Consider the following 55,124-nt stretch of genomic DNA (forward strand, 5'->3'; position numbering starts at 1 on the left):
AGGTCCCAAAATCCTGGTTAAGTGGGAAACGATGTGGGAAGGCTTAGACAGCTAGGAGGTTGGCTTAGAAGCAGCCACCCTTTAAAGAAAGCGTAATAGCTCACTAGTCGAGTCGGCCTGCGCGGAAGATGTAACGGGGCTCAAACCAGGTACCGAAGCTACGGGTATCATCTTTTGATGATGCGGTAGAGGAGCGTTCTGTAAGCCTGTGAAGGTGAGTTGAGAAGCTTGCTGGAGGTATCAGAAGTGCGAATGCTGACATGAGTAACGACAATGGGTGTGAAAAACACCCACGCCGAAAGACCAAGGTTTCCTGCGCAACGTTAATCGACGCAGGGTTAGTCGGTCCCTAAGGCGAGGCTGAAAAGCGTAGTCGATGGAAAACAGGTTAATATTCCTGTACTTCTGGTTATTGCGATGGAGGGACGGAGAAGGCTAGGCCAGCTTGGCGTTGGTTGTCCAAGTTTAAGGTGGTAGGCTGGGATCTTAGGTAAATCCGGGATTTCAAGGCCGAGAGCTGATGACGAGTTGTCTTTTAGACGACGAAGTGGTTGATGCCATGCTTCCAAGAAAAGCTTCTAAGCTTCAGGTAACCAGGAACCGTACCCCAAACCGACACAGGTGGTTGGGTAGAGAATACCAAGGCGCTTGAGAGAACTCGGGTGAAGGAACTAGGCAAAATGGCACCGTAACTTCGGGAGAAGGTGCGCCGGTGAGGGTGAAGGACTTGCTCCGTAAGCTCATGCCGGTCGAAGATACCAGGCCGCTGCGACTGTTTATTAAAAACACAGCACTCTGCAAACACGAAAGTGGACGTATAGGGTGTGACGCCTGCCCGGTGCCGGAAGGTTAATTGATGGGGTTAGCGCAAGCGAAGCTCTTGATCGAAGCCCCGGTAAACGGCGGCCGTAACTATAACGGTCCTAAGGTAGCGAAATTCCTTGTCGGGTAAGTTCCGACCTGCACGAATGGCGTAACGATGGCGGCGCTGTCTCCACCCGAGACTCAGTGAAATTGAAATCGCTGTGAAGATGCAGTGTATCCGCGGCTAGACGGAAAGACCCCGTGAACCTTTACTATAGCTTTGCACTGGACTTTGAATTTGCTTGTGTAGGATAGGTGGGAGGCTTTGAAGCGTGGACGCCAGTCTGCGTGGAGCCATCCTTGAAATACCACCCTGGCAACTTTGAGGTTCTAACTCAGGTCCGTCATCCGGATCGAGGACAGTGTATGGTGGGTAGTTTGACTGGGGCGGTCTCCTCCTAAAGAGTAACGGAGGAGTACGAAGGTGCGCTCAGACCGGTCGGAAATCGGTCGTAGAGTATAAAGGCAAAAGCGCGCTTGACTGCGAGACAGACACGTCGAGCAGGTACGAAAGTAGGTCTTAGTGATCCGGTGGTTCTGTATGGAAGGGCCATCGCTCAACGGATAAAAGGTACTCCGGGGATAACAGGCTGATACCGCCCAAGAGTTCATATCGACGGCGGTGTTTGGCACCTCGATGTCGGCTCATCACATCCTGGGGCTGAAGCCGGTCCCAAGGGTATGGCTGTTCGCCATTTAAAGTGGTACGCGAGCTGGGTTTAGAACGTCGTGAGACAGTTCGGTCCCTATCTGCCGTGGACGTTTGAGATTTGAGAGGGGCTGCTCCTAGTACGAGAGGACCGGAGTGGACGAACCTCTGGTGTTCCGGTTGTCACGCCAGTGGCATTGCCGGGTAGCTATGTTCGGAAAAGATAACCGCTGAAAGCATCTAAGCGGGAAACTTGCCTCAAGATGAGATCTCACTGGAACCTTGAGTTCCCTGAAGGGCCGTCGAAGACTACGACGTTGATAGGTGGGGTGTGTAAGCGCTGTGAGGCGTTGAGCTAACCCATACTAATTGCCCGTGAGGCTTGACCATATAACACCCAAGCAATTTGCGTCGAAGACCAGATTGCGGTGACTGTGGAGATGACACGAACCGAAAGTTCGCAGCAAGACAACCCACAAATATCACATACCCGATTCGCTGGAGTGCCTCCCAAAGGGCACCCCGGCTACAGAATTTCTTGACGACCATAGAGCATTGGAACCACCTGATCCCATCCCGAACTCAGCAGTGAAACGATGCATCGCCGATGGTAGTGTGGGGTTTCCCCATGTGAGAGTAGGTCATCGTCAAGATTCAATTCCGAAACCCCTATCTGCGTGAGCAGGTAGGGGTTTTGTCTTTTCCGCATCTCGCGTTTCCAATCGTTATCCTTCATTTTTGCCAGTGTTCGAAGCTTTCGGGCATGGCTATCATTGCGGCCTTACCACGGGCGCAGAGTTGGCTATGTCACCATTACTGGATTTGCTTAAAGACGGTCAGTTTCACTCGGGCGAAGCGCTTGGGGAAGTCCTGGGGGTCAGCCGTAGCGCTGTGTGGAAACAGCTTCAGCAGTTGCAGGCAGAGCTTGGCATTGAGGTGCACAAGGTTCGTGGCAAAGGTTATCGTCTGGCTGACCCGATCTGTTCGCTGTGCCTGGAGGCGGTGAGGGCAGGAGCGCCTGCTGGCTGGGACGTACGTATCATGCAAAGCGCTGATTCCACCAATGCCCAGGCACTTCACGCCATAGCCCAGGGATGCCCACTGCCGCTGCTGGTGCTGGCAGAGCGTCAGACCGCGGGCAGAGGGCGACGAGGCAGGCCGTGGGTGAGCCCGTATGCACAAAACCTCTATTACAGCCTGGCGCTACGCATAGAGGGCGGTATGAGTCGTTTGGAAGGATTGAGTCTGGTCGTCGGTCTTGCCGTGGTGCGAGCCCTGCATGCGCAAGGCGTGAGCGAGGCAAGACTCAAGTGGCCCAACGATATCCTGGTGGGAGACAAGAAGCTGGCAGGGATACTGCTGGAGCTGGTCGGTGACCCCAGTGACGTGTGTCACGTGGTGATCGGTATCGGTATCAACGTGAACATGAAGCTGAGTACCGACGTGGATCGGCCTTGGACGTCCATGCGTTTGCAGCGCATGAGTCTGGTGGACCGCAATGTGCTGGTTACCGAGCTCAATGACCAATTACAGTGCTACCTGGAGCGTCATGCAGTGTCCGGCTTCGAGCAGTTGCGCGAGGAATGGGAAGACCTTCATGCTTGGCAGGGCAGGTCGGTGGTGCTCAGCGCTGGTGTGAAAGCCATTGAGGGCCTGGTACTGGGAATAGACGGACAAGGTGGCCTGCGGCTCGCGGTGGACGGAGTGGAGCAGGTATTCAATGGTGGAGAGCTGAGTCTGCGGCTTGCAGCAAGCGACCAGCCCTTAGCTGCTTCTGACCAAGGCGAGGAAAGATGATGCGCTGGCTTGTACTGCTTCTATTGGTGCTAAATGTGTTTTACGCCGGGTGGCACAACCAGGAGTTGCCGGTACGTCCAAAGGAACTCGAGCCCCTCTCTACCTACAAAGGTGAGCGGCACAACATTCAGCTGCTGAACGAAAAGCCTGCGACCCAGCACTGACTGGCTTGCACGGCGTGTGCTTTGCAGGTCTGGGTACACAAGGCGCGCCTCGCACCGATGCGCGTGCTGGGGGTCCGGCAGGGACTCAATGAATTCAATAACTTAAAACGTAAAATAATCGCATCCAGGGTATTGCCAGGGTGTAATGGTTTGCATAGAATGGCGCCCGCTTCACAGCGATGGTGCGAATGCCCAGCGATGTGAAACGGCTGTCGATGTAGCTAACCTCAAGATTTTAATGAGAAAAAGCTTGACAGTAAGGTGGCATAGCGTAAAATGCCGCCACGTTAAGGAGGGGTTCCCGAGCGGCCAAAGGGATCAGACTGTAAATCTGACGTCTACGACTTCGAAGGTTCGAATCCTTCTCCCTCCACCATTTTTAGCGTGAGCCGCAAGCTCCGCGGGTATAGTTTAGTGGTAGAACCTCAGCCTTCCAAGCTGATGATGCGGGTTCGATTCCCGCTACCCGCTCCAAGTTTGCTGTTTGTGCATGGTTTTAAGCTCTTGTAGCTCAGTTGGTAGAGCACACCCTTGGTAAGGGTGAGGTCAGCGGTTCAAATCCGCTCAAGAGCTCCATTTTTGCAAGGCAGATATGAAAATATCTGCCTTTGTTTTAATGGTAGGCGTGTCTTGCTCCTGTGGGCATTGCAGGTCTCTGCTGTTGGCATCTTGGGTTGTGAGGTCCATGCCAGGTGAAGGGTTATCTTCTCTTGTGCAATTCGGAAGTCCAATCAGGTGTTGAAATAGCTTTCCCGGGTCGGCATAATGTTCGGCCTGATTTGTTTTAGGTCAGTAGCTCAATTGGCAGAGCGACGGTCTCCAAAACCGTAGGTTGGGGGTTCGATTCCCTCCTGACCTGCCAGATTCACTCGGTGTGTCTGGCTTTCTTTTCACAGGATCCTCCTAGATGACTCCCAAGGCTGAAGCCCCAGAATCTCGTTTCGATCTGCTGAAGTGGCTCGTTGTTGTCGCTTTGGTCGTGGTTGGCGTGGTTGGTAATCAGTACTACTCCGCGTCGCCGATCCTGTACCGGGTGCTTGCACTTCTTGCCATTGCCGCTGTGGCCGCCTACGTGGCTCTGCAGACAGCCAAAGGCAAGTCGTTCTTCGTCCTGGCAAAGGAAGCACGCACCGAAATCCGTAAAGTCGTTTGGCCGACTCGCCAAGAGACCACACAGACCACGCTGATCGTAGTTGCGGTCGTTCTGGTCATGGCGTTGCTGTTGTGGGGGCTAGATTCCCTGCTCGGCTGGCTTGTTTCCTTGATTGTTGGCTAAGGGTGTCCCGTGGCTAAGCGTTGGTACGTTGTGCATGCTTACTCGGGTTACGAGAAGCATGTTATGCGCTCTTTGATCGAGCGTGTAAAGCTGGCTGGTATGGAAGACGGTTTTGGCGAAATTCTCGTCCCCACTGAAGAAGTGGTCGAGATGCGAAATGGCCAAAAGCGTAAAAGTGAACGCAAGTTCTTTCCAGGCTATGTGCTGGTGCAGATGGACATGAACGAAGGCACTTGGCACTTGGTCAAGGACACGCCTCGGGTCATGGGTTTCATCGGCGGCACGGCGGACAAGCCGGCTCCGATCACCGACAAGGAAGCTGAAGCTATCCTGCGTCGTGTTGCTGATGGTAGCGACAAGCCCAAGCCCAAGACGTTGTTCGAGCCAGGCGAAGTGGTTCGCGTCACCGATGGTCCGTTCGCGGATTTCAACGGTACCGTCGAAGAAGTCAACTACGAAAAGAGCCGGATCCAGGTCGCGGTGCTCATTTTCGGTCGCTCTACTCCGGTAGAGCTCGAGTTCAGTCAGGTCGAAAAAGTCTGATTGGAAACGGATCCCATACCCCGCAGGCGTAAGCTGCGGGGTTTTGTCGTCACTGGGATAAAACGCAAGCAACTGGGGAGCCGCAAGGCGCTCGTACCCAATAGTGGAGTAGCTCATGGCTAAGAAAATCACGGCTTACATCAAGCTGCAAGTAAAGGCCGGCCAGGCCAACCCTAGCCCGCCCGTCGGCCCGGCCCTGGGCCAGCATGGCGTGAACATCATGGAATTCTGCAAGGCCTTCAATGCCCGTACTCAGGGTCAAGAAGCCGGCTTGCCGACTCCTGTAATCATCACTGTCTACAGTGACCGTAGCTTCACCTTCGAGACCAAAAGCACCCCTGCTTCGGTACTGCTGAAGAAAGCTGCTGGCCTGACCAGCGGTTCCGCCCGTCCGAACACCGTCAAAGTCGGTACCGTGACTCGCGCTCAGCTCGAAGAAATCGCTAAAGCCAAGAATGCGGACCTGACTGCCGCTGACATGGAAGCAGCCGTGCGTACCATCGCCGGTTCTGCTCGCTCCATGGGCCTCAACGTGGAGGGTGTGTAATGGCTAAGCTGACTAAGCGCCAAAAAGCTATTGCTTCCAAGATCGAAGCAGGCAAGCTGTACAACTTCGAAGATGCAGCTGCGCTGCTGACCGAACTGTCCACCGTCAAGTTCAGCGAATCCGTTGACGTGGCTGTGAACCTGGGCGTTGACCCACGTAAATCCGACCAGGTCGTACGTAGCGCTACCGTGCTGCCACACGGCACTGGCAAGACCGTACGTGTTGCCGTGTTCACCCAGGGTCCTGCTGCCGAAGCCGCTCTGGCTGCCGGTGCAGACCGCGTTGGCATGGACGACCTGGCTGCCGAAATGAAAGGCGGCGACCTGAACTATGACGTCGTCATTGCATCCCCGGATGCCATGCGCGTAGTAGGTCAGTTGGGTCAGATCCTCGGTCCACGTGGCCTGATGCCTAACCCGAAAGTCGGCACCGTGACGCCAGACGTCGCCAACGCCGTCAAGAATGCCAAGGCTGGTCAGGTTCGCTACCGCACCGACAAGAACGGCATCATCCACACTTCCGTTGGCAAGGTCGGCTTCGACGCCGTCAAGCTGAAGGAAAACGTTGAAGCCCTGATCGCTGATCTGAAGCGTATCAAGCCAGCTTCCTCGAAAGGTATCTACGTCAAGCGCGTTACCCTGAGCACCACCATGGGCCCAGGTCTGGTCATCGACCAAGGCTCGCTGGACGCGTAAGACTTTGCCGATGGCTCGGGCGACCGGGCCATCAGCTGAAAAATTGGGGTCCCTGCCTGGCGGGGGCTATCCAAGACCGTAGGCGACGCAAGTCTTAAACCACAAGCCTACGCAGATGGTGCTCCCGGTTCCTTACCGAATCAGACACCAAAACGACATCCGGCCTCGGTTGGATGAAACGGTAACAAGCAGGAGTTGAACCCGTGGCAATTAAACTTGAAGACAAGAAGGCCATCGTCGCTGAAGTCAACAAGGCTGCCCAAGTTGCTCTGTCCGCTGTCGTGGCTGATGCCCGTGGCGTAACAGTAGGCGCTATGACCGGACTCCGTAAAGAGGCTCGTGAAGCTGGCGTATACGTACGTGTCGTACGTAACACCCTGCTCAAGCGCGCCGTTGCAGACACTCCTTACAGTGTTCTGAACGACGTGTTCACTGGCCCGACCTTGATCGCCTTCTCCAACGAACATCCAGGTGCTGCTGCCCGTTTGTTCAAGGAGTTCGCCAAAGGTCAGGACAAGTTCGAGATCAAGGCAGCTGCGTTCGAGGGTAACTACCTCGCAGCTAACCAAATCGACGTGCTGGCAAGCTTGCCGACCCGTGACGAAGCCATTTCCCAGCTGATGAGCGTGATTCAAGGCGCTACCAGCAAACTGGCTCGTACTCTGGCGGCCCTTCGCGACCAGAAAGAAGCTGCAGCAGCCTGAGGCTGAGCGACTTCTCTCTACGTTTATTGTTTATTTCGATGGCCGCCTAGGCCGTCACCCCAATACAGGAATTTATAGTCATGTCTCTGACTAACGACCAAATCATCGAAGCAATCGGCGAGAAATCCGTTCTGGAAATCGTTGAGCTGATCAAAGCGATGGAAGAAAAGTTCGGCGTTTCGGCTGCTGCCGCTTCCGCCGGTCCAGCTGCTGGTCCAGCTGCCGTTGTTGAAGAGCAAACTGAATTCAACGTCATGCTGCTGGAAGCTGGCGAGAAGAAAGTAAACGTCATCAAGGCAGTTCGTGAACTGACCGGTCTGGGCCTGAAAGAAGCCAAGGCTGTTGTTGACGGCGCTCCTGCCATGGTTCTGGAAGCTGTTGCCAAAGACGCAGCCGACAAAGCCAAAGCAACGCTGGAAGAAGCAGGCGCCAAAGTCGAGCTCAAGTAAGCATCGACCTTGCGTCTCCAGCCCGAGCGTCAAGCGAAAGGCTGATGGCTGGTGGCTCATGCCACCGGCCTTTTTCCGTTACTGGCAGTCGATCAGGTCGACGCCGGCAACGCGCTGTAACCACCCGAGGGTGGCGCAAACCACGGGGTTTGCACGATTTTCTGGCTGCTCCCGTCGGGAGAAGCCACAAGCAGGTGACCAAGCTGGGGAACGCTGATGGCTTACTCATATACTGAGAAAAAACGTATCCGCAAGGACTTTAGCAAGTTGCCGGACGTCATGGACGTACCGTACCTCTTGGCTATCCAGCTGGATTCGTATCGCGAATTCTTGCAGGCGGGCGCGACCAAGGACCAGTTCCGTGATGTCGGTCTGCATGCGGCCTTCAAATCCGTTTTCCCGATCATCAGCTACTCCGGCAACGCTGCTCTGGAGTACGTTGGTTATCGTCTGGGCGAACCGGCCTTTGACGTCAAAGAGTGCGTACTGCGTGGCGTGACCTACGCCGTGCCGCTGCGTGTAAAAGTGCGCCTGATCATTTTCGACAAAGAATCGTCGAACAAAGCGATCAAGGACATCAAAGAGCAGGAAGTCTACATGGGGGAAATCCCCCTGATGACCGAGAACGGTACCTTCGTAATCAACGGTACCGAGCGCGTCATCGTTTCCCAGCTGCACCGTTCGCCAGGTGTGTTCTTCGACCACGACCGTGGCAAGACGCACAGCTCGGGCAAGCTGCTCTACTCGGCCCGTATCATTCCTTACCGTGGCTCCTGGCTGGACTTCGAGTTCGATCCGAAAGACTGTGTATTCGTCCGTATCGACCGTCGTCGCAAGCTGCCTGCCTCGGTGCTGCTGCGCGCCTTGGGTTACAGCACCGAGGAAGTCCTCGATGCGTTCTACACCACCAACGTATTCCACGTGCAGGGCGAGCAGCTCAGCCTGGAACTGGTGCCCCAGCGCCTGCGCGGTGAAATCGCCGTTCTCGACATCGTCGACGACAAGGGCAAGGTCATTGTCGAGCAGGGCCGCCGTATCACTGCCCGGCACATCAACCAGATCGAAAAGGCCGGCATCAAGCAGCTGGAAGTGCCACTGGACTACGTCCTGGGCCGCACCACGGCCAAGGCCATCGTGCACCCGGCCACCGGCGAGATCCTGTGCGAGTGCAACACCGAGCTGACCACCGAACTGCTGCTCAAGATCGCCAAGGCGCAGGTCGTTCGCATCGAAACGTTGTACACCAACGACATCGATTGCGGTCCGTTCATCTCCGACACTCTGAAGATCGATTCCACCGGCAATCAGCTTGAAGCCCTGGTGGAAATCTATCGCATGATGCGTCCAGGCGAGCCGCCAACCAAGGATGCTGCCGAGACCCTGTTCAACAACCTGTTCTTCAGCCCTGAGCGCTATGACCTGTCTGCGGTCGGCCGGATGAAGTTCAACCGTCGTATCGGTCGTACCGAGATCGAAGGTTCGGGCGTATTGAGCAAGGAAGACATCGTTGCCGTATTGAAGACTCTGGTCGACATCCGCAACGGCAAAGGCATCGTCGATGACATCGACCACTTGGGTAACCGTCGTGTTCGCTGCGTAGGCGAAATGGCCGAGAACCAGTTCCGTGTTGGCCTGGTGCGTGTAGAGCGCGCGGTCAAGGAACGTCTGTCGATGGCCGAAAGCGAAGGCCTGATGCCGCAGGACCTGATCAACGCCAAGCCAGTGGCTGCCGCGGTCAAGGAGTTCTTCGGTTCCAGCCAGCTGTCGCAGTTCATGGACCAGAACAACCCGCTGTCCGAGATCACCCACAAACGTCGCGTCTCCGCGCTCGGCCCTGGTGGTCTGACCCGCGAACGTGCAGGCTTCGAAGTGCGTGACGTTCACCCGACGCACTATGGTCGCGTGTGCCCGATCGAAACGCCGGAAGGTCCGAACATCGGTCTGATCAACTCCCTGGCGGCCTATGCGCGCACCAACCAGTACGGCTTCCTGGAAAGTCCGTACCGCGTGGTGAAAGACGCTCTGGTCACCGACGAGATCGTGTTCCTGTCCGCCATCGAAGAAGCCGATCACGTGATCGCTCAGGCTTCGGCCACGATGAACGACAAGAAGGTGCTGATCGACGAGCTGGTAGCCGTACGTCACTTGAACGAATTCACCGTCAAGGCGCCGGAAGACGTCACCCTGATGGACGTTTCGCCCAAGCAGGTCGTCTCGGTAGCCGCATCGCTGATTCCGTTCCTCGAGCACGACGACGCCAACCGTGCGTTGATGGGTTCGAACATGCAGCGTCAGGCTGTACCTACCCTGCGTGCCGACAAGCCGCTGGTCGGTACCGGCATGGAGCGTAACGTTGCCCGTGACTCCGGCGTTTGCGTCGTGGCGCGTCGTGGCGGCGTGATCGACTCCGTCGATGCCAGCCGTATCGTGGTCCGGGTTGCCGATGACGAAGTCGAGACTGGCGAAGCCGGTGTCGACATCTACAACCTGACCAAGTACACCCGCTCGAACCAGAACACCTGCATCAACCAGCGTCCGCTTGTCAACAAGGGTGACGTGGTTCAGCGCAGCGACATCATGGCCGATGGCCCGTCCACCGACATGGGTGAACTGGCGCTGGGTCAGAACATGCGCATCGCGTTCATGGCGTGGAACGGCTTCAACTTCGAAGACTCCATCTGCCTGTCCGAGCGTGTGGTTCAGGAAGATCGCTTCACCACGATCCACATCCAGGAACTGACCTGTGTGGCCCGTGACACCAAGCTTGGCCCAGAGGAAATCACTGCCGACATCCCGAACGTGGGTGAAGCGGCGCTGAACAAGCTGGACGAAGCCGGTATCGTCTACGTAGGTGCCGAAGTCGGCGCCGGCGACATTCTGGTCGGCAAGGTGACGCCTAAAGGCGAAACTCAGCTCACGCCGGAAGAAAAACTGCTGCGCGCGATCTTTGGCGAGAAGGCCAGCGACGTTAAGGACACCTCCCTGCGCGTGCCTACCGGCACCAAGGGTACCGTCATCGACGTACAGGTCTTCACCCGAGACGGTGTCGAGCGTGATGCTCGTGCTCTGTCGATCGAGAAGAGCCAGCTGGACGAGATCCGCAAGGACCTGAACGAAGAGTTCCGTATCGTTGAAGGCGCGACCTTCGAACGTCTGCGCTCGGCCCTGATGGGTCAGATCATTGAAGGCGGCGCTGGCCTGAAGAAAGGCACCGAGGTGACCCACGAGGTCCTCGACGGTCTGGAGCATGGTCAGTGGTTCAAGCTGCGCATGGCCGAAGACGCGCTGAACGAACAGCTCGAGAAGGCTCAGGCCTACATCGTCGATCGTCGCCGTCTGCTGGATGACAAGTTCGAAGACAAGAAGCGCAAGCTGCAGCAAGGCGATGACCTGGCTCCGGGCGTGCTGAAGATCGTCAAGGTCTACCTGGCCATCCGCCGTCGCATCCAGCCGGGTGACAAGATGGCCGGTCGTCACGGTAACAAGGGTGTGGTTTCGGTGATCATGCCTGTCGAGGACATGCCGCACGACGCCAACGGTACGCCGGTGGACGTGGTACTCAACCCGTTGGGTGTACCTTCGCGTATGAACGTCGGTCAGATTCTCGAAACCCACCTGGGCCTCGCGGCCAAGGGTCTGGGCGAGAAGATCAACACCATGCTCGAAGAGCAGCGTAAGGTAGCTGATCTGCGCAAGTTCCTGACCGAGATCTACAACGAGATCGGTGGCCGTCAAGAACAGCTGGAAACCTTCTCCGACCAGGAAATCCTGGATCTGGCGAAGAACCTCAAGGGCGGCGTTCCAATGGCTACCCCGGTGTTCGACGGTGCCAAGGAAAGCGAAATCAAGGCCATGCTGAAATTGGCCGACATGCCGGAAAGCGGCCAGATGCAGCTTTTCGACGGTCGCACCGGCAACAAGTTCGAGCGTCCGGTCACCGTTGGCTACATGTACATGCTGAAGCTGAACCACTTGGTGGACGACAAGATGCACGCGCGTTCCACTGGTTCTTACAGCCTGGTTACCCAGCAGCCGCTGGGTGGTAAGGCGCAGTTCGGTGGTCAGCGTTTCGGGGAGATGGAGGTGTGGGCGCTGGAAGCATACGGCGCGGCATACACCCTGCAAGAAATGCTCACAGTGAAGTCGGACGATGTGAACGGTCGTACCAAGATGTACAAGAACATCGTGGACGGCGATCACCGTATGGAGCCGGGCATGCCCGAGTCCTTCAACGTGTTGATCAAAGAGATCCGTTCTCTGGGTATCGATATCGATCTGGAAACCGAATAACACGTGACGCGAATCGGGAGTGGACGGCTACCGTCCACTCCCTGCTCCGCCAGGAGGAAAGGCCTTGAAAGACCTACTGAATTTGCTGAAAAACCAGGGTCAAGTCGAAGAGTTCGATGCGATCCGCATCGGCCTCGCGTCGCCTGAGATGATCCGTTCGTGGTCGTTCGGTGAAGTTAAAAAGCCGGAAACCATCAACTACCGTACGTTCAAGCCTGAGCGTGACGGCCTGTTCTGCGCCAAGATCTTTGGCCCGGTCAAGGACTACGAGTGCCTGTGCGGTAAGTACAAGCGCTTGAAGCACCGTGGCGTGATCTGCGAGAAGTGCGGCGTTGAAGTCGCGCTGGCCAAGGTTCGTCGCGAGCGCATGGCTCACATCGAACTGGCTTCGCCGGTCGCTCACATCTGGTTCCTGAAATCGCTGCCGTCCCGTATCGGTCTGCTGATGGACATGACCCTGCGTGATATCGAACGCGTTCTCTACTTCGAGAGCTACGTCGTTATCGATCCGGGAATGACTACCCTTGAAAAGGGCCAGCTGCTGAACGACGAGCAGTACTTCGAAGCACTCGAAGAGTTCGGTGACGACTTCGACGCCCGCATGGGTGCCGAGGCCGTTCGCGAGCTGCTGCACGCCATTGACCTGGAACACGAGATCGGTCGCCTGCGCGAAGAGATTCCGCAGACCAACTCGGAAACCAAGATCAAGAAGCTGTCCAAGCGCCTGAAGCTGATGGAAGCCTTCCAGGGCTCCGGCAACCTGCCTGAGTGGATGGTGTTGACCGTTCTGCCGGTTCTGCCGCCAGATCTGCGTCCACTGGTTCCACTGGATGGCGGTCGTTTCGCGACTTCCGACCTCAACGATCTGTATCGTCGAGTGATCAACCGTAACAACCGTCTGAAGCGCCTGCTGGATCTGTCGGCTCCCGACATCATCGTGCGCAACGAAAAGCGCATGCTGCAGGAAGCTGTGGATGCGCTGCTCGACAACGGTCGTCGCGGTCGTGCCATCACTGGTTCGAACAAGCGTCCTCTGAAATCCCTGGCTGACATGATCAAGGGTAAGCAGGGTCGCTTCCGTCAGAACCTGCTCGGCAAGCGCGTTGACTACTCGGGTCGTTCGGTAATTACCGTAGGCCCGACCCTGCGCCTGCACCAGTGCGGTCTTCCGAAGAAGATGGCTCTGGAACTGTTCAAGCCGTTCATCTTCGGCAAGCTGGAAATGCGTGGTCTGGCGACCACCATCAAGGCCGCCAAGAAGATGGTCGAGCGCGAGCTGCCAGAAGTGTGGGACGTGCTCGCCGAAGTGATTCGCGAACACCCCGTGCTGCTCAACCGTGCACCGACCCTTCACCGTCTGGGTATCCAGGCGTTCGAGCCGGTATTGATCGAAGGCAAGGCCATCCAGCTGCACCCACTGGTCTGCGCCGCGTACAACGCCGACTTCGACGGTGACCAGATGGCGGTTCACGTACCGCTGACCCTGGAAGCCCAGCTCGAAGCTCGTGCGCTGATGATGTCGACCAACAACATCCTGTCGCCAGCCAACGGTGAGCCAATCATCGTTCCTTCGCAGGACGTTGTACTGGGTCTGTATTACATGACCCGTGAAGCGATCAACGCCAAGGGCGAAGGCCGTATCTTTGCCGACCTGCAGGAAGTCGACCGCGTTTTCCGCGCCGGCGAAGCTGCCCTGCACGCCAAGATCAAGGTTCGTATCAACGAAACCGTCAACGATCGTGATGGCGGCAGCGTGAGCGGCACCCGTATCGTCGACACCACTGTCGGCCGTGCGCTGCTGTTCCAGGTCGTGCCTAAAGGTCTGTCCTTCGACGTCGTCAACCTGCCGATGAAGAAAAAGGCGATTTCCAAGCTGATCAACCAGTGCTACCGCGTGGTAGGTCTGAAAGAGACCGTGATCTTCGCTGACCAGTTGATGTACACCGGTTTTGCCTACTCGACGATTTCGGGTGTTTCCATCGGCGTTAACGACTTCGTTATCCCGGATGAGAAAGCTCGCATCATCGGTACTGCGACCGACGAAGTGAAAGAGATCGAAAGCCAGTATGCGTCCGGCCTGGTAACCCAGGGCGAGAAGTACAACAAGGTGATCGACCTCTGGTCCAAGGCCAACGACGAAGTGTCCAAGGCGATGATGTCGAACCTCTCGAAAGAGAAGGTCATCGATCGTCATGGCAACGAAGTCGACCAGGAGTCGTTCAACTCGATGTACATGATGGCTGACTCCGGTGCCCGGGGTTCGGCTGCTCAGATTCGTCAGTTGGCCGGTATGCGTGGCCTGATGGCCAAGCCGGACGGCTCGATCATCGAGACGCCGATCACCGCGAACTTCCGTGAAGGTCTGAGCGTACTTCAGTACTTCATCTCCACTCACGGTGCTCGTAAGGGTCTGGCGGATACCGCCTTGAAGACTGCGAACTCCGGTTACCTGACTCGTCGTCTGGTAGACGTGGCGCAGGATCTGGTGGTGACCGAGGTCGATTGCGGTACCGAACACGGCCTGCTGATGACCCCGCACATCGAAGGCGGCGACGTCGTGGAGCCTCTGGGCGAGCGCGTACTGGGTCGAGTGATCGCCCGTGACGTGTTCAAGCCAGGCACCGACGAAGTCATCGTTCCAGGCGGTACGCTGGTAGACGAGAAGTGGGTTGAATTCATCGAGCTGAACAGCATCGACGAAGTCATCGTGCGCTCGCCGATCAGCTGCGAAACCCGCTACGGTATCTGCGCCAAGTGCTACGGTCGTGACCTGGCTCGCGGGCATCAGGTGAACATCGGTGAAGCGGTCGGCGTTATCGCTGCCCAGTCCATCGGTGAGCCGGGTACCCAGCTGACCATGCGTACGTTCCACATCGGTGGTGCGGCAAGCCGGACCTCGGCTGCAGACAGCGTCCAGGTTAAGAATGGCGGCACCGTCCGTCTGCACAACCTGAAGCACGTAGAGCGTGCCGACGGCAACCTGGTCGCCGTGTCGCGTTCCGGTGAGTTGGCGATTGCCGACGAATTCGGTCGTGAGCGTGAGCGTTACAAACTGCCGTACGGTGCAGTGATTTCGGTGAAGGAAGGCGACAAGGTCGACGCTGGTGCCATCGTGGCCAAGTGGGATCCGCACACTCACCCAATCGTCACCGAGATGAAAGGTACCGTGACCTACGTGGGCATGGAAGAAGGCATCACGATCAAACGTCAGACAGACGAATTGACCGGCCTGACCAACATCGAAGTACTCGATGCCAAGGATCGTCCAGCGGCGGGCAAGGAAATTCGTCCAGCCGTGAAGATGGTCGGCGTCGATGGCAAGGATCTGCTGCTGCCCGGTACCGACGTACCGGCCCAGTACTTCCTGCCAGCCAACGCCCTGGTCGGCGTGGCGGATGGTGCGCAAGTGGGTGTGGGTGACGTTATCGCCCGTATCCCGCAGGAAACTTCGAAGACGCGTGACATCACCGGTGGTCTGCCGCGTGTTGCCGACCTGTTCGAAGCGCGTCGTCCGAAGGAAGCTTCGATTCTGGCGGAAGTCAGCGGCACCATCGCGTTCGGTAAGGAGACCAAGGGCAAGCGCCGTCTGGTCATCACTCCGAACGACGGTACCGATCCGTACGAAGAGCTGATTCCGAAGTGGCGTCACCTGAACGTCTTCGAAGGCGAACAAGTGAACCGCGGTGAAGTGATCTCCGACGGCCCAAGCGATCCACACGACATCCTGCGTCTGCTGGGTGTGAGTGCGCTGGCCAAGTACATCGTCAACGAGATTCAGGACGTGTACCGTCTGCAAGGCGTGAAGATCAACGACAAGCACATCGAGACGATCCTGCGTCAGATGCTGCGCAAGGTCGAGATCTCCGAGTCGGGTGACAGCAGCTTCATCAAGGGCGACCAGATGGAACTGACCCAGGTACTGGGCGAGAACGAGCGTTTGAGCGGCGACGACAAGTTCGTTTCCAAGTTCACCCGTGTTCTGCTGGGTATCACCAAGGCGTCGTTGTCCACCGAATCGTTCATCTCGGCGGCTTCCTTCCAGGAAACCACTCGAGTGCTGACCGAAGCGGCTGTTACCGGCAAGCGCGACTACCTGCGCGGCCTGAAGGAAAACGTGGTCGTGGGTCGTCTGATCCCGGCCGGTACCGGTCTGGCGTATCACAGCGAGCGCAAGCGTCGTCGTGAACTCGACAAACCAACCCGCGTCAGCGCCAGTGAAGTTGAAGCTGCGTTGACCGAAGCGCTGAACTCAAGCGGTAATTGAGACCAGCGGTAGTGATGACAGGGCCCTGGTAGCCCTTGCAGGCTCCGCAACGACACGAAAGTCGCGGCGGAGTGGGCAGGGGAGGCCGGGGCCTTGTCTTGACTGGGGACGAGATCCTCTTTAGACTCTTGTACCCCTAAATTTGGCGGGATTGATTCCTGCCATTTTTGCTTTTCTTGCAAGACAATAGCGTCGCAAGACAACAGTGGAGCTAGTAGATGGCAACTATCAACCAGCTGGTACGTCAGCCGCGTAAGCGTATCGTCGAGAAATCCGACGTACCTGCGCTGCAGAACTGCCCGCAACGTCGTGGCGTGTGCACCCGTGTGTACACCACCACGCCGAAAAAACCTAACTCGGCACTGCGTAAAGTATGCCGTGTGCGTCTGACCAACGGTTTCGAGGTTTCCTCGTACATCGGCGGTGAAGGCCACAACCTGCAAGAGCACAGCGTGGTACTGATCCGCGGCGGTCGTGTAAAAGACTTGCCAGGTGTTCGTTACCACACCGTTCGCGGCTCCCTGGATACCTCCGGCGTCAAAGGTCGTAACCAAGGTCGTTCGAAGTACGGTACCAAGCGTCCGAAGTAATCGGCGTTTGCGGAATACTGCAGTTATCTATTTTTCTGAGTCGATAAGAGTAAGGTCGGGCGTGTCCCGAGCTAACCTGAAGACCGTTTGAGGGCTTATCCATGCCAAGAAGACGCGTAGCAGCCAAGCGCGAAGTGCTTGACGATCCAAAATACGGCAGCCAGATCCTGGCCAAGTTCATGAACCACGTGATGGAAAGCGGCAAGAAAGCCGTTGCCGAGCGTATCGTTTATGGCGCGCTGGACAAGGTTAAAGAACGCAAGAACAGCGACCCCCTGGAAATCTTCGAGAAAGCTCTCGACGCCATCGCTCCGCTGGTCGAAGTGAAGTCGCGCCGTGTAGGCGGTGCTACTTACCAGGTTCCGGTCGAAGTTCGTCCGTCCCGTCGTAACGCTCTGGCAATGCGCTGGCTGGTAGACTTCGCGCGCAAGCGCGGTGAAAAGTCCATGGCTCTGCGCTTGGCCGGCGAACTGCTGGACGCTGCCGAAGGCAAAGGTGCTGCAGTTAAGAAGCGTGAAGACGTTCACCGTATGGCTGAAGCCAACAAAGCGTTCTCGCACTACCGCTTCTAAATTCGGCGTCACTTATTTTGCGAGGGCTTTATGGCTCGTACAACTGATATCAATCGCTACCGTAACATCGGTATCGTCGCTCACGTGGATGCGGGTAAAACCACCACCACCGAGCGCGTCCTGTTCTATACGGGCGTGAACCACAAGATGGGCGAGGTGCATGATGGCGCCGCGACCATGGACTGGATGGTGCAGGAGCAGGAGCGGGGTATTACCATTACTTCCGCTGCTACTACCGCGTTCTGGGAAGGCTCCAACAAGCAGTTCCCACGCCACCGCTTCAACATCATCGATACCCCCGGCCACGTTGACTTCACCATTGAAGTAGAGCGTTCGCTGCGTGTACTCGACGGTGCGGTCGTGGTGTTCTGCGGTACCTCCGGTGTCGAGCCTCAGTCCGAAACCGTATGGCGTCAAGCCAACAAGTACGGTGTTCCACGTCTCGTCTACGTGAACAAGATGGACCGTGCCGGTGCCAACTTCCTGCGCGTGATCGGTCAGATCAAGCAGCGCCTGGGTCACACCCCGGTGCCGATTCAGCTGGCCATCGGTGCAGAAGACAACTTCCAGGGCCAGATCGATCTGATGTCCATGGAAGCGGTCTACTGGAACGACGCTGACAAAGGCATGGCTGCACGCCGTGAGCCGATCCCTGCCGAGCTGCAGGAACTGGCTGACGAGTGGCGCAGCAACATGGTCGAGGCTGCGGCCGAAGCCAGCGAAGAGCTGATGAACAAGTACCTCGAAGGTGAAGAACTCACCAACGACGAAATCAAGGCCGCTCTGCGTCAGCGTACCATCGCTGGTGAAATCGTCCTGGCTGTTTGCGGTTCCTCGTTCAAGAACAAGGGCGTTCCCCTGGTTCTGGATGCCGTCATCGACTACCTGCCGGCCCCTGTCGACATTCCTGCCATCAAGGGTTCCGACCCGGATGACGAGACTGTGGCCATGGAGCGTCATGCAGACGACAGCGAGCCGTTCTCGGCTCTGGCGTTCAAGATCGCTACCGACCCATTCGTGGGTACCCTGACCTTCGCCCGTGTCTACTCGGGTGTGTTGAGCTCCGGCGACGGCGTGATCAACTCGGTCAAGGGCAAGAAAGAGCGCGTGGGTCGTATGGTGCAGATGCACGCAAACACCCGCGAAGAGATCAAGGAGGTACGCGCTGGTGACATCGCGGCCTTGATCGGCATGAAGGACGTCACCACTGGTGACACTCTGTGCTCGGCCGACAAGCCGATCATCCTGGTTCGCATGGACTTCCCGGAGCCGGTAATCTCGGTTGCCGTTGAGCCCAAGACCAAGGATGACCAGGAAAAAATGGGTATCGCACTGGGCAAACTTGCTCAGGAAGACCCGTCTTTCCGCGTCAAGACCGATGAAGAGACTGGTCAAACGATCATCTCGGGTATGGGTGAGTTGCACCTGGACATTCTGGTTGACCGCATGCGCCGCGAGTTCAACGTAGAAGCCAACATCGGTAAACCGCAGGTTTCCTATCGTGAGAAGATCACGAAGGCCTGTGAGATCGAAGGCAAGTTCGTTCGTCAGTCCGGCGGTCGTGGTCAGTTTGGCCATTGCTGGATCCGTTTTGCTCCTGCTGACGAAGGTCAGGAAGGTCTGCAGTTCGTGAACGAAGTCGTAGGTGGTGTTGTTCCGAAGGAATACATCCCGGCGATCCAGAAGGGTATCGAAGAGCAGATGAAGAACGGCGTCGTTGCCGGCTATCCGCTGATCGGCCTGAAGGCGACCGTTTTCGATGGCTCTTACCACGACGTCGACTCCAACGAGATGGCGTTCAAGGTGGCTGCCTCCATGGCGACCAAGCAGCTGGCCTCCAAAGGCGGCGGTGTTGTGCTTGAGCCGATCATGAAGGTGGAAGTTGTAACACCTGAGGACTACATGGGTGACGTGATGGGAGACCTGAACCGTCGTCGTGGTCTGATCCAGGGTATGGAAGATACGGTGTCCGGCAAGGTTATCCGTGCCGAGGTTCCGTTGGGCGAAATGTTCGGTTATGCGACCGATGTTCGTTCAATGTCCCAGGGTCGCGCGAGCTACTCTATGGAATTCTCCAAATACTCCGAGGCTCCGTCGAACGTCGTCGAAGCTATCGTTAAAAAACAAGGCTGATTCAGCCCCTTAGGCTAGGAGTTTATTGTCGTGGCTAAAGAAAAATTTGATCGTTCCCTACCTCACGTCAACGTCGGCACCATCGGCCACGTTGACCACGGTAAAACCACTCTGACCGCTGCTCTGACTCGCGTCTGCTCCGAAGTTTTCGGTTCGGCTCGTGTTGACTTCGACAAGATCGACAGCGCACCAGAAGAAAAAGCTCGTGGTATCACCATCAACACCGCGCACGTCGAATACAACTCGACCATTCGTCACTACGCTCACGTTGACTGCCCAGGTCACGCTGACTACGTGAAGAACATGATCACCGGTGCTGCCCAGATGGACGGCGCTATCCTGGTCTGCTCGGCCGCTGATGGTCCGATGCCACAAACCCGTGAGCACATCCTGCTGTCCCGTCAGGTAGGCGTTCCGTACATCGTGGTCTTCCTGAACAAGGCTGACCTGGTAGACGACGCTGAGCTGCTGGAACTGGTCGAGATGGAAGTTCGTGACCTGCTGTCCACCTACGACTTCCCAGGCGACGACACTCCGATCATCATCGGTTCGGCTCGTATGGCTCTGGAAGGCAACGACGAAAACGAAATGGGCACCACTGCCGTTCGTAAACTGGTTGAAACTCTGGACAGCTACATCCCAGAACCAGTTCGTCTGACCGACAAGCCGTTCCTGATGCCAATCGAAGACGTGTTCTCGATCTCCGGTCGCGGTACTGTTGTTACCGGTCGTATCGAGCGCGGTATCGTTCGCGTTCAGGATTCGCTGGAAATCGTTGGTCTGCGTGACACCACCGTCACCACCTGCACCGGTGTTGAAATGTTCCGCAAGCTGCTCGACGAAGGTCGTGCTGGCGAGAACTGCGGCGTGCTGCTGCGCGGCACCAAGCGTGACGACGTTGAGCGTGGCCAGGTTCTGGTCAAGCCAGGTTCGGTCAAGCCGCACACCAAGTTCACTGCAGAAGTCTACGTTCTGAGCAAGGAAGAAGGCGGTCGTCACACTCCGTTCTTCAAAGGCTACCGTCCACAGTTCTACTTCCGTACAACTGACGTGACCGGTAACTGCGAACTGCCAGAAGGCGTTGAAATGGTAATGCCAGGTGACAACATCCAGATGACTGTCACTCTGATCAAGACCATCGCAATGGAAGACGGCCTGCGCTTCGCTATCCGTGAAGGCGGTCGTACCGTCGGCGCTGGCGTCGTAGCCAAAATCATCGAGTAATCGTTGATCGCTTGAAAGAGCCCCCGCTTAGCGGGGGCTTTTTTATTGGGTTGACACTCGATAGGCGCGTCTATAGAATTGCGCCTCCTTTTAACGGGTGCATTGCGCCCGGTGGGAACAGCAGCCGGAGTCTGAAATCCAATGCAAAATCAGCAAATCCGTATCAGGTTGAAGGCTTTCGACCATCGCCTGATCGACCAATCCACCCAGGAAATCGTGGAAACCGCGAAACGTACTGGTGCTCAGGTGCGTGGTCCAATTCCACTTCCTACCCGTAAAGAGCGGTTCACTGTTCTGGTTTCTCCGCACGTCAACAAAGACGCGCGCGACCAGTACGAGATCCGTACTCATAAGCGTGTTCTGGACATCGTCCAGCCAACGGACAAAACCGTTGATGCGCTGATGAAGCTTGATCTTGCGGCAGGTGTGGAAGTGCAGATCAGCCTCGGCTAAGACTTGGGTCTTAGTCGTGTAACGCTCTGAAATGGGCGGCCATAGCGGGTGAAAGCCCCGTACACTCATGAGGTTTACAACATGACTATTGGTGTAGTCGGTCGTAAATGCGGTATGACCCGTATTTTCACCGAAGAAGGTGTCTCCATTCCGGTCACGGTCATTGAGATCGAGCCGAATCGCGTCACCCAGTTCAAAACTGAAGAAACTGATGGCTATCGTGCAGTGCAAGTCACTGTCGGCGAGCGTCGTGCTTCGCGCGTGACTGCTGCTCAGGCAGGTCACTTCGCCAAGGCGAACGTTGCTGCCGGTCGTGGCGTCTGGGAATTCCGCCTTGCAGAAGGCGAGTACCAGGCTGGCGACTTGATCAATGCTGAACTCTTCGCAGCGGGCCAACTGGTAGACGTTACCGGTCAGTCCAAAGGTAAAGGCTTTGCCGGTACCATCAAGCGTTGGAACTTCCGCGGTCAAGACAACACCCACGGTAACTCCGTTTCCCACCGCGTCCCTGGCTCCATCGGCCAGTGCCAGACTCCTGGCCGTGTATTCAAGGGCAAAAAAATGTCCGGTCATATGGGCGCTGAGCGCGTGACCGTGCAGTCCCTGGAAGTTGTGCGCGTCGACGCTGAACGCAATCTGCTGCTCGTCAAGGGTGCTGTTCCTGGCGCAACCGGCGGCAACTTGGTTGTGCGTCCGGCAGCCAAGGCTCGCGGTTAAGGGGAAGCGAAAATGCAATTAAATGTAAATGACGCTCAGGCGATCGAAGTTTCCGAACTGACTTTCGGCGGCGAGTTCAACGAGACACTGGTGCACCAGGCAGTCGTGGCCTACATGGCTGGCGGTCGTCAGGGCAGCAAGCAGCAGAAGACCCGTTCCGACGTTCGTGGTGGCGGTAAGCGCCCTTGGCGTCAAAAGGGTACTGGCCGCGCGCGTGCCGGTACTATCCGTAGCCCAATCTGGCGTGGCGGTGGTACCACTTTCGCAGCTCGTCCTCAGGATCACACCCAGAAGCTGAACAAGAAGATGTACCGCGCAGCACTGCGCTCCATCCTTGCTGAGCTGGTGCGTACCGATCGTCTGGTCGTGGTTCAGGACTTCGCTGTCGAAGCACCGAAAACCAAAGACCTGCTGGGCAAGCTGAATGGCATGGGCCTCACCGACGTTCTGATCGTATCGGACTCCGTCGACGAGAACCTGTACCTGGCTGCTCGCAACCTTCCGCACGTCGATGTACGTGACGTTCAAGGTTCCGACCCAGTTAGTCTGATCGCATACGACAAGGTGTTGATCACCGTGTCGGCCGTGAAGAAATTCGAGGAGCTGCTGGGATGAACCAGGAACGCGTATTTAAAGTTCTGCTTGGCCCGCACGTTTCCGAGAAGGCTACGGTTCTGGCAGACAAGAAAGGTCAGTTCGTTTTCAAGGTTGCTACCGACGCAACCAAGCTGGAAATCAAGAAGGCCGTCGAAAGCCTGTTCAGCGTGAAAGTAGAGCGTGTTACTACCCTGAACGTACTGGGTAAAAGCAAGCGCACTGCTCGCGGTCTGGGCAAGCGTAATGACTGGAAGAAGGCAGTTATCTCCCTTCAGCCAGGCCAAGATCTCGATTTCAGCAGCAGTGCTGAGTAAGGAAGGGGTGCATCATGGCAATCGTTAAATGCAAACCGACTTCCCCTGGCCGCCGTTTCGTGGTCAAGGTGGTCAACCAGGAGCTGCATAAAGGCGCTCCTCACGCACCGCTGCTCGAGAAAAAATCGAAGTCTGGTGGTCGTAACAACAATGGCCGTATTACCACTCGTCACATCGGTGGTGGTCACAAGCAGCATTACCGCATGATCGACTTCCGTCGCAACGACAAAGATGGCATCACCGCCACTGTCGAGCGTATCGAATACGATCCTAACCGTACTGCTCACATCGCTCTGGTTCTGTACGCAGACGGCGAGCGTCGCTACATCCTCGCACCGAAAGGCGTGAGTGCTGGCGACCAGCTGATTGCAGGTGCTCTGGCACCAATCAAGCCAGGCAACTCGCTGCAACTGCGCAACATCCCGGTTGGTAGCACCATCCACGGCATCGAACTGAAGCCGGGCAAAGGTGCTCAGATCGCTCGCTCCGCTGGCGCTTCGGCTCAGCTGATCGCTCGTGAAGGTGTCTACGTGACCCTGCGCCTGCGTTCGGGCGAAATGCGCAAAGTGCTGTCCGAGTGCCGTGCAACGCTGGGTGAGGTTTCGAACTCCGAGCACAGCCTGCGCTCGCTGGGTAAAGCCGGTGCCAAACGCTGGCGTGGCGTTCGCCCAACCGTTCGTGGTGTTGCCATGAACCCGGTTGACCACCCACATGGTGGTGGTGAAGGTCGTACCTCCGGTGGTCGTCATCCGGTATCGCCATGGGGCTTCCCGACTAAGGGCGCGAAGACTCGTGGTAATAAGCGTACCGACAAAATGATCGTCCGTCGTCGCAAGTAAATAGAGGGATACGACAGTGCCACGTTCTCTGAAAAAAGGTCCTTTTATTGATCTTCACCTACTGAAGAAGATCGAAGTGGCGGCGGAAAAGAACGATCGCAAACCAGTTAAGACCTGGTCGCGTCGTTCGATGATCCTGCCACAAATGGTCGGTCTGACCATCGCAGTACACAACGGTCGTCAGCACGTCCCCGTTCTCGTGAACGAAGACATGGTCGGCCACAAACTGGGCGAGTTCGCCGGTACCCGTACATATCGCGGGCACGTGGCTGACAAGAAAGCCAAGCGTTAAGGGGTAAGGAAATGGAAGTAGCCGCTAAGTTGTCGGGCGCTCGAATCTCCGCCCAGAAAGCCCGCTTGGTCGCCGACCAGATCCGCGGGAAGAAGGTGGGCGAAGCGCTCAACCTGCTGGCTTTTAGCAGTAAAAAAGCCGCAGAAATCATGAAGAAAGTGCTGGAGTCGGCCGTAGCCAACGCCGAGCACAACGAAGGCGCAGACGTTGATGACCTGAAGGTCAGCACCGTTTTCGTCAACGAAGGGCGTTCGCTGAAGCGCATCATGCCTCGTGCCAAAGGCCGGGCTGATCGCATCGTCAAGCGGTCTTGCCATATCACTGTCAAGGTTGCTGACAAGTAACGGAGTCGATCAGATGGGTCAGAAAGTACATCCCATTGGCATTCGCCTGGGAATCGTCAAGGAGCACACCTCCGTCTGGTACGCAGACGGTCGGACTTATGCGGACTACTTGTTCGCAGATCTGAAGGTGCGTGAGTATCTCCAAGACAAACTAAAAAGCGCGTCCGTAAGCCGTATCGATATCCATCGTCCGGCCCAAACTGCACGCATCACCATTCACACCGCTCGTCCTGGTATCGTTATCGGGAAGAAAGGTGAGGACGTTGAGAAGCTGCGTCAGGACCTGACCAAGCAAATGGGTGTGCCTGTGCACATCAATATCGAAGAGATCCGCAAGCCGGAGCTCGACGGTATGCTGGTTGCGCAGAGCGTAGCTCAGCAGCTGGAGCGTCGTGTGATGTTCCGTCGCGCCATGAAGCGCGCCGTACAGAACGCCATGCGCATTGGTGCCAAAGGCATCAAGATCCAAGTGAGCGGTCGTCTCGGCGGTGCTGAAATCGCACGTACTGAATGGTATCGCGAAGGTCGTGTGCCATTGCACACCCTGCGTGCCGACATCGACTATGCCAACTACGAAGCTCACACCACCTACGGTGTGATCGGTGTGAAGGTTTGGATTTTCAAAGGCGAAGTAATTGGTGGTCGCCAAGAAGAACTGAAACCACAAGCACCTGCGCCTCGTAAAAAAGCTGCTAAGTAAGGGGTACGCCAAATGTTGCAACCTAAGCGTACGAAGTTCCGCAAGCAGATGACTGGCCACAACCGTGGTCTGGCTCAGCGCGGTAGCAAAGTCAGCTTCGGCGAGTTCGCGCTGAAGTCTGTAGCTCGTGGTCGTCTCACCGCTCGTCAGATCGAGTCAGCGCGTCGGGCACTGACCCGTCACGTAAAACGTGGCGGCAAGATCTGGATCCGTGTATTCCCGGACAAGCCTATCTCCAAAAAGCCCCTCGAAGTTCGTATGGGTAAAGGTAAGGGTAACGTGGAATATTGGGTTGCCCAGATTCAGCCAGGCAAAGTCCTGTATGAAATCGAGGGTGTTTCCGAAGAGCTGGCGCGTGAGGCTTTCGCCTTGGCGGCTGCAAAGCTGCCTCTCGCCACCTCCTTTGTTAAGCGGACGGTGATGTGATGAAAGCGAATGAACTTCGTGAAAAATCAGCACAGCAACTGAACGAGCAACTGCTCGGCTTGCTGCGCGACCAGTTCAATCTGCGCATGCAGAAAGCAACTGGCCAGTTGGGGCAGTCTCACCTGCTCTCGCAAGTGAAGCGCGACATCGCTCGCGTGAAAACTGTGCTCAACCAGCAGGCAGGTAAGTGATCATGGCTGAAGCCGAAAAAACCGTCCGTACGCTGACTGGCCGTGTGGTCAGCGACAAGATGGACAAAACCATCACCGTATTGATCGAGCGTCGCGTAAAGCACCCGATCTACGGTAAATACGTTAAGCGTTCGACTAAGCTGCACGCTCACGACGAAACCAATCAGTGCAAGATCGGCGACAAGGTCACTATTCGTGAAACCCGTCCGCTGGCCAAGACCAAGTCCTGGGCACTGGTTGACGTTCTCGAACGCGCTGTTGAAGTCTAAGGGCTAGGGGTCGGAGAAATTCTATGATTCAGACTCAATCCATGCTCGATGTGGCCGATAACAGCGGCGCTCGTCGCGTCATGTGCATCAAGGTACTGGGCGGTTCGCACCGCCGGTACGCTGGCATCGGCGACATCATCAAGGTGACCGTGAAGGAAGCAATTCCTCGTGGCAAGGTGAAGAAAGGTCAAGTGATGACTGCTGTTGTAGTCCGCACTCGCCACGGCGTTCGTCGTGCTGACGGCTCCATCATCCGCTTCGATGGCAACGCTGCTGTTCTGTTGAACAACAAGCAAGAGCCAATCGGCACCCGTATCTTTGGGCCAGTGACCCGTGAGCTTCGTTCTGAGAAGTTCATGAAGATCGTCTCGCTCGCCCCAGAAGTGCTGTAAGGAGATCCGACATGCAAAAGATTCGTCGTGACGACGAGATCATCGTGATCGCCGGCAAAGACAAAGGCAAGCGCGGTAAGGTGCTCAAGGTTCTCGCTGACGACCGTCTGGTCGTTGGTGGGGTCAACCTGGTGAAGCGTCATACCAAGCCTAACCCGATGTCGGGCGTACAGGGCGGTATCGTCGAGAAAGAAGCGCCTCTGCACGCTTCCAACGTCGCCATTTTCAACGGCGAAACCAACAAGGCTGACCGCGTTGGTTTCAAAGTAGAAGAAGGCAAAAAAATTCGTGTCTTCAAGTCGACCCAAAAAGCGGTTGATGCTTGAACACTGCTAGGTAGAAGACCATGGCACGACTGAAAGAGATTTACCGGAAGGAAATCGCTCCCAAGCTTAAGGAAGAACTTAAGCTGGCGAACGTGATGGAAGTTCCGCGCGTTACCAAGATCACCCTGAACATGGGTCTAGGCGAAGCGATCGGCGACAAGAAAGTCATCGAGCACGCTGTAGCCGACATCGAGAAGATCACCGGCCAGAAAGCCGTTGTGACCTTCGCTCGTAAATCCATCGCGGGCTTCAAAGTTCGTGAAGGCTGGCCGATCGGTGTCAAGGTGACCTTGCGTCGCGAAAAGATGTACGAATTCCTGGACCGCCTGCTGGCGATCTCCCTGCCTCGGGTACGCGACTTCCGCGGCCTGAATGCCAAGTCCTTCGATGGTCGTGGTAACTACAGCATGGGCGTGAAAGAGCAGATCATTTTCCCGGAAATCGATTACGACAAGATCGATGCTCTGCGCGGTCTGGACATTACCCTGACCACCACTGCACGTTCGGATGAAGAAGGTCGCGCCTTGCTGCGTGCTTTCAACTTCCCGTTCCGCAACTGATTGGAGTAGGAAAATGGCCAAGAAGAGCATGAAGAACCGTGAGCTGAAGCGTCAGCTGACGGTAGCTAAATACGCCAAGAAGCGTGCTGAGCTGAAAGCTATCATCGTTGATCTGAACGCAAGTGAAGAAGAACGCTGGAATGCTTCCGTAGCTCTGCAGAAGCAGCCACGTGACGCCAGCGCCTCGCGCATGCGTAACCGCTGCCGCCTGACTGGTCGTCCACATGGCGTATACCGCAAGTTCGGCCTCGGCCGTAACATGCTGCGCCAGGCCGCCATGCGCGGTGACGTACCAGGTCTGGTTAAAGCCAGCTGGTAAGTCGGACCGGCCTGGTGCCGGCGGAAAATTGAGCAATCAACCGACCGCCGGTGTCATGGCGATTGAATCAAGCCCCTTATGGGGCTTGATTCATTTCTGGCGTACGTCTAGAATTGCCGGCTCGCCTGAGCCCGGGTTTTTGGACCGGATCACACGCTCGGCGACGTTGTAGCCGCAAGGCTAATTATTTTTGTATCAGGAGCGTCTAGCCCATGAGTATGCAGGACCCGTTAGCGGACATGCTAACTCGAATCCGTAATGCCCAGATGGCTGAAAAGTCCGTCGTAAGCATGCCATCTTCCACGTTGAAGGTAGCTGTGGCCAAAGTTCTGAAGGACGAAGGTTACATCGCGGGTTTTCAGGTAAGCAGCGAAGCAAAACCGTCGCTTTCCATCGAGCTGAAATACTTCGAAGGCCGTCCGGTCATCGAGGAAGTCAAGCGCGTAAGTCGTCCAGGCCTGCGTCAGTACAAATCCGTTGAAGATCTGCCAAAAGTTCGTGGCGGTCTCGGCGTATCCATCGTCTCCACCAACAAAGGTGTGATGACGGATCGTGCTGCGCGCGCTGCCGGTGTCGGCGGCGAAGTACTTTGCACAGTGTTCTAAGGGGGGATAAGCATGTCTCGCGTCGCTAAGAACCCCGTTAAGCTGCCAGCTGGTGTCGAAGTCAAATTCGCCGGCCAACAGCTTTCGGTGAAGGGTGCCAAGGGCACTCTGGAACTGAACGTTCACTCGTCGGTTGAAATCGTTGAAGAGGCTGGCGAACTGCGTTTCGCTGCCAAGAATGGCGATCAGCAGACCCGTGCAATGGCCGGTACCACTCGCGCTTTGGTCAACAACATGGTCCAGGGCGTAAGCCAAGGCTTCGAGCGCAAGCTCCAGCTGGTCGGTGTTGGCTACAAGGCACAAGCAAAAGGCACAGTGCTGAACCTGTCGCTGGGCTTCTCTCATCCGGTGGATTACGAGTTGCCGCAAGGCATCACCGCTGAGACTCCTAGCCAGACCGATATCCTGATCAAGGGCATCGACAAGCAGCTGGTGGGTCAAGTGGCCGCTGAAATCCGCGATTTCCGTCCGCCAGAGCCTTACAAAGGCAAAGGTGTACGTTACGCAGACGAAGTCGTCCGCCGTAAAGAAGCCAAGAAGAAGTAGGGCATAGCAAATGACCGACAAAAAAGTTACTCGACTGCGTCGCGCTCGCAAAGCACGCCTGAAAATGCACGAACTCGAAGTCGTGCGTCTCTGCGTGTTCCGCTCTTCGCAGCACATCTATGCCCAGGTCATCTCGGCCGACGGCAGCAAGGTCCTGGCAAGTGCCTCGACTTTGGACAAAGAATTGCGTGATGGTGCCACTGGCAACATTGACGCGGCCACTAAGGTTGGCCAGCTGGTCGCTTCGCGTGCTAAGGCCGCTGGCGTCTCGCAGGTGGCTTTCGACCGCTCTGGCTTCAAGTACCACGGTCGCGTCAAAGCGCTGGCCGATGGTGCTCGTGAAGCTGGGCTGGAGTTCTAAGTTATGTCAAATAACGACCAAAAGCGCGACGAAGGCTACATCGAGAAGCTGGTTCAAGTTAACCGCGTTGCCAAGACCGTCAAAGGCGGCCGTATCTTCACCTTCACCGCGTTGACCGTGGTAGGTGATGGCAAGGGCCGTGTTGGCTTCGGCCGTGGCAAGTCTCGTGAAGTGCCTGCTGCCATCCAGAAAGCTATGGAAGCAGCTCGTCGCAACATGATTCAAGTGGACCTGAACGGGACCACCTTGCAGTACGCCATGAAGTCCGCCCACGGCGCTTCGAAGGTGTACATGCAGCCTGCTTCGGAAGGTACCGGTATCATCGCAGGCGGCGCAATGCGTGCCGTTCTCGAAGTCGCTGGTGTCCAGAACGTTCTGGCCAAGTGCTACGGCTCCACCAACCCCGTCAACGTGGTTCACGCTACGTTCAAGGGTCTGAAAGCCATGCAGTCCCCGTCGTCCATCGCCGCCAAGCGCGGTCTGAACGTTGAGGAGATCATCTGATCATGGCTACCGTAAAAGTTACGCTGATCAAAAGCATGACCGGCCGTATCCCTAACCACAAACTGTGCGTTAAGGGTCTGGGTCTGCGTCGCATCGGTCACACTGTAGAAGTCCAGGATACTCCCGAGAATCGCGGGATGATCAACAAGGCCTACTACATGCTTCGCGTAGAGGGTTAATCGATGAAACTCAATGATCTGAGTCCAGCTCCCGGTTCGCGTCGCGAAAAGCACCGTCCGGGTCGTGGTATCGGTAGTGGTTTGGGCAAGACCGGTGGCCGCGGCCACAAAGGTCAGACCTCCCGCTCCGGTGGCACCATCGCTCCAGGCTTTGAAGGCGGTCAACAGCCGCTGCATCGTCGCCTGCCGAAGTTCGGTTTCGTTTCCCTGAAAGCCATGGACCGCGCAGAAGTGCGTTTGTCCGAGCTGGCCAAAGTGGAAGGCGACATCGTCTCCGTGCAGTCCCTGAAGGATGCCAACGTGATCAACCAGAACGTACAGCGTGTGAAAATCATGCTGTCGGGCGAAGTGACTCGCGCTGTAACCATCCAGGGTATCGCCGCCACCAAAGGTGCGCGTGCGGCTATCGAAGCAGCTGGCGGCAAGTTCGAGGAATAAATGGCTAAGCAAGGTGCTCTCTCAGCGCTAGGCAAGGGCGGTATGTCTGAACTCTGGGCTCGTCTGCGTTTTCTGTTCCTGGCGATCATCGTCTACAGAATTGGCGCACACATCCCGGTTCCAGGTATCAACCCGGACCGACTCGCAGACCTGTTTCGACAGAATGAGGGGACCATTCTTAGCTTGTTCAACATGTTTTCCGGCGGCGCGCTGGAACGGATGAGCATCTTTGCACTGGGGATCATGCCGTACATTTCGGCATCGATCATCATGCAGCTGATGACCGCCGTGAGCCCGCAGCTGGAGCAGTTGAAGAAGGAAGGTGAAGCTGGCCGTCGCAAGATCAGCCAGTACACCCGCTATGGCACCGTCATCCTGGCCCTGGTGCAGGCGATCGGCATGTCGATCGGCCTGGCCAACCAGGGTGTGGCGTTCACTGCAAGCTTCAGCTTCTACTTCGTGGCGGTCTCCACTTTCGTGGCGGGCGCCATGTTCATGATGTGGCTGGGTGAGCAGATTACTGAGCGTGGTGTGGGTAACGGTATCTCGATGTTGATCTTCGCGGGTATCGTTGCTGGTCTTCCGAGAGCGATAGGGCAGTCTTTCGAGTCTGCACGTCAGGGCGACATCAACATCTTCGCGCTGGTTGCAATCGGTCTGCTGGCGGTAGCGATTATCGGTTTCGTGGTGTTCATCGAGCGTGGTCAGCGGCGAATCGCCGTTCACTATGCCAAGCGTCAGCAGGGCCGCAAGGTCTTCGCTGCGCAGACGAGCCACTTGCCGCTGAAAGTGAACATGGCCGGTGTGATTCCTGCCATTTTCGCGAGCAGCATCTTGCTGTTCCCGGCTTCGCTGGGCTCCTGGTTCGGTCAGTCCGAAGGTATGGGCTGGTTGCAGGACGTCTCGCAGTCGATCGCTCCTGGTCAGCCGTTGAACATTCTGCTGTTTAGTGCAGGGATCATTTTCTTCTGCTTCTTCTATACGGCGTTGATGTTCAATCCGAAAGACGTAGCGGAAAACCTGAAGAAGTCCGGTGCCTTTATTCCGGGTATTCGTCCGGGCGAACAGTCGGCGCGCTACATTGATGGCGTTCTGACTCGTTTGACCATGTTCGGTGCCCTGTACATGATGTGCGTCTGCTTGCTTCCACAGTTTCTGGTGGTGGCTGCAAACGTTCCGTTCTACCTTGGCGGGACCTCGTTGCTGATTGTGGTAGTGGTTGTGATGGACTTTATGTCCCAAGTACAATCGCACCTCGTTTCGCACCAGTACGAATCCCTGATGAAGAAAGCCAACCTGAAAGGCTACGGTGGCAGCGGTCTGCTGCGCTGACAGTCCCTTAAGGTTCGAGGAGTTGGCAATGAAAGTTCGTGCATCGGTGAAAAAGCTGTGCCGTAACTGCAAAATCATTCGTCGCGAAGGCGTCGTTCGAGTCATTTGCAGCGCAGAGCCGCGTCACAAACAGCGCCAAGGCTGACTGTGATGTGCTACAAGCCCGGCAGCTAGTGCGCTGCCGGGTTGATTATTTGTTATTACAGCGATATTATCTCGCGCCCTATTTCTTGGCTTCCGGGGCGTAGGTAGCTGTCAATTGGAGTCCCACTGAATGGCCCGTATTGCAGGCGTCAACATTCCAGATAACAAGCACACTGTTATCTCGCTGACCTACATCTATGGTGTTGGTCGCACTACTGCACAGAAAATCTGTGCAGACACTGGGGTCAACCCAGCCGCAAAGATCAAGGATCTGAGCGACGAGCAGATTGAACAGCTGCGTGGCGAAGTGGCGAAGTTCACCACCGAAGGTGATCTGCGCCGCGAAATCAACATGAAAATCAAGCGCTTGATGGATCTGGGCTGCTACCGCGGTCTTCGTCATCGTCGTGGTCTGCCAGTACGCGGTCAGCGTACCAAGACCAACGCGCGTACCCGTAAAGGTCCGCGTAAGCCGATCCGCAAGTAATCGCACCAGCGAATCGACAGGAATCTAGTCATGGCAAAACCTGCTGCTCGTCCTCGTAAGAAAGTCAAAAAGACAGTGGTTGATGGCATCGCCCACATCCACGCGTCTTTCAACAACACCATCGTGACCATTACCGATCGTCAAGGTAACGCCCTGTCCTGGGCTACTTCCGGCGGTTCGGGTTTCCGCGGTTCTCGCAAGTCCACCCCGTTCGCTGCCCAGGTGGCTGCTGAGCGTGCTGGTCAAGCTGCGCTGGAATATGGCCTGAAGAACCTCGACGTCAACGTCAAGGGTCCAGGTCCAGGTCGTGAGTCCGCTGTCCGTGCATTGAACGGCTGTGGCTATAAGATCGCCAGCATCACCGACGTGACGCCAATCCCGCATAACGGGTGCCGTCCGCCGAAGAAGCGCCGCGTGTAATTCAGGAGACGATAGATAATGGCTCGTTACATTGGTCCAAAATGCAAACTGGCTCGTCGTGAAGGCACTGACCTGTTCCTGAAAAGCGGCGTTCGCGCCCTGGAATCGAAGTGCAATATCGAAGCAGCCCCAGGTATCCACGGTCAGCGCCGTGGCCGCCAGTCCGACTACGGCACCCAGCTGCGTGAAAAGCAGAAAGTCCGTCGTATCTATGGCGTTCTCGAGCGTCAGTTCAGCGGTTACTACAAGGAAGCTGCCGGCAAGAAAGGCGCAACCGGTGAGAACCTGCTGCAACTGCTCGAATGCCGTCTGGACAACGTCGTATACCGTATGGGCTTCGGCTCGACTCGTGCCGAATCCCGTCAGTTGGTATCGCACAAGTCCGTCAGCGTCAACGGCAAGACCGTTAACGTTCCGTCCTACCAGGTTCGTGCTGGTGACGTGGTCGCGATTCGCGAGAAAGCAAAAAACCAGCTTCGCATTGTCCAAGCTCTCGATCTGTGTGCCCAACGTGGCCGCGTAGAATGGGTAGAAGTAGACACTGAGAAGAAGTCGGGCGTTTTCAAGAACGTTCCTGCTCGCAGTGATCTGTCCGCCGACATCAACGAAAGCCTGATTGTCGAGCTCTACTCCAAGTAAGGGCTAGAAAATAGGTGCATCCATGCAGATTTCGGTAAATGAGTTCCTGACGCCCCGCCACATTGATGTGCAGGTCGTCAGTCCAACCCGCGCCAAAATCACTCTCGAGCCTCTCGAGCGTGGTTTCGGCCATACCCTGGGCAACGCGCTGCGACGCATCCTGTTGTCCTCAATGCCCGGCTGCGCAGTAGTCGAGGCCGAGATTGACGGTGTACTCCACGAGTACAGCGCCATCGAAGGTGTACAGGAAGACGTCATTGAAATCCTGTTGAACCTGAAAGGCCTGGCTATCAAGCTGCACGGTCGTGACGAAGTTACGCTGACCTTGTCGAAAAAGGGTTCGGGGGGGTGGTTACCGCTGCCGATATTCAGCTGGATCATGATGTCGAGATCGTTAATCCCGATCACGTAATCGCTAACCTGGCGTCTAACGGCGCCCTGAACATGAAGCTCGTCGTAGCTCGTGGTCGTGGTTATGAACCGGCCGACTCGCGTCAAAGCGATGAAGACGAAAGCCGCAGCATTGGTCGCTTGCAGCTCGATTCTTCGTTCAGCCCGGTACGCCGTATCGCATACGTGGTGGAAAACGCCCGTGTCGAGCAGCGCACCAACCTGGACAAGCTGGTTATTGATCTGGAAACCAACGGTACCCTGGATCCTGAAGAGGCTATCCGTCGCGCTGCAACCATCCTGCAACAGCAGTTGGCTGCGTTCGTCGATCTCAAAGGTGACAGCGAGCCTGTGGTAATCGAGCAAGAAGACGAGATCGATCCGATCCTGCTTCGCCCGGTTGACGATCTGGAACTGACTGTACGTTCGGCTAACTGCCTTAAGGCGGAAAACATTTACTACATCGGCGACCTGATTCAGCGTACCGAAGTAGAACTGTTGAAGACTCCGAACCTGGGCAAGAAATCCTTGACTGAAATCAAGGACGTTCTGGCCTCCCGCGGTCTGTCCCTCGGCATGCGCCTCGACAACTGGCCGCCTGCAAGTCTTAAGAAGGACGACAAGGCGACTGCCTGATCGTCGTAATCACCGAACGTAGTGTTTGGTAAGGAATGAACCATGCGTCATCGTAAAAGTGGACGTCACCTGAGCCGTACCAGCTCGCACCGCAAGGCCATGTTTCAGAACATGGCGGTGTCGCTGTTCGAGCACGAGCTGATCAAGACTACCCTGCCAAAAGCCAAGGAACTGCGCCGCGTTGCCGAGCCGCTGATCACTCTGGCCAAGGTAGACAGCGTTGCAAACCGTCGTCTCGCTTTCGACCGTACTCGCTCGAAAGAAATGGTCGGTAAGCTGTTCAACGATCTGGGCAAGCGCTATGCAACCCGTCAGGGCGGCTACCTGCGTATCCTCAAGTGCGGCTTCCGCGCTGGCGATAACGCACCTATGGCGTACGTCGAGCTGGTTGATCGTCCTGTCGGTGGCTCGGTTGAAGCTGCCGAATAAGACGAAAAGTCTGTTCTGAAAAACCGGGCCCTGGCCCGGTTTTTTTATGCCTGCTCGTTAGCCAAAATCTATCGGCTAAAGATAATTTCCCGATTAGTGCTATGGATAGGATTCTCGGATACTTGCTTCAAGCCGCTCAAGTCGGCACCTACACAGCAAGCCAGACCAAGGAACATCGTCCATGAGCCAGAGCAAGATCCTCACCACTGCCAGCGGCGCACCTGTCGCCGACAACCAGAATTCCCGCTCGGCGGGACCTCGTGGTCCCTTGTTGCTGGACGATTTCCATCTGATTGAAAAACTCGCGCACTTCAACCGCGAGAACATTCCAGAACGTCGCGTGCATGCCAAAGGTTCGGGCGCGTACGGTACCTTTACCGTCACTCGGGACATCACTGAATACTCCAGCGCCAAGCTGTTCAGCGCGGTAGGCAAGCAGACCGAAACCTTCTTGCGGTTCTCTACCGTGGGTGGCGAGCGTGGTTCGGCGGATACCGAGCGCGACCCGCGTGGTTTCGCGCTCAAGTTCTACACCGAGGAAGGCAACTGGGACATCGTAGGCAATAACACGCCGGTGTTCTTCATTCGCGATCCGATGAAGTTTCCAGACTTTATCCACACTCAGAAGCGCTTGCCTCAGAGCAATCTGAAAAGCGCGCAGATGATGTGGGACTTCTGGTCGCATTCGCCTGAGTCGTTGCATCAGGTCACTATCCTGTTCTCGGATCGGGGTATTCCTGATGGCTATCGTCACATGCACGGCTTTGGTAGCCATACCTATAGCCTGATCAACGCCAAGGGCGAGCGGCACTGGGTCAAGTGGCATTACAAGACGGCTCAGGGCATCAAGAACCTGGCACCTGCCGACGCTGCCCGTATTGCCGGCACCGATCCGGATTACGCTCAACGCGATCTGTTCGATGCGATCGAGCGTGGGGACTACCCCAAGTGGCGCGTATGCATGCAGATCATGAGCGAGGACCAGGCGAACCGTCATCACGAGAATCCCTTCGACGTGACCAAGACCTGGTCGCAGAAGGAGTTCCCGTTGATCGAAGTGGGCATGCTGGAACTGAACCGTAATCCGCTGAACTACTTTGCCGAAGTTGAGCAAGCGACCTTTGGCCCGAGCAACATGGTGCCCGGTGTAGGGCTGTCACCTGACCGCATGCTGCAGGGTCGTGTGTTCGCTTACGCCGATGCCCACCGCTATCGCGTCGGGACCAATCACCAGCAACTGCCGGTGAACGCGCCGCGCAGCCCGGTTCATTCGTACCAGCGAGACGGCTCCATGGCGTTTGGCAGCAATGGCGGTGCAGCACCCAACTACGAGCCGAACAGCTATGCAGATGCGCCCAAGCAAGCGCCTCAGTACCGCGAACCTGCCTTGGCCTTGCATGGCGATGCGGATCGCTTCGATCATCGCGTGGACGCGGACTACTACAGCCAGGCTGGTGCTCTGTTCCGTTTGATGAGTGCCGAGCAGCAGGCGCTGCTGATCGACAACATCGCCGGTGCGATGATGGGTGTGAGCGCGGACGTGGTGGAGCGCCAACTGCAGCACTTCTACCACGCGGATGAAGCCTACGGTAATGGCATCGCCAAAGCGTTGGGCATCCAGCTCGGCTGAACCTAAGTGATAAAAAGAACCGCCCTCATTTGGGCGGTTTTTCGCTTTATTTCGTCACTTTTTCTCTGCTTTTTAGCGTATTTCTGCACTGCAGGCCGTGACGTATCCGCGACCTTGGTTCAAACTATGCCTTTCTGCTAGGAGATCTACGGCGATGCAAGGCCACCCGGACGTAATCGATTACCTCAATACTTTGCTCACTGGCGAGCTGGCTGCCCGTGACCAGTATTTCATCCACTCGCGGATGTACGAGGACTGGGGCTTCGCCAAGCTCTTCGAGCGCATCAATCATGAAATGGAAGAAGAGGCGGGTCATGCTGACGCCTTGATGCGCCGCATCCTGATGCTCGAAGGCACGCCGCGCATGCGCCCGGACGATCTCGAAGTCGGAACCGATGTGCCGAGCATGATCGCAGCCGATCTGCGTCTGGAATACAAGGTGCGCGCTGCGCTGTGCAAGGGGATCGAGTTGTGCGAGCAGCACAATGACTACGTGACCCGCGACATTCTGCGCGTGCAGTTGGCGGATACCGAGGAAGACCATACGTATTGGTTGGAAAAGCAGCAGGGACTGATCAAGTCGATTGGGCTGGAGAATTATCTGCAGTCGCAGTTTTGATTGATGCCAGGCTGTGGTTTGATTCGGCAGGTGGAATGTAGAGATCGCTGACGCGGCTTGCGTCGTTGCTACAAGGGTCTCGCCGCTGATACAGGGATTGTGTTGAGAAAAGCCCCGCTTGCGCGGGGCTTTTTGGTTTCAGGCTTTGTTGCGTTCCAGCAGGGGCTTGAGGTAGTGGCCGGTATAGGACTGCTTCATCTCGGCGACCTGCTCCGGGGTGCCGACGGCGATGATCTGGCCACCTTTGGAGCCGCCTTCCGGGCCCAGGTCGACCAGCCAGTCGGCCGTTTTGATGACGTCCAGGTTGTGTTCGATCACCACCACGGTGTTGCCGTGATCGCGCAGACGATGCAGCACGTCGAGCAATTGCTGGATGTCGGCAAAATGCAGGCCTGTGGTGGGTTCGTCGAGAATGTAGAGGGTCTTGCCCGTGTCGCGCTTGGACAATTCGCGCGACAGCTTGACCCGCTGCGCTTCGCCACCAGACAGCGTGGTCGCCGACTGGCCCAGCTTGATGTAGGAAAGGCCCACGTCCATCAGCGTTTGCAATTTGCGGGCAAGCGCCGGTACGGCGTCGAAGAATTCACGAGCTTCCTCGATGGTCATCTCGAGTGTTTCGTGGATGTTCTTGCCCTTGTACTTGATCTCCAGGGTTTCGCGGTTGTAGCGCTTGCTCTTGCAGACGTCGCACGGCACGTAGATGTCAGGCAGGAAGTGCATTTCGACCTTGATCAAGCCGTCGCCCTGACAGGCTTCACAGCGTCCGCCCTTGACGTTGAATGAGAATCGGCCCGGGCCATAGCCGCGTGAACGCGACTCGGGAACCCCGGCGAACAGTTCACGGATCGGCGTGAACAGCCCGGTGTAGGTGGCCGGGTTGGAGCGTGGGGTACGTCCGATCGGGCTTTGATCGATGTCCACGACCTTGTCCAGGTGCTGCAGGCCATTGATGCTGTCGTGTGCAGACGCTTCCAGCGTGGTTGCGCCGTTCAGGGCAGTTGCACTGAGGGGGAACAAGGTGTTGTTGATCAGCGTCGACTTGCCCGAGCCGGACACGCCGGTCACGCAGGTGAGCAGGCCGATCGGGATCTCCAGATCGACGTTGCGCAAGTTGTTGCCGCGGGCGCCCTTGAGGGTCAGGGCGAGCTTCTTGTTGCGCGGCGTGCGCTTGGCAGGCACGGCTATCTTCACGCGGCCGGACAGGTACTTGCCCGTCAGTGAGTCAGGATGGTCCATGACCTCCTGCGCGGTGCCCTGGGCGACGATGTGGCCACCGTGGACGCCGGCGCCTGGGCCGATATCGACCACGTAGTCGGCGAGGCGAATGGCATCTTCGTCATGCTCGACGACAATCACGGTGTTGCCGATGTCGCGCAAGTGCTTGAGGGTACCCAGCAGGCGGTCGTTGTCGCGTTGGTGCAAGCCGATGGAGGGCTCGTCGAGGATGTACATGACGCCCACCAGGCCCGCGCCGATCTGGCTGGCCAGGCGGATGCGCTGGGCCTCGCCGCCGGACAGGGTGTCGGCGCTGCGGTCCAGGGTCAGGTAGTCCAGGCCTACGTTGACGAGGAACTGCAGGCGCTCGCGGATTTCCTTGAGGATCTTGTCGGCGATTTCACCCTTGCGACCGGTCAGACTAAGGCTGCCGAAATAATCAGTGGCATCGCCGATCGGCAGACCCGTGACGGCAGGCAGGGTTTTTTCGCCCACCCATACGTGACGTGCCTCGCGGCGCAGGCGAGTACCACGGCAGTCGGGGCAAGGCTGGGTGCTGAGGAATTTGGCGAGCTCTTCACGCACGCTGGCCGATTCGGTTTCGCGGTAGCGGCGCTCGAGGTTGGGCACGATGCCCTCGAAGGAGTGCGAACGCTTGACGATATCGCCCCGGTCATTCAGGTAGCGGAAGTCGACATTATGGGTGCCGCTACCGGTGAGAATGACTTTCTGCTGGTCGGCCGGCAGTTCATTGAACGGCACGTCCAGGCTGAATTGGTAATGGCTGGCGAGCGAGCCGAGCATCTGGAAATAGTAGACGTTACGCCTATCCCAGCCGCGGATCGCGCCCTCGGCCAGGGTCAGCTCGCCGTTTACCAGACGCTTGTTGTCGAAGAACTGCTTCACGCCCAGGCCATCGCAGGTCGGGCAGGCACCGGCCGGGTTGTTGAAGGAGAACAGCTTGGGCTCCAGCTCGCTGATCGCATGTCCGCAGATCGGGCAGGCGAAACGTGCGGAGAAGATGATCTCTTCGAACGCGTCGTCATCCATCGAGGCGACCAGAGCGATGCCATCGGCCAGCTTCAGGGCTGTTTCGAACGATTCGGCCAGGCGTTGCTGCAAGTCGGAACGGACCTTGAAGCGGTCCACGACGACTTCGATGGTGTGCTTCTTCTGCTTGTCGAGCTTGGGCAGTTCGTCCATCTCGTAGAGCTTGCCGTTGATGCGCGCGCGGACGAAGCCCTGGGCGCGCAGCTCTTCGAAAATGGCCAGGTGTTCGCCCTTGCGCTCACGGATGACCGGGGCCAGCAGCATCAGCCGCGCGCCTTCGGGCTGGGCCAGGACCAGGTCGACCATCTGGCTGACGGTCTGGGCTTCCAGTGGAATGTCGTGATCCGGGCAGCGCGGCGTCCCTACGCGGGCGTACAGCAGGCGCAGGTAGTCGTAGATCTCGGTGATGGTGCCGACGGTGGAGCGGGGGTTGTGCGATGTCGACTTCTGTTCGATGGAGATGGCCGGCGACAGACCTTCGATGGTGTCGACGTCGGGCTTTTCCATCATCGACAGGAACTGGCGGGCATAGGCCGACAGCGATTCGACGTAGCGGCGTTGGCCTTCGGCGTAGAGGGTGTCGAAAGCCAGGGAGGATTTGCCTGAACCCGACAGCCCGGTGATGACGATCAGTTTGTCACGGGGCAGGGTCAGGTCGATGTTTTTCAAATTGTGGGTTCGAGCCCCACGTACCAGAATCTTGTCCAAGGCGGCCTCGCGCGGCGGGCGTAAACAGGTGAGTATACGGGGCTTGTCAATGGCACCGCACGGTGCGTGCGCGCAAAGATGAAGAAGGCGCGTCATAGCGTCGCCATCTGTGCCGTTAATGGGTGGGACTGGTAGAATCGTCACCGGTTCACACGAGGTTTATCCATGCACGATCCCCACAGCGAACGCATGAGCAGCGGTGAAACCCGCGCAGCCAGCGGGTTGGCCCTGGTGTTCGCTTTCCGCATGCTGGGCATGTTCATGGTCCTGCCGGTACTGGCGACCTATGGCATGGACCTGGCAGGTGCCACCCCGGCCTTGATCGGTCTGGCGATCGGCGCCTATGGCTTGACCCAGGCCTTCCTGCAAATCCCTTTCGGGGTCATTTCCGACCGCATCGGCCGTCGCCCGGTGATCTACGGCGGCCTGGTGATCTTCGCCATCGGCAGCGTGGTCGCGGCCCAGGCCGATTCCATCTGGGGGGTGATCGCCGGACGCATCCTGCAGGGTGCCGGCGCGATATCGGCGGCGGTCATGGCTTTGCTCTCGGACCTGACTCGCGAGCAGAACCGCACCAAGGCGATGGCCATGATTGGCATGAGCATTGGTGTGTCCTTCGCCGTGGCGATGGTGGTCGGGCCGCTGCTGACCCGTGCCTTCGGCCTGCATGGGCTGTTCCTGGCGACCGGTGTGCTGGCTCTGGTCGGCATCGCGCTGGTGGCCTTCGTGGTGCCCAAGGCGACTGCCCACACTCGGCATCGCGAGTCGGGCGTGGCCCGTGGCGAGATGCTGGCCACGCTCAAGCACCCCGACCTGCTGCGCCTGGATTTAGGTATCTTCGTCCTCCACTCGATCCTGATGGCCAGCTTCGTTGCGTTGCCGCTGGCGCTGGTGGAGCGCGCCGGATTGCCCAAGGAACAGCATTGGTGGGTTTACCTGACGGCGCTGGTCGTATCTTTTTTCGCAATGATTCCGTTCATCATCTACGGCGAAAAGAAGCGCAAGATGAAGCGTGTTCTACTGGGCGCGGTGGCAACCCTGATGCTGGTGGAGCTGTTCTTCTGGGCGTTCGGCGACGGTCTCAAGGCGCTGGTGATCGGTACGGTGGTGTTCTTCACCGCGTTCAACCTGCTCGAGGCGTCGCTGCCTTCGTTGATCAGCAAGGTTTCGCCGGCCGGTGGCAAGGGCACGGCCATGGGGGTGTATTCCACCAGTCAGTTCCTGGGGTCGGCCATGGGCGGCATCCTGGGTGGCTGGCTGTTCCAGCACGGTGGCCTGGGTGTGGTCTTCATCGGATGCGCGGCGCTGTGCGCCCTGTGGCTGGCCATAGCTGTTACTATGCGCGAACCACCCTACGTGACCAGTCTGCGCTTGCCGCTTTCGCCCCAAGCGATGCGCGAGACGGGATTGGCCGAGCGGTTGAAAACCGTGCCCGGTGTAACAGATGCGGTGGTGGTAGCAGAAGAAGCTGCCATCTATATCAAATTGGACAAAGAAATTTTGGATCGCACCGCCCTCGAGCGCCTGGTCAACCCAGCGCCGACAGCGTGCGAAGCCTAGGAGAACGATATGGCCCGTGGGGTTAACAAAGTCATTTTGGTCGGCACCTGTGGTCAGGATCCGGAAGTTCGCTACCTGCCCAACGGCAACGCGGTCACCAACCTGAGCCTGGCCACCAGCGAGCAGTGGACCGACAAGCAGAGCGGCCAGAAGGTCGAGCGTACCGAGTGGCACCGTGTGTCGATGTTCGGCAAGGTCGCGGAGATCGCCGGTGAGTACCTGCGCAAAGGCTCGCAGGTGTACATCGAAGGCAAGCTGCAGACCCGCGAGTGGGAAAAGGACGGTATCAAGCGGTACACCACCGAGATCATCGTCGACATGCAGGGCACCATGCAGCTGTTGGGTGGCCGTCCGCAGAACAACGACCAGCAGGGCGGTGGCGGCAACAACTACCAGCAGTCGGCACCGGCCCCACGCCAGCAGGCGCCGCGTCCACAGCAGTCGGCACCGCAGCAGCGTTCAGCTCCGCCTGCCCAGCAGCAGCCGGCGCAGCAACCGGCTCCGGACTTTGACAGCTTTGATGATGATATTCCGTTCTAAGCTGCCCGCCTGAACCGAAAAAGCCCCGCTGCCACCCGGCAGCGGGGCTTTTTGTTGCTCGCCAAAAAGCAGGCGAGCTTGCAGCTTCCAACCAGCCTTCGCAGGCTCATTTGGCGTCAGTTTTTCAGCTGTTTTTGCAGCGGCAAAATATAAATATATGCATCGCGTATTTTCTTGCCGCAGCCCCGTCGCTTCACTAAGATTTTTCGAAATTAGCGGTCCTGTTGCCCACGTGCTGTCGCCTACAGCGCAATGCCTGCAGCCGATACACCCCTTCGAACGGAATCATTCCATGGCATCAGGTCATCGCTTTCATGCGCTCGACAGTCTTCGCGGCATCTGCGCATTGGCGGTGGTGTTGTACCACCTGCATGTGGTGGGCAGCCTGACCGAGCTGGCGTTCTTTCGCAGTGCCGATCTGTTCGTCGACTTCTTCTTCGTGCTCAGCGGGTTCGTGATCACTCATGCCTATGGTGCGCGGCGCGATCTGGACCTGCGGCGGTTCTTCATTCTGCGTACGTTTCGTCTGGCGCCACTGCATGTGTGCCTGCTGGGAATGTTCATCGTCTTCGAGTTCGTGAAGTGGGGCGCGGCGCAGCAGGGGGTCAGCTTCAACAAGGAGCCGTTCACCGGTATGTATGCGCCTTCGCAGATTCTGCCTAACCTGTTGCTGATCCAGGCATGGACGCCGTTGACCGAGAACATGTCGTTCAACTACCCCTCCTGGAGCATCAGCATCGAGTACTACATGTATCTGATTTTCGCCGCAGTGGTGCTGTGCACGTCGGCGCGGCGGGTGCTGGTGTGGGCGGGGATCGTCATCGTCGCCGTGGCGATGCTGTACAGCGGGGCGGGGCCGTTTACCGCGCTGGCCTACAAGGGGCTGGCCTGCTTCTTCGCCGGTGCCTTGTGCTACAAGGTGTTCGAGGCGCTGCGCCAACGGGTGCAGCTGGGGTTTGGCGTGGCATCGCTGCTGGAAATGCTGGCGGGCGCTTTGATTGTGTGGACCTTGAGCAGCGACAGCCCGAACAAGGCCGTGCTGGCCAGCGGGCTGTTCTGCGTGACGGTGACCTTGTATGCGTTCGATGCCGGCATTGTTTCCGGCCTGCTCAGGGCGCGTCTGTTCGAGTTGCTGGGGCGGCTGTCGTACTCGATCTACCTGACCCATGTGATCATTTTGAGTGTGTTGATCCTGCTGTTCATGGTGCTGGAGAAGAAGACCGGGTTGCCGCTGGCGCCGGTGTTCGGAGATTTCCGTTACCTGGACAGCGGTTATCCGTGGCTCAACAACCTGCTCGTTAGCCTGGTATTGCTGGCCGTGATCGGAATTTCCTTCGTCACCTACCACCTGATCGAGGTCAACGGACAGAAGTGGGGGCGTCGTTTACTGGGGCAGCGATTGCCGGCGCAGGCCGTGCCGGGCTGAGGCTGTGGCGCTGCCACGAAACCCTCTTTTTGATAGCGCGTGACGTCAGCGTCAGAAAAACGCAAAATGGCTGTTCGATTCGAGTGCGGGCGAAGGTTTGATCGTCGACCACGCGCCTGCGGTTAATCTGAACTGTCAATTTTGAACGGACCTGCTGACTCTATGCGAATGCGCCTTATGCTGTTGGGCGGTGGGAATGCCCTGGGGCATGCGCTGATTCGCCTTGGAGCGGAAGAGGGCATCGGCTTCCTGGCTCCACGTCCACCGGACGCTGGTTGGGATGCGGCCAGCCTCACCGACCTGCTCGATGAAACCCGCCCCGATGCGCTGATCAACCTGGCGTACTACTTCGACTGGTTTCAGGCCGATGCCGTGAGTCAGGCGCGCCTGGACCAGCAAGAACTTGCGGTGGAGCGTCTGGCCGAGCGATGCCAGGAGCATCAGATCGTGCTGCTGCAGCCTTCCAGCTATCGTGTGTTCGATGGCTCGCGGGCCACTGCCTATAGCGAAAAGGACGAGCCGGTGCCTCTGGGCCTGCGCGGTCAGGCACTGTGGCGAATCGAGCAGAGCGTGCGTGCGGCCTGCCCGCGGCATGTGCTGTTGCGTTTCGGCTGGCTGCTGGACGACAGCGCCGACGGCGTGCTGGGCCGTTACCTTCGGCGTGCCGAGTTGCCGCAACCCTTGCCCCTGGCCGATGACCGACGCGGCAATCCGACCCCCGTGGACGATGCTGCACGGGTGATCCTCTCGGTGCTCAAGCAACTGGACTGTGAAGCGCCGCTGTGGGGCACCTACCACTACGCCGGCAACGAGGCGACCACCGCCCTGGCCCTGGGCCAGGCGATCATCAGCGAAGCCAAGACGCTGCATTCGCTGGCGATCGACGCGCCCACTGCGCAGGCCCACGCCGCGCGACCCGATGCAGGGGAAGAACCGCAACACGCGGTACTGGCCTGCAAGAAAATTTTGCACACTTTCGGTATCAAGCCGCGCGCCTGGCGTTCGGGGCTGCCGAGCCTTCTGGACAGATACTACCGACATGGCTGATACACCCATTCTGATCACCGGCGGCGCCGGTTTCATTGGCTCCCACCTGGTCGATGCGTTGCTGGCCGACGGTCACTCGGTGCGAGTGCTCGATGACTTGTCCACGGGCAAGCGCAGCAACCTGCCGATGGAAAACCCCAGGCTGGAACTGATCGAGGGCGATGTCGCCGACGCCGCGCTGATGACCCAGGTGGTGCGCGGCTGCAAGGCGGTGGTGCACCTGGCGGCGGTCGCTTCGGTGCAGGCCTCGGTGGACGATCCGGTGAAAACCCATCAGAGCAACTTCATCGGCACCTTGAACCTGTGCGAGGCCATGCGCCTGGCAGGGGTCAAGCGAGTGCTGTTCGCTTCCAGCGCGGCGGTGTATGGCAACAATGGCGAGGGCGAAGCGGTTGGCGAAGACACCACCAAGGCACCCTTGACGCCCTATGCCTCGGACAAGCTGGCCAGTGAGTACTACCTGGACTTCTACCGTCGCGAGCATGGGCTGGAGCCGGTGGTGTTTCGCTTCTTCAATATCTACGGGCCGCGGCAGGATCCTTCCTCGCCGTACTCGGGCGTCATCAGTATCTTCAGCGAGCGGGCGCAGCGCGGGCAACCGATCAGCCTGTTCGGCGATGGCGAGCAGACCCGCGATTTCTTCTATGTGGGCGATCTGGTGACCTTGCTGATGCAGGGGTTGCAGCAGCCGAATGTGCAGGCGGGGCCGGTGAACGTCGGGCTGAATCAGGCGACTTCATTGAACCAGTTGCTGGCGGGGCTGGGGGCGGTGCTGGGTGGTTTGCCGGCGGTGAGCCATGGGCCGACGCGGGGGGGCGATATCCGTCATTCGCGGGCCGACAATACCCGACTGCTGGAACGCTTCGAACTGGGTCCGGTGACGCCGCTGGAAGAAGGACTGCGGCGCCTGCTCGGCTTGTAGGCTTTTCACTTTCACGTGCCAGCCCACGCCCGCAACGGGCGAAGGGCGGGCGACGGCAAGCGCGTCTAGAACTTGTAGCCTACACCGACCATGTACACCCACGGGTCGACTTCCAGGTCGACCTTGGTGCGGCCTACGCCCAGCGCCGTAGGACCGTCGACGCTGGCCTTGGTGTCGATGTCGACGTACCAGACCGACGCGTTGACCATCATGTGCTCGCTGAGCATGTAGTCGAACCCCAACTGCCCGGCGAAACCCACTGAGTCCTGAATCTTCAGGTTGTTGAAGCCTTGCTGCTTGCGCGCGCCACTCAGGTCTTCGTCGTAGAACAGGGTGTAGTTGATGCCCACGCCCGCGTACGGCTGGAAGCGTGAGGTTGGTGCCAGTGGGTAGTATTGCAGGGACAGGGTGGGAGGCAGTTGCTTGACGTCGGCAAGTTTCCCGTCCAGCCCGGCGATGCCGGTGGCAGCGCTGACTCCGCGTACGCCCACGGTGTGCTGGAACGGCGTGGCTGCCAGCAGTTCGATGCCGACGTGGTCGGTGAGCATGTAGGCGAAGGCCAGGCCCAGTTGGGTATCGCTGTCCAGAGTGGCCTTGGTGCCCGCGACCTTGGCGCCGTCCAGCTTGAGCTGGCCGCTGTCTTCATTGGGCGCGGTGGTGGCGGCGCCGGCACGGATGATCAGATCGCCGGCCTGGTGTGCCTGGGCCAGGGGGGTTGCCAGCGCCATGGCAATCAGTGAGGCGCCGAGCAAGGACTTGTTCATGGGAGCTCCATTGGGCAATGCGAAGGAAATTCGCCCAATGGTAGTCAGTGCACCGGCTTGGTTTTTTGATCTGGCTCAATAAAAGAGCCAATGGCTCAGTCCGGCAGCTCGTAGGGGTAGATCTTCGCTGCAGCCATCTTGTAGCCGGCCTGCGCCAGCTCGCTGGTGCTGGCCTTGACCTGCATCGGCCCTTCGATCCAGTAAGGCTGGTAGAGCTCTTCGACCTTGACCCCGACGGCGCTGGTCACATGCACGATCTGGTTCGACGGCGGGGGTGGCACATGGATGCAGGCGCCGAAGTAGGGCACCAGCAGAAACTCGGTGGTCCGTCCCGACTCGTTGACCTCCAGCGGCACGATGTAGCCGGGGATGCGCAGTTGCTGACCGTCCAGTGCCTGGACCACCGGTGCGTCCGGCGCCTGCTGATGGGCGGCGGGGCCGGCTTCGGCCAGCGCGGTGCCCATCTGCGCCAGGTCGTGCATGGGTGTCATCTGCGGCACCAGCTTGGGCGCATCCGGCGGGATCAGTGCCTCCCAGCTGACTTCCTTGAGCTCGGCCGCGGACAGCGACAGGCTGGTCAGCAGCAACAGGGCCATTACCGCGCGCAACATAGGTTGAATCCTCACAGGTGGATCGACAGGCCGTCGGCCAGGGATTGCCGATAGGCGCGCCAGGCCGGTATCGCGCCCATGACCACGGCGGCTGCGAGGATGATGCCCAGCAACGACCACTCATAGGCACTGGGCAGGCTCAAGGGCAGGTACAGGCCGTAGTTGGACTGCACGTAGCCTTGGGCGCAGGCAATGCTCAGGTACAACAATGCCATGCCGGCCAGGATCCCGACCAGCGCCAGGGCGAAGGCTTCGAGAATCAGCAAACCGGCGATGTGCCAGGGTCGGGCGCCGACCGAGCGCAGAATGGCCATCTCGCGGCGGCGCTCGTTGAGGCTGGTGACGATCGCCGTGAGCATGCCGATCAGACCGGTGAGCACGACGAATACCGAAATGACGAACAAGGCCTGTTCCGCGGTGCCCATCAGGCTCCACAGCTCTTGCAGGGCGACGCCGGGAAGAATCGCCATCAGGGGTTCGCCGCGGAAGTCGTTGATGTCGCGTTGCAGGGCGAAGGTGGCGATCTTGCTGTTGAGGCCGACCATGAAGGCGGTGATGGCGCTGGGTGTCAGGTCCATGTTGCGCGCCTGGTCGGCGCTGATTCGTCCGGCGCCGCGGGCCGGTACGCCGTTTTTCCAGTCGATGTGGATGGCTTCCATGCCGCCCAGGCTGATGTGCAGCGTGCGATCGACGGGCGTGCCGGTGCGCGCCAGGATGCCGACGACGGTGAATGGTTTGTCGTCGTGCTTGACCAGACTGATGGCCGCCACGCCGTGGGCCAGCACCAGTTTGTCGCCGAGTTTGTAGTGCAAGGCGTCGGCTACCTCCGCGCCGAGCACGACTTCGAAAGGATCGGTCTGGAAGGCGCGGCCCTGGGCCAGTTGCAGGGACTGGTGACGGCCGTACCGGTAGTGCTCGAAATAACTCTGGTTGGTGCCCATGACCCGGTAGCCGCGGTGAGAGTCACCCAGCGAGATGGGGATGGCCCATTTGACCTGCGGGTTGCTGGCGTAATGCTCGAAGCTGTCCCAGCGGATGTTGTTGGTGGCGTTGCCGATGCGAAACACCGAGTAGAGCAGCAGATTCACCGAGCCGGAGCGGGCGCCGACGATCAGGTCGGTACCGCTGACGGTGCTGGCGAAGCTGGCGCGGGCCTCGTGGCGCACACGTTCCACAGCCAGCAGCAGGCACACCGACAGGGCAATGGCGAAGGCGGTCAGAAATGCGGTGAAGCGGCGGTTGGCCAGGCTGGCCAGGGCAAGACGAAGCAGGTACATCAAGACACCTCGGATGAGGCAGGGCGCGCTGCGCGATTGAGCTCGGCCAGGGATAGATGGCGGTCGAACAGGGGGGCCAGGCTTTGATCGTGACTGACGAACAGCAGGCTCGAGCCCGCTGCGCGGCATTCGGCGAACAGCAGTTGGATGAAGGCTTCGCGGGCATCGCTGTCCAGGGCCGAAGTCGGCTCGTCGGCGATCACCAGTTCGGGCTGGCCGATCAGCGCGCGTGCGGCGGCGACCCTTTGCTGCTGACCGATGGACAGGGTGTCGGCGCGACGCTGGAGCAGGTCCGGGTCGCGCAGTCCCAGATGGGCCAGCAGATGGGTAGCCGCCTGGGCAACACTGCCATGGCGCTGCCCGGCACGATCGGCGCGGCGTCGGGAGAAGCGGCAGGGCAGTTCCACGTTTTCGCGCACCGACAGGAACGGCAGCAGGTTGAATTGCTGGAAGATGTAGCCGGTGTGCTCGACGCGAAACCGATCACGGGCGGCGAAGCTCAGCTCGCCCAGGTTCTGGCCGAGCAGGTGGACGCTGCCGCGTTGCGGGGTGTGCACGCCACCGAGCAAGCCGAGCAGGGTGGTTTTGCCACTGCCGCTGGGGCCTTTGAGAAAGAGGGTTTCCCCACGCTCCAGGCGGAACGCGGGGATATCCAGCAACATCGCTTGGCCGGGCCAGGCAAAGCCCAGTTCGGCCAGCTCGATCAATGCATCGCTCATGGGTCAGAATTTCAGGCTGCTTTGCGTGGGAGTGAGGTCCGTGCCCTGTTGGCCGGACGGGCCGATCAGTTGTACCTGAATTTTCTGGGTGGCGGGGAAGGTGCTGAACAGGCGAGCCAGGTCCAGGTGGTCGAGGGCCTTCGGCGACGCGCAGGTGAAGTGGTAGTGGGCGTGAATCTCGCTGTGCTCGTGATGGTGCTCATCGCCTTGCTTGGCTTCGGTGGCGCTGTGCTCGTGATCTGGCTTGTCGCCGAACAGCGGGCTTTCCAGTTCCTGGTCGGTGACCTTGCAGCCAGCTGCGGGCGGGTAGGCTGAACAACGCCAGGGGTTGCTCCAGGGTCTTGCGGGCTGCGGCGACCTTGGCTTTGTCGGCATCGCTGCTGGCGGCGTGTTCGAAGCCCACCAGGTTCATGGCCGGGCTTTGCAGTTCCAGTTCCAGCGTCTGGCCATCCAGGGCAGCGTCGAGGCGGGCCACGCCATGTTCATGGGCGCCGAGGCTGCCGTGCTCGTGTTCATGCTCGTGATCGTGGCCCTCCTCGTGGGCGTGGGCGACGAGGGGCAGCAGGGCAAAGGGCAGGGCAAGCATGAGACGGCGCATAAGGGAATCTCGTCAGCGATATGGAAACGCAATGTTATAACAAATTTACATTTTGTGACCAAGCTTGGGGAAAGATTCATGTTCGCTTCAGGCAGCGGGCGCGGACGGTGTGATGTCGAAGGCGGGATTGCTTCACTGGCGGGGCGCTGCTACAACGAGGCCTCGTTATGAAAGGGCATTCGCATGATCAGAATCAAAGGCACCGTCGGCAATCTGCCGGTGGACCTGGCCATAGAAATGGACGCCCAGGATTGGGCTCACCTCACCGGCCCATTGGCGACGGCCGTCGAAGCTGCGCCGACGTCGGCAGCGACACCCGCGCCGGGCAAGGGCAAGGCGCAGGACGACGGCGCCTGGCGCAGCGTGCTGTTGCTGCTGGAGCAGGCGGGGCGTATCGAGGGGCCGGCGTTGCTGGATCAGGTCCAGGGGTTGGTGGGTGACGTGGCGGCCGGCAAGCGGATGCTGGTGCGCTTGCGCCATTGTCCGCAGGTGAAGGTGGAAGCCGGCGCGGATGCGCCGGTCTATTGCTGGATCGGCTAGCGGGAAGGACCGCTCGCCTGGCAGGCCCCTGCGCAACCCATCAGTACAAGGCGGCGAACAACTTGCGGCGGTAGGTGGTCACCAGTGGGTGATCGTTGCCGAGCAATTCGAACACTTGCAGCAAGGTCTTGTGCGGCAGCCCTTCGCTGTAGCTGCGATTGCGCATGAACAGCTGGAGCAAGCCATCGAGGGCGGCTTCGTAGTGCTGGCGCGACAGCTGCTGGATGCACAACTGGTACGCCGCTTCGTCGTCGCCCGCGTCGCGACCCAGGCGGGCCTTGAGATCGGCCACGTCGGGCAGGGTCTTCGCCTGGCGCAGGAACGTCAGCTGCGCCTTGGCACCGGCCAGCGCAGCCTTGTGCTCGTCGCCGCTGACGGCGTCGAGCACCTGCTGCGCTTCGTCCAGCTCGCCGCGTTCGGCCAGGCAGCGGGCGAACAGGATCAACGCCCCAGGGTTGGCATTGTCTTCGGCCAGCAGCCCCTTCAAGGTCTGCTCGGCTTCGCCGAAACGGCTCTCGCTGAACAGTGCCTGCGCCAGTTCCAGCGGATCGGCTGCTGGCGGTGGCGGCATCTGTACATGGGGTTCGAGCAGCGCGCGGATGGCCGATTCGGGCTGGGCGCCTGCGAAACCATCCACCGGCTGACCATCCTTGAACAGCACTACGGTAGGCAGGCTGCGAATGCCGAAGCGGCCGACGATGTCGGGTTCGGCGTCGCAGTCGACCTTGGCCAGAACCAATTCGCCGGCATAGCTTTCGGCGATCTGTTGCAGCAAGGGCATCAGCACCTTGCAGGGGGCGCACCACTCGGCCCAGAAATCCACCAGCACGGGCCGGTTAAAGGATTCCTCAATGACGGCCTGGTCGAAGCTGGCCGTAGTAACGTCGATGATGTACGGGGTTTCTTGACTCATGTGAATCTCGAGGATCAGCGGTTCGGTGGACTATAAGGGATTCGAATCAGGCCCACCACCGCCGCTCGGATGGCCAGGTGGCGGGCGCTGTCAGACCGTTTCAGGGGGCCTTGATCATCTCCAGGTTGCCCAGCAGTTGGGTGGTCGGCTGGCTGATCTGCACCGCAGGCAGGTGCAGGATCAGCTGCCCCGACTGGCTGGCGCGGGCGCGCAACTCGACCCGTGAGCCTGCCGGGAACGCTTCGGCAGCAAAGCGCAGTTGGAAGGGCAGTGGTTGCGCGGTGCCACGTTGCTTGGCGCTGGCCAGCAGCTTTTGCGGACGTCCCTTCGAGTCGATCACCAGCAAGGCCATTTCGACTTCGGCACCGGCAGGCACGCCGAGCAGGTTGCCGCTGAGCTGACGCTGGTAGGCAGGCAACGGGCCGAGTTCGACGGGGGCCTTGATGACCGGCGCAGGCGCGGTTGCGGGCGGTGTGGCGCTGGCCGCGGGCTTGGGCGCATCACTGCTGCAGGCGGCGAGCAGGCTGAAAAGGGCGAGCAGAACGAGCGACTTGGACGGCATTTCGAGATCCAACAAAAGTAGATCCGTCTGTATACCGCAAAGGCTCGGGCTTGTCTTGCCAGTGGGATGCGCTACCATGGCCCTCCCTTTTTTTGTTGCCTGCCACCATGCACTGTCCCTTCTGCGGTGCCAACGACACCAAGGTCATCGATTCACGCCTGGTCGCCGAGGGCGAGCAAGTTCGCCGGCGCCGTGAGTGCCTGGCCTGCGGTGAGCGTTTCACCACCTTCGAAACCGCCGAACTGGTACTGCCGCGGCTGATCAAGCAAGACGGCAGCCGCCAGCCCTTCGACGAAGAAAAACTGCGCGCCGGCATGCAGCGGGCCCTGGAAAAGCGCCCGGTCAGCGTCGAGCGTCTTGAAGCGGCGTTGGTGCACATCAAGCATCAGTTGCGCGCCACGGGCGAGCGTGAGGTCAAGTCGCTGGTCGTGGGCGAGTGGGTCATGACCGAGCTGCAGAAGCTCGATGAAGTGGCTTACATCCGCTTCGCTTCGGTCTACCGGCGCTTCCAGGATCTGGACGAATTTCGCGAGGAAATCGACCGTCTGGCCCGCGAACCCGCCAAGGAGTGATCAGCATGTCCGACCTGGCAGCCAACGACGCTCGGCATATGGCCCGTGCCCTGGAGCTGGCACGCAAGGGGGTGTATTCCACCCATCCCAACCCGCGCGTGGGTTGCGTGATCGTGCGAGACGGCGAAACGGTCGGCGAAGGCTGGCATGTCCAGGCCGGAGGCCCCCATGCCGAGGTGCATGCACTGCGCCAGGCCGGTGATCGTGCCCGCGGCGCCACGGCCTATGTGACCCTGGAGCCGTGCAGCCACCATGGACGTACACCGCCGTGCGCCGACGCCTTGGTTGCGGCGGGCGTGGCACGGGTAGTGGTGGCGATGCAGGACCCCAATCCGCAGGTGGCCGGGCAGGGCCTGGAGCGTTTGCGGCAAGCGGGCATCGCCGTCACCTGTCCGCTGCTCGCGACCGAAGCGCGTGCGCTGAACCCCGGTTTTCTCAAACGCATGGAGCACGGCCAGCCGTACATCCGGGTGAAACTGGCCATGAGCCTGGACGGGCGCACGGCCATGGCCAGCGGCGAGAGTCAATGGCTCACCGGGCCCGCTGCGCGCTCGGCGGTGCAGCGCCTGCGGGCGCAATCCAGTGCCGTGCTGACCGGCGCCGACAGTGTGATCGCCGACGGCGCCCGCATGACCGTACGCGCTGCCGAGCTGGGGCTGGATGCCGAGACCGTCGAACTGGCCACCCGCCGCACCCCGCTGCGCATCCTGATCGACGGCCGCCTGCGGGTGCCGCTGGATGCACCGTTCTTCCAGGCAGGGCCCGCGCTGGTGGTGACCTGCGCAGACGCGGCAGCGCATCCGCAATACGCCCAAGGCGGCCATGAGTTGCTGAGCTTGCGTGGTGACGACGGGCAGGTCGATCTGCCGAAGCTGTCCATCGAGCTGGCACGGCGAGGCATCAATGAAGTGCTGGTGGAAGCTGGGGCGAGTCTGGCCGGTGCCTTCGCGAAGCAGGGCCTGGTGGATGAATACCAGTTGTTCATCGCCGCCAAGTTCATGGGCTCCACGGCGCGACCGTTGCTCGACTGGCCGCTTGAGCGCATGAGCGAAGCGGCGCCTTTGCAGATCATCGAAATGACCGCGGTGGGCGACGACTGGCGGGTGATTGCCGTCCCGGCCCCGAACCTCGCGCCACAGCCCGCTACGGCGCCGACAAAGCGCGTATAATTTTCGGCTTGCGCCTGGCGCCAGCCCAGTTCTGGAGGAGAACTCATGTTCACCGGTATCATCGAATCCATCGGCAGCATCCGTGCGTTGACCCCCAAGGGCGGTGACGTGCGCGTCCACGTGGACACCGGCAAGCTCGACCTGGGTGACGTCAAGCTGGGCGACAGCATCGCCATCAATGGCGTCTGCCTCACGGCCGTCGAACTGCCAGGCCATGGTTTCGTCGCCGACGTCAGCCGCGAAACCCTGGACTGCACCGCCTTCCACCAGCTCAAGAACGGCAGCCGGGTCAACCTTGAAAAGGCCCTGACCCCCACCACGCGTCTGGGTGGGCACCTGGTCAGCGGCCATGTCGACGGTGTCGGCGAGGTGGTTTCACGCCAGGAAAATGCCCGGGCCGTGGAATTCCGCATCCGCGCGCCCAAGGAACTGGCCAAGTACATCGCCCACAAGGGTTCGATCACCGTCGACGGCACCAGCCTGACCGTGAACGCCGTGGACGGTGCCGAGTTCGAGTTGACGATCATCCCGCACACGCTGAGCGAAACCATCATGGACGACTACCGTCCCGGTCGCCTGGTCAACCTCGAGGTCGATCTGCTGGCGCGCTACCTGGAGCGACTGCTGCTGGGCGACAAGGCCAGCGAGTCGAGTCATGGCGGGATCAGCGAAAGCTTTCTGGCCGCCAACGGCTACCTGAAATCCTGAACAGTCTGCTGTTCTGAACACAAGGGGGTGCCGCGTGGCGCTCAACACGATCGAGGAACTGGTGGAAGACATCCGCCAGGGCAAGATGGTCATCCTGATGGATGACGAAGACCGCGAAAACGAAGGCGACCTGATCATGGCCGCCGAATGCTGCAAGGCCGAGCACATCAACTTCATGGCCCGCCATGCGCGCGGCCTGATCTGCATGCCGATGACCCGCGAGCGCTGCGAGACGCTCAAGCTGCCGCTGATGGCACCGCGCAATGGGTCGGGCTTTGGTACCAAGTTCACCGTGTCCATCGAAGCAGCCACCGGCGTCACCACGGGCATCTCTGCCGCCGACCGCGCACGCACGGTTCAAGCTGCGGCCGCTCGCGAGGCCCGCGCCGAAGACATCGTCAGCCCCGGGCACATCTTTCCGCTGATGGCGCAGGCGGGGGGCACCCTGGCCCGCGCCGGTCATACCGAAGCGGCCTGCGACCTGGCGCGCATGGCGGGCTTCGAGCCGGCCGGGGTGATCTGCGAGGTGATGAACGACGATGGCACCATGTCGCGTCGCGCCGAACTGGAAGTGTTTGCCGCCGAGCATGACATCAAGATCGGCACCATTGCCGATCTGATCCATTACCGGATGATCCATGAACGTACCGTTCAGCGGATTGCCGAGCAGCCGCTGGACAGTGAGCTGGGCCAGTTCAACCTGGTGACCTACCGCGATTCGGTGGAAGGCGACGTGCACATGGCGCTGACCCTGGGCACCGTGTTGCCGGACCAGCCGACCCTGGTGCGGGTGCACAACATGGATCCGTTGCGCGACCTGCTGATGGTCAAGCAGCCCGGCCGCTGGAGCCTGCGGGCCGCGATGAGCGCGGTGGCCGAGGCTGGCAGCGGCGTGGTGCTGCTGCTCGGTCATCAGCAGGACGGTGATGTGTTGCTGGCACACCTGCGCGAAAGCGCCGGGCAGGCCACGGCAAAAACACCGACCACCTACAGCATCGTCGGCGCCGGTTCACAGATCCTGCGGGACCTGGGTGTGCGCAAGATGCGCCTGCTCAGTTCGCCGATGAAGTTCAATGCGATATCCGGATTCGATCTGGAAGTTGTAGAATACGTGCCCTCCGAATAAAGACTGGCTGCAAGGTTCGCCGCAGTGCCGCCCAGATGGCGGTGTGCTCGAACCGCAGCGTCGATATTCGTGATCCATTATCCGCAAAGGCCGCCTGCAGGCGGCCTGGCTCTTTAAGATGAGACAGACCCGAATGACCCTGAAGACCATCGAAGGTACCTTCATCGCCCCCAAAGGTCGTTACGCCCTGGTGGTTGGCCGCTTCAACAGCTTCGTCGTCGAAAGCCTGGTGAGCGGT

The 55,124-nt window shown here is 58.8% G+C and carries 60 protein-coding genes, 4 tRNA genes, 2 rRNA genes and 2 pseudogenes (2 of these 68 cut by a window edge); 60 read left to right on the top strand and 8 right to left on the bottom strand.

Annotated features, from left to right (window positions below; genetic code table 11):
- The 49 genes and pseudogenes from ABMD26_RS13880 to bfr all read left to right on the top strand — a co-directional run.
- Positions 1–1,903 (top strand): 23S ribosomal RNA (locus ABMD26_RS13880); it begins 991 nt to the left of the window's first position.
- A 147-nt stretch (positions 1,904–2,050) separates the two neighbouring features.
- A 5S ribosomal RNA gene (gene rrf / locus ABMD26_RS13885) occupies positions 2,051–2,166 on the top strand.
- A 151-nt stretch (positions 2,167–2,317) separates the two neighbouring features.
- Positions 2,318–3,310 (top strand): bifunctional biotin--[acetyl-CoA-carboxylase] ligase/biotin operon repressor BirA, encoded by a 993-nt coding sequence (gene birA / locus ABMD26_RS13890; protein WP_134723834.1) that lies wholly within the window; start codon positions 2,318–2,320, stop codon positions 3,308–3,310.
- A 455-nt stretch (positions 3,311–3,765) separates the two neighbouring features.
- Positions 3,766–3,850: transfer RNA gene (locus ABMD26_RS13895), tRNA-Tyr, on the top strand.
- Between the two features lie 24 nt (positions 3,851–3,874).
- A tRNA-Gly gene (locus ABMD26_RS13900) sits at positions 3,875–3,948 on the top strand.
- A 26-nt stretch (positions 3,949–3,974) separates the two neighbouring features.
- Positions 3,975–4,050 (top strand) — tRNA-Thr (locus tag ABMD26_RS13905).
- A gap of 210 nt (positions 4,051–4,260) precedes the next feature.
- Positions 4,261–4,336 (top strand) — tRNA-Trp (locus tag ABMD26_RS13910).
- Between the two features lie 45 nt (positions 4,337–4,381).
- On the top strand, positions 4,382–4,750 hold the full coding sequence (gene secE / locus ABMD26_RS13915) for a preprotein translocase subunit SecE (RefSeq protein WP_043192508.1): 369 nt from the start codon (positions 4,382–4,384) through the stop codon (positions 4,748–4,750).
- A gap of 9 nt (positions 4,751–4,759) precedes the next feature.
- Positions 4,760–5,293, top strand: a complete 534-nt coding sequence (gene nusG, locus ABMD26_RS13920; protein ID WP_010443972.1) for a transcription termination/antitermination protein NusG — start codon at positions 4,760–4,762, stop codon at positions 5,291–5,293.
- Between the two features lie 115 nt (positions 5,294–5,408).
- Complete coding sequence (gene rplK / locus ABMD26_RS13925) at positions 5,409–5,840, top strand: 50S ribosomal protein L11 (protein WP_049860768.1); 432 nt, start codon at positions 5,409–5,411, stop codon at positions 5,838–5,840.
- Positions 5,840–6,535, top strand: coding sequence for a 50S ribosomal protein L1 (gene rplA, locus ABMD26_RS13930; protein WP_043192511.1), 696 nt, complete (start codon positions 5,840–5,842; stop codon positions 6,533–6,535). The genes rplK and rplA overlap by 1 nt, the downstream gene beginning before the upstream one ends.
- A gap of 203 nt (positions 6,536–6,738) precedes the next feature.
- The gene (gene rplJ, locus ABMD26_RS13935; protein ID WP_049860769.1) at positions 6,739–7,239 is read left to right on the top strand and encodes a 50S ribosomal protein L10; all 501 of its coding nucleotides are present in this window, start codon (positions 6,739–6,741) and stop codon (positions 7,237–7,239) included.
- A gap of 80 nt (positions 7,240–7,319) precedes the next feature.
- Positions 7,320–7,688: a 50S ribosomal protein L7/L12 gene (gene rplL / locus ABMD26_RS13940; protein WP_043192515.1), complete on the top strand. Its 369-nt coding sequence runs from the start codon at positions 7,320–7,322 to the stop codon at positions 7,686–7,688.
- 216 nt (positions 7,689–7,904) lie between these two features.
- A complete protein-coding gene (gene rpoB / locus ABMD26_RS13945) occupies positions 7,905–11,978 on the top strand; it encodes a DNA-directed RNA polymerase subunit beta (RefSeq protein ID WP_049860770.1) in 4,074 nt (1,357 codons plus the stop codon).
- 64 nt (positions 11,979–12,042) lie between these two features.
- Positions 12,043–16,242 carry a DNA-directed RNA polymerase subunit beta' gene (rpoC, locus tag ABMD26_RS13950; protein ID WP_043192517.1) on the top strand — a complete coding sequence of 1,400 codons (4,200 nt, stop codon included), beginning with the start codon at positions 12,043–12,045 and terminating at the stop codon, positions 16,240–16,242.
- Positions 16,243–16,460: 218 nt separating this feature from the next.
- Positions 16,461–16,832 (top strand): 30S ribosomal protein S12, encoded by a 372-nt coding sequence (gene rpsL / locus ABMD26_RS13955; RefSeq protein WP_003186084.1) that lies wholly within the window; start codon positions 16,461–16,463, stop codon positions 16,830–16,832.
- Positions 16,833–16,933: 101 nt separating this feature from the next.
- Positions 16,934–17,404, top strand: a complete 471-nt coding sequence (gene rpsG / locus ABMD26_RS13960) for a 30S ribosomal protein S7 (RefSeq protein ID WP_010490886.1) — start codon at positions 16,934–16,936, stop codon at positions 17,402–17,404.
- Positions 17,405–17,434: 30 nt separating this feature from the next.
- A complete protein-coding gene (fusA, locus tag ABMD26_RS13965) occupies positions 17,435–19,537 on the top strand; it encodes an elongation factor G (RefSeq protein ID WP_049860771.1) in 2,103 nt (700 codons plus the stop codon).
- A 30-nt stretch (positions 19,538–19,567) separates the two neighbouring features.
- On the top strand, positions 19,568–20,761 hold the full coding sequence (gene tuf / locus ABMD26_RS13970) for an elongation factor Tu (protein WP_049860772.1): 1,194 nt from the start codon (positions 19,568–19,570) through the stop codon (positions 20,759–20,761).
- A 141-nt stretch (positions 20,762–20,902) separates the two neighbouring features.
- Positions 20,903–21,214 (top strand): 30S ribosomal protein S10, encoded by a 312-nt coding sequence (rpsJ, locus tag ABMD26_RS13975; RefSeq protein WP_003186070.1) that lies wholly within the window; start codon positions 20,903–20,905, stop codon positions 21,212–21,214.
- An 81-nt stretch (positions 21,215–21,295) separates the two neighbouring features.
- Positions 21,296–21,931 (top strand): 50S ribosomal protein L3, encoded by a 636-nt coding sequence (rplC, locus tag ABMD26_RS13980; RefSeq protein ID WP_043192521.1) that lies wholly within the window; start codon positions 21,296–21,298, stop codon positions 21,929–21,931.
- A gap of 12 nt (positions 21,932–21,943) precedes the next feature.
- A complete protein-coding gene (gene rplD, locus ABMD26_RS13985; RefSeq protein ID WP_043192522.1) occupies positions 21,944–22,546 on the top strand; it encodes a 50S ribosomal protein L4 in 603 nt (200 codons plus the stop codon).
- Positions 22,543–22,842 carry a 50S ribosomal protein L23 gene (rplW, locus tag ABMD26_RS13990; protein WP_002555488.1) on the top strand — a complete coding sequence of 100 codons (300 nt, stop codon included), beginning with the start codon at positions 22,543–22,545 and terminating at the stop codon, positions 22,840–22,842. The genes rplD and rplW overlap by 4 nt, the downstream gene beginning before the upstream one ends.
- A gap of 14 nt (positions 22,843–22,856) precedes the next feature.
- Positions 22,857–23,681 carry a 50S ribosomal protein L2 gene (gene rplB, locus ABMD26_RS13995; RefSeq protein WP_043192523.1) on the top strand — a complete coding sequence of 275 codons (825 nt, stop codon included), beginning with the start codon at positions 22,857–22,859 and terminating at the stop codon, positions 23,679–23,681.
- 16 nt (positions 23,682–23,697) lie between these two features.
- Entirely contained in the window at positions 23,698–23,973 is a 276-nt protein-coding gene (rpsS, locus tag ABMD26_RS14000) for a 30S ribosomal protein S19 (RefSeq protein WP_002555486.1), read from the top strand.
- Between the two features lie 11 nt (positions 23,974–23,984).
- Complete coding sequence (rplV, locus tag ABMD26_RS14005) at positions 23,985–24,317, top strand: 50S ribosomal protein L22 (RefSeq protein ID WP_003103908.1); 333 nt, start codon at positions 23,985–23,987, stop codon at positions 24,315–24,317.
- A gap of 13 nt (positions 24,318–24,330) precedes the next feature.
- Positions 24,331–25,017, top strand: a complete 687-nt coding sequence (rpsC, locus tag ABMD26_RS14010; protein WP_003176422.1) for a 30S ribosomal protein S3 — start codon at positions 24,331–24,333, stop codon at positions 25,015–25,017.
- A gap of 12 nt (positions 25,018–25,029) precedes the next feature.
- Complete coding sequence (gene rplP / locus ABMD26_RS14015) at positions 25,030–25,443, top strand: 50S ribosomal protein L16 (protein WP_003176421.1); 414 nt, start codon at positions 25,030–25,032, stop codon at positions 25,441–25,443.
- A complete protein-coding gene (gene rpmC / locus ABMD26_RS14020; RefSeq protein WP_002555481.1) occupies positions 25,443–25,634 on the top strand; it encodes a 50S ribosomal protein L29 in 192 nt (63 codons plus the stop codon). The genes rplP and rpmC overlap by 1 nt, the downstream gene beginning before the upstream one ends.
- Before the next feature lie 2 nt (positions 25,635–25,636).
- Complete coding sequence (rpsQ, locus tag ABMD26_RS14025) at positions 25,637–25,903, top strand: 30S ribosomal protein S17 (protein WP_043192528.1); 267 nt, start codon at positions 25,637–25,639, stop codon at positions 25,901–25,903.
- A 23-nt stretch (positions 25,904–25,926) separates the two neighbouring features.
- Complete coding sequence (rplN, locus tag ABMD26_RS14030; RefSeq protein ID WP_003243907.1) at positions 25,927–26,295, top strand: 50S ribosomal protein L14; 369 nt, start codon at positions 25,927–25,929, stop codon at positions 26,293–26,295.
- Between the two features lie 11 nt (positions 26,296–26,306).
- The gene (gene rplX / locus ABMD26_RS14035; protein ID WP_049860773.1) at positions 26,307–26,621 is read left to right on the top strand and encodes a 50S ribosomal protein L24; all 315 of its coding nucleotides are present in this window, start codon (positions 26,307–26,309) and stop codon (positions 26,619–26,621) included.
- Positions 26,622–26,641: 20 nt separating this feature from the next.
- A complete protein-coding gene (gene rplE / locus ABMD26_RS14040) occupies positions 26,642–27,181 on the top strand; it encodes a 50S ribosomal protein L5 (RefSeq protein WP_049860774.1) in 540 nt (179 codons plus the stop codon).
- 13 nt (positions 27,182–27,194) lie between these two features.
- Positions 27,195–27,500 (top strand): 30S ribosomal protein S14, encoded by a 306-nt coding sequence (gene rpsN, locus ABMD26_RS14045; protein WP_049860775.1) that lies wholly within the window; start codon positions 27,195–27,197, stop codon positions 27,498–27,500.
- Between the two features lie 212 nt (positions 27,501–27,712).
- Complete coding sequence (rpsH, locus tag ABMD26_RS14050; protein WP_043192534.1) at positions 27,713–28,105, top strand: 30S ribosomal protein S8; 393 nt, start codon at positions 27,713–27,715, stop codon at positions 28,103–28,105.
- A gap of 12 nt (positions 28,106–28,117) precedes the next feature.
- A complete protein-coding gene (gene rplF / locus ABMD26_RS14055) occupies positions 28,118–28,651 on the top strand; it encodes a 50S ribosomal protein L6 (protein WP_043192535.1) in 534 nt (177 codons plus the stop codon).
- A 10-nt stretch (positions 28,652–28,661) separates the two neighbouring features.
- Entirely contained in the window at positions 28,662–29,012 is a 351-nt protein-coding gene (gene rplR, locus ABMD26_RS14060) for a 50S ribosomal protein L18 (protein WP_043192536.1), read from the top strand.
- 3 nt (positions 29,013–29,015) lie between these two features.
- Positions 29,016–29,516 carry a 30S ribosomal protein S5 gene (gene rpsE / locus ABMD26_RS14065; RefSeq protein WP_043192537.1) on the top strand — a complete coding sequence of 167 codons (501 nt, stop codon included), beginning with the start codon at positions 29,016–29,018 and terminating at the stop codon, positions 29,514–29,516.
- Between the two features lie 2 nt (positions 29,517–29,518).
- Positions 29,519–29,695, top strand: a complete 177-nt coding sequence (gene rpmD, locus ABMD26_RS14070) for a 50S ribosomal protein L30 (protein WP_003176408.1) — start codon at positions 29,519–29,521, stop codon at positions 29,693–29,695.
- A 3-nt stretch (positions 29,696–29,698) separates the two neighbouring features.
- Positions 29,699–30,133, top strand: a complete 435-nt coding sequence (gene rplO / locus ABMD26_RS14075; protein ID WP_049860776.1) for a 50S ribosomal protein L15 — start codon at positions 29,699–29,701, stop codon at positions 30,131–30,133.
- On the top strand, positions 30,134–31,465 hold the full coding sequence (gene secY, locus ABMD26_RS14080; RefSeq protein ID WP_043192540.1) for a preprotein translocase subunit SecY: 1,332 nt from the start codon (positions 30,134–30,136) through the stop codon (positions 31,463–31,465).
- Between the two features lie 28 nt (positions 31,466–31,493).
- Complete coding sequence (rpmJ, locus tag ABMD26_RS14085; RefSeq protein ID WP_002555468.1) at positions 31,494–31,610, top strand: 50S ribosomal protein L36; 117 nt, start codon at positions 31,494–31,496, stop codon at positions 31,608–31,610.
- A 129-nt stretch (positions 31,611–31,739) separates the two neighbouring features.
- The gene (gene rpsM / locus ABMD26_RS14090; protein WP_008374135.1) at positions 31,740–32,096 is read left to right on the top strand and encodes a 30S ribosomal protein S13; all 357 of its coding nucleotides are present in this window, start codon (positions 31,740–31,742) and stop codon (positions 32,094–32,096) included.
- 30 nt (positions 32,097–32,126) lie between these two features.
- Complete coding sequence (rpsK, locus tag ABMD26_RS14095) at positions 32,127–32,516, top strand: 30S ribosomal protein S11 (RefSeq protein ID WP_002555466.1); 390 nt, start codon at positions 32,127–32,129, stop codon at positions 32,514–32,516.
- A gap of 18 nt (positions 32,517–32,534) precedes the next feature.
- Complete coding sequence (gene rpsD, locus ABMD26_RS14100) at positions 32,535–33,155, top strand: 30S ribosomal protein S4 (protein ID WP_043192542.1); 621 nt, start codon at positions 32,535–32,537, stop codon at positions 33,153–33,155.
- Between the two features lie 22 nt (positions 33,156–33,177).
- Positions 33,178–34,181, top strand: a pseudogene (locus tag ABMD26_RS14105) (DNA-directed RNA polymerase subunit alpha).
- Positions 34,182–34,223: 42 nt separating this feature from the next.
- Positions 34,224–34,610: a 50S ribosomal protein L17 gene (gene rplQ / locus ABMD26_RS14110; RefSeq protein ID WP_043192543.1), complete on the top strand. Its 387-nt coding sequence runs from the start codon at positions 34,224–34,226 to the stop codon at positions 34,608–34,610.
- 181 nt (positions 34,611–34,791) lie between these two features.
- On the top strand, positions 34,792–36,240 hold the full coding sequence (locus tag ABMD26_RS14115; RefSeq protein WP_043192545.1) for a catalase: 1,449 nt from the start codon (positions 34,792–34,794) through the stop codon (positions 36,238–36,240).
- A gap of 154 nt (positions 36,241–36,394) precedes the next feature.
- Positions 36,395–36,859, top strand: coding sequence for a bacterioferritin (bfr, locus tag ABMD26_RS14120; protein ID WP_049860778.1), 465 nt, complete (start codon positions 36,395–36,397; stop codon positions 36,857–36,859).
- Between the two features lie 138 nt (positions 36,860–36,997).
- Here the strand turns inward: bfr and uvrA are convergent, their stop codons facing one another.
- Positions 36,998–39,832: an excinuclease ABC subunit UvrA gene (gene uvrA, locus ABMD26_RS14125; RefSeq protein WP_354310321.1), complete on the bottom strand. Its 2,835-nt coding sequence runs from the start codon at positions 39,830–39,832 to the stop codon at positions 36,998–37,000.
- A 165-nt stretch (positions 39,833–39,997) separates the two neighbouring features.
- Here uvrA and ABMD26_RS14130 point away from each other — a divergent pair, with 165 nt between their 5' ends.
- From ABMD26_RS14130 to ABMD26_RS14150, 5 genes are all read left to right on the top strand, one after another.
- Positions 39,998–41,392, top strand: coding sequence for an MFS transporter (locus ABMD26_RS14130; RefSeq protein ID WP_090360676.1), 1,395 nt, complete (start codon positions 39,998–40,000; stop codon positions 41,390–41,392).
- Positions 41,393–41,401: 9 nt separating this feature from the next.
- Positions 41,402–41,932: a single-stranded DNA-binding protein gene (locus tag ABMD26_RS14135; protein ID WP_043192553.1), complete on the top strand. Its 531-nt coding sequence runs from the start codon at positions 41,402–41,404 to the stop codon at positions 41,930–41,932.
- A gap of 292 nt (positions 41,933–42,224) precedes the next feature.
- On the top strand, positions 42,225–43,358 hold the full coding sequence (locus ABMD26_RS14140; protein WP_354310324.1) for an acyltransferase family protein: 1,134 nt from the start codon (positions 42,225–42,227) through the stop codon (positions 43,356–43,358).
- Positions 43,359–43,520: 162 nt separating this feature from the next.
- The gene (locus ABMD26_RS14145; protein ID WP_049860789.1) at positions 43,521–44,405 is read left to right on the top strand and encodes a sugar nucleotide-binding protein; all 885 of its coding nucleotides are present in this window, start codon (positions 43,521–43,523) and stop codon (positions 44,403–44,405) included.
- Positions 44,398–45,327, top strand: a complete 930-nt coding sequence (locus ABMD26_RS14150) for an NAD-dependent epimerase/dehydratase family protein (protein ID WP_354310326.1) — start codon at positions 44,398–44,400, stop codon at positions 45,325–45,327. The genes ABMD26_RS14145 and ABMD26_RS14150 overlap by 8 nt, the downstream gene beginning before the upstream one ends.
- A 65-nt stretch (positions 45,328–45,392) precedes the next feature.
- On the opposite strand, the gene ABMD26_RS14155 is transcribed toward ABMD26_RS14150, so the two are convergent.
- The 5 genes and pseudogenes from ABMD26_RS14155 to ABMD26_RS14175 form a co-directional block, all read right to left on the bottom strand.
- A complete protein-coding gene (locus ABMD26_RS14155; protein ID WP_122742706.1) occupies positions 45,393–46,091 on the bottom strand; it encodes an OmpW/AlkL family protein in 699 nt (232 codons plus the stop codon).
- A 95-nt stretch (positions 46,092–46,186) separates the two neighbouring features.
- Positions 46,187–46,702, bottom strand: coding sequence for a DUF3299 domain-containing protein (locus tag ABMD26_RS14160; protein ID WP_354310329.1), 516 nt, complete (start codon positions 46,700–46,702; stop codon positions 46,187–46,189).
- 11 nt (positions 46,703–46,713) lie between these two features.
- Positions 46,714–47,979 carry an ABC transporter permease gene (locus tag ABMD26_RS14165; protein WP_354310331.1) on the bottom strand — a complete coding sequence of 422 codons (1,266 nt, stop codon included), beginning with the start codon at positions 47,977–47,979 and terminating at the stop codon, positions 46,714–46,716.
- Positions 47,979–48,698 carry an ABC transporter ATP-binding protein gene (locus ABMD26_RS14170; protein ID WP_354310333.1) on the bottom strand — a complete coding sequence of 240 codons (720 nt, stop codon included), beginning with the start codon at positions 48,696–48,698 and terminating at the stop codon, positions 47,979–47,981. Before ABMD26_RS14170 ends, ABMD26_RS14165 begins: the two co-directional genes overlap by 1 nt.
- Before the next feature lie 3 nt (positions 48,699–48,701).
- Positions 48,702–49,296, bottom strand: a pseudogene (locus tag ABMD26_RS14175) (DUF2796 domain-containing protein).
- Between the two features lie 183 nt (positions 49,297–49,479).
- Between ABMD26_RS14175 and ABMD26_RS14180 the strand changes: the two are divergent.
- Positions 49,480–49,836 (top strand): hypothetical protein, encoded by a 357-nt coding sequence (locus tag ABMD26_RS14180; protein WP_134723825.1) that lies wholly within the window; start codon positions 49,480–49,482, stop codon positions 49,834–49,836.
- Between the two features lie 40 nt (positions 49,837–49,876).
- Here ABMD26_RS14180 and trxA read toward each other — a convergent pair whose 3' ends face one another.
- A complete protein-coding gene (gene trxA / locus ABMD26_RS14185) occupies positions 49,877–50,749 on the bottom strand; it encodes a thioredoxin (protein ID WP_134723824.1) in 873 nt (290 codons plus the stop codon).
- 100 nt (positions 50,750–50,849) lie between these two features.
- Positions 50,850–51,311, bottom strand: coding sequence for a YbaY family lipoprotein (locus tag ABMD26_RS14190; protein ID WP_134723852.1), 462 nt, complete (start codon positions 51,309–51,311; stop codon positions 50,850–50,852).
- 107 nt (positions 51,312–51,418) lie between these two features.
- Between ABMD26_RS14190 and nrdR the strand changes: the two genes are divergently transcribed.
- The 5 genes from nrdR to ribH all read left to right on the top strand — a co-directional run.
- Complete coding sequence (gene nrdR, locus ABMD26_RS14195; protein WP_161804299.1) at positions 51,419–51,883, top strand: transcriptional regulator NrdR; 465 nt, start codon at positions 51,419–51,421, stop codon at positions 51,881–51,883.
- Positions 51,884–51,888: 5 nt separating this feature from the next.
- Positions 51,889–53,052, top strand: a complete 1,164-nt coding sequence (gene ribD / locus ABMD26_RS14200; RefSeq protein ID WP_134723823.1) for a bifunctional diaminohydroxyphosphoribosylaminopyrimidine deaminase/5-amino-6-(5-phosphoribosylamino)uracil reductase RibD — start codon at positions 51,889–51,891, stop codon at positions 53,050–53,052.
- A 45-nt stretch (positions 53,053–53,097) separates the two neighbouring features.
- A complete protein-coding gene (locus ABMD26_RS14205) occupies positions 53,098–53,760 on the top strand; it encodes a riboflavin synthase (RefSeq protein WP_049860799.1) in 663 nt (220 codons plus the stop codon).
- A 34-nt stretch (positions 53,761–53,794) separates the two neighbouring features.
- Complete coding sequence (ribBA, locus tag ABMD26_RS14210; protein WP_122742699.1) at positions 53,795–54,886, top strand: bifunctional 3,4-dihydroxy-2-butanone-4-phosphate synthase/GTP cyclohydrolase II; 1,092 nt, start codon at positions 53,795–53,797, stop codon at positions 54,884–54,886.
- A gap of 133 nt (positions 54,887–55,019) precedes the next feature.
- On the top strand, positions 55,020–55,124 hold the 5' portion of the coding sequence (ribH, locus tag ABMD26_RS14215; RefSeq protein WP_049860801.1) for a 6,7-dimethyl-8-ribityllumazine synthase. It continues 372 nt past the right edge of the window; the window shows 105 of its 477 coding nt (coding positions 1–105); its start codon is at positions 55,020–55,022; the stop codon falls past the right edge of the window.

The organism is Pseudomonas sp. PvP001 (assembly GCF_040546375.1).
GTDB lineage: Bacteria > Pseudomonadota > Gammaproteobacteria > Pseudomonadales > Pseudomonadaceae > Aquipseudomonas > Aquipseudomonas coleopterorum.

Bases quoted from the DNA above. Each gene is read 5' to 3' on its own strand.
- birA (WP_134723834.1), top strand. From the start codon at position 2,318: ATGTCACCATTACTGGATTTGCTTAAAGACGGTCAGTTTCACTCGGGC.
- secE (WP_043192508.1), top strand. From the start codon at position 4,382: ATGACTCCCAAGGCTGAAGCCCCAGAATCTCGTTTCGATCTGCTGAAG.
- rplK (WP_049860768.1), top strand. From the start codon at position 5,409: ATGGCTAAGAAAATCACGGCTTACATCAAGCTGCAAGTAAAGGCCGGC.
- rplA (WP_043192511.1), top strand. From the start codon at position 5,840: ATGGCTAAGCTGACTAAGCGCCAAAAAGCTATTGCTTCCAAGATCGAA.
- rplL (WP_043192515.1), top strand. From the start codon at position 7,320: ATGTCTCTGACTAACGACCAAATCATCGAAGCAATCGGCGAGAAATCC.
- rpoB (WP_049860770.1), top strand. From the start codon at position 7,905: ATGGCTTACTCATATACTGAGAAAAAACGTATCCGCAAGGACTTTAGC.
- rpsL (WP_003186084.1), top strand. From the start codon at position 16,461: ATGGCAACTATCAACCAGCTGGTACGTCAGCCGCGTAAGCGTATCGTC.
- rpsG (WP_010490886.1), top strand. From the start codon at position 16,934: ATGCCAAGAAGACGCGTAGCAGCCAAGCGCGAAGTGCTTGACGATCCA.
- fusA (WP_049860771.1), top strand. From the start codon at position 17,435: ATGGCTCGTACAACTGATATCAATCGCTACCGTAACATCGGTATCGTC.
- rpsJ (WP_003186070.1), top strand. From the start codon at position 20,903: ATGCAAAATCAGCAAATCCGTATCAGGTTGAAGGCTTTCGACCATCGC.
- rplC (WP_043192521.1), top strand. From the start codon at position 21,296: ATGACTATTGGTGTAGTCGGTCGTAAATGCGGTATGACCCGTATTTTC.
- rplD (WP_043192522.1), top strand. From the start codon at position 21,944: ATGCAATTAAATGTAAATGACGCTCAGGCGATCGAAGTTTCCGAACTG.
- rplW (WP_002555488.1), top strand. From the start codon at position 22,543: ATGAACCAGGAACGCGTATTTAAAGTTCTGCTTGGCCCGCACGTTTCC.
- rplB (WP_043192523.1), top strand. From the start codon at position 22,857: ATGGCAATCGTTAAATGCAAACCGACTTCCCCTGGCCGCCGTTTCGTG.
- rplV (WP_003103908.1), top strand. From the start codon at position 23,985: ATGGAAGTAGCCGCTAAGTTGTCGGGCGCTCGAATCTCCGCCCAGAAA.
- rpsC (WP_003176422.1), top strand. From the start codon at position 24,331: ATGGGTCAGAAAGTACATCCCATTGGCATTCGCCTGGGAATCGTCAAG.
- rplP (WP_003176421.1), top strand. From the start codon at position 25,030: ATGTTGCAACCTAAGCGTACGAAGTTCCGCAAGCAGATGACTGGCCAC.
- rpmC (WP_002555481.1), top strand. From the start codon at position 25,443: ATGAAAGCGAATGAACTTCGTGAAAAATCAGCACAGCAACTGAACGAG.
- rpsQ (WP_043192528.1), top strand. From the start codon at position 25,637: ATGGCTGAAGCCGAAAAAACCGTCCGTACGCTGACTGGCCGTGTGGTC.
- rplN (WP_003243907.1), top strand. From the start codon at position 25,927: ATGATTCAGACTCAATCCATGCTCGATGTGGCCGATAACAGCGGCGCT.
- rplX (WP_049860773.1), top strand. From the start codon at position 26,307: ATGCAAAAGATTCGTCGTGACGACGAGATCATCGTGATCGCCGGCAAA.
- rplE (WP_049860774.1), top strand. From the start codon at position 26,642: ATGGCACGACTGAAAGAGATTTACCGGAAGGAAATCGCTCCCAAGCTT.
- rpsN (WP_049860775.1), top strand. From the start codon at position 27,195: ATGGCCAAGAAGAGCATGAAGAACCGTGAGCTGAAGCGTCAGCTGACG.
- rpsH (WP_043192534.1), top strand. From the start codon at position 27,713: ATGAGTATGCAGGACCCGTTAGCGGACATGCTAACTCGAATCCGTAAT.
- rplF (WP_043192535.1), top strand. From the start codon at position 28,118: ATGTCTCGCGTCGCTAAGAACCCCGTTAAGCTGCCAGCTGGTGTCGAA.
- rplR (WP_043192536.1), top strand. From the start codon at position 28,662: ATGACCGACAAAAAAGTTACTCGACTGCGTCGCGCTCGCAAAGCACGC.
- rpsE (WP_043192537.1), top strand. From the start codon at position 29,016: ATGTCAAATAACGACCAAAAGCGCGACGAAGGCTACATCGAGAAGCTG.
- rpmD (WP_003176408.1), top strand. From the start codon at position 29,519: ATGGCTACCGTAAAAGTTACGCTGATCAAAAGCATGACCGGCCGTATC.
- rplO (WP_049860776.1), top strand. From the start codon at position 29,699: ATGAAACTCAATGATCTGAGTCCAGCTCCCGGTTCGCGTCGCGAAAAG.
- secY (WP_043192540.1), top strand. From the start codon at position 30,134: ATGGCTAAGCAAGGTGCTCTCTCAGCGCTAGGCAAGGGCGGTATGTCT.
- rpmJ (WP_002555468.1), top strand. From the start codon at position 31,494: ATGAAAGTTCGTGCATCGGTGAAAAAGCTGTGCCGTAACTGCAAAATC.
- rpsM (WP_008374135.1), top strand. From the start codon at position 31,740: ATGGCCCGTATTGCAGGCGTCAACATTCCAGATAACAAGCACACTGTT.
- rpsK (WP_002555466.1), top strand. From the start codon at position 32,127: ATGGCAAAACCTGCTGCTCGTCCTCGTAAGAAAGTCAAAAAGACAGTG.
- rpsD (WP_043192542.1), top strand. From the start codon at position 32,535: ATGGCTCGTTACATTGGTCCAAAATGCAAACTGGCTCGTCGTGAAGGC.
- rplQ (WP_043192543.1), top strand. From the start codon at position 34,224: ATGCGTCATCGTAAAAGTGGACGTCACCTGAGCCGTACCAGCTCGCAC.
- ABMD26_RS14115 (WP_043192545.1), top strand. From the start codon at position 34,792: ATGAGCCAGAGCAAGATCCTCACCACTGCCAGCGGCGCACCTGTCGCC.
- bfr (WP_049860778.1), top strand. From the start codon at position 36,395: ATGCAAGGCCACCCGGACGTAATCGATTACCTCAATACTTTGCTCACT.
- ABMD26_RS14130 (WP_090360676.1), top strand. From the start codon at position 39,998: ATGCACGATCCCCACAGCGAACGCATGAGCAGCGGTGAAACCCGCGCA.
- ABMD26_RS14135 (WP_043192553.1), top strand. From the start codon at position 41,402: ATGGCCCGTGGGGTTAACAAAGTCATTTTGGTCGGCACCTGTGGTCAG.
- ABMD26_RS14140 (WP_354310324.1), top strand. From the start codon at position 42,225: ATGGCATCAGGTCATCGCTTTCATGCGCTCGACAGTCTTCGCGGCATC.
- ABMD26_RS14145 (WP_049860789.1), top strand. From the start codon at position 43,521: ATGCGAATGCGCCTTATGCTGTTGGGCGGTGGGAATGCCCTGGGGCAT.
- ABMD26_RS14150 (WP_354310326.1), top strand. From the start codon at position 44,398: ATGGCTGATACACCCATTCTGATCACCGGCGGCGCCGGTTTCATTGGC.
- ABMD26_RS14155 (WP_122742706.1), bottom strand. From the start codon at position 46,091: ATGAACAAGTCCTTGCTCGGCGCCTCACTGATTGCCATGGCGCTGGCA.
- ABMD26_RS14160 (WP_354310329.1), bottom strand. From the start codon at position 46,702: ATGTTGCGCGCGGTAATGGCCCTGTTGCTGCTGACCAGCCTGTCGCTG.
- ABMD26_RS14165 (WP_354310331.1), bottom strand. From the start codon at position 47,979: ATGTACCTGCTTCGTCTTGCCCTGGCCAGCCTGGCCAACCGCCGCTTC.
- ABMD26_RS14170 (WP_354310333.1), bottom strand. From the start codon at position 48,698: ATGAGCGATGCATTGATCGAGCTGGCCGAACTGGGCTTTGCCTGGCCC.
- ABMD26_RS14180 (WP_134723825.1), top strand. From the start codon at position 49,480: ATGATCAGAATCAAAGGCACCGTCGGCAATCTGCCGGTGGACCTGGCC.
- trxA (WP_134723824.1), bottom strand. From the start codon at position 50,749: ATGAGTCAAGAAACCCCGTACATCATCGACGTTACTACGGCCAGCTTC.
- ABMD26_RS14190 (WP_134723852.1), bottom strand. From the start codon at position 51,311: ATGCCGTCCAAGTCGCTCGTTCTGCTCGCCCTTTTCAGCCTGCTCGCC.
- nrdR (WP_161804299.1), top strand. From the start codon at position 51,419: ATGCACTGTCCCTTCTGCGGTGCCAACGACACCAAGGTCATCGATTCA.
- ribD (WP_134723823.1), top strand. From the start codon at position 51,889: ATGTCCGACCTGGCAGCCAACGACGCTCGGCATATGGCCCGTGCCCTG.
- ABMD26_RS14205 (WP_049860799.1), top strand. From the start codon at position 53,098: ATGTTCACCGGTATCATCGAATCCATCGGCAGCATCCGTGCGTTGACC.